Genomic DNA, 57671 nt, shown 5'->3' with positions numbered 1-57671 from the left:
GTTATTATGAAAAAATCGGGGTGCTACATGAACCCATGCGCAGTAATGGAGGGGCTCGTGTCTACCATGAAAGCGAGGTTTCCTACATTCAATGTCTAAATAAACTTAAAAAATTGGGTTTATCGCTTGAGGAGATTACAGAATTTACTCGTGAGGGCTGTGTCATGGATAAAATTCAACAAGGGGAGAAACCTTCTACTTATAGTCCAACTTTAAAAAAGCGGATTGAAATCCTTGAGCAGCATCTGATGGAGCTGGAATCCAAGCGGCAAGAAATTGATTACATGATTTCTCTCGCCGCAGAGAAACTTACCCTATACCAAGGACTTACGAAGGAATAAACACAGCTACAAACGTATGAGCTTCATCCTGGTTTAAAAAGAGGGTGAATCATATATTCTCTTGCTTTAATGCATCAATAATATTCTCCTTTTTTACTTTAGCTCCGGAATAAACAACCGCAGAGCTGACAATGACAAATACACACACAATGACAGACAGAATGCTCATCCAGGGCAGGGTGAACCCATAGCTGAATTTGTTCGCAAATGCTTTATAGATCAGAACCATCACGGCGAAACTGACAGGAAGCCCATACAAGAGCGACTTGACCCCATAAAAAACACTCTCATAGTTCAGCATTTTTGCAAACCCCTTTGGCGTCACGCCTACGGATTTCAGCATCGCAAATTCCCGTTTGCGAAGAACCAGCCCTGTTGAGATCGTATTAAAGATGTTCGCAACGGAAATCACAGAGATTAATACGATAAAACCGTAAGAAAAGACGTTCATCAGCAGAATCTGTTGTTCTTCTCTTATTCTGAATTGATATACATTGTAGACATTCAGATGGGTCTCATTCATCGCTTCAATTTCCTGCTGCGTTTTCACCGGTTCCGTGCTTTTCAAATGGAGGTACATCGGAGCGTTAGCCAGCTCCTCGCCGTCTGCCAGCCGCTTCATGACGCGTTCCGACACGATCATATTTAACCCGCCTACGCCTATCGGGCTCATCCCCATCGGTGCCTGATCCGTCAATGCGGCAATTATCACTTGATTTGTCTTCGTTTCTTCCCCGCTCGCTTTAAAAAAACTCGTTAGCTCGATAGGTTGTCCGATATTCGCATATATGGACTTCGTCTGAATATATTTCCCCGTATCTATATCTTTGTAATGAATCGTATCCATCACGATTGCGGCGGGATGATCCAGATCCGTAAGCTGTTCGTAATCTGCGTGAGCTGCTCTGGCATAGGCTTGCAGGCTCGAATCATTCAGTGCATAGAGCTTAATTTCGTAAGGGTATTTCCCGTCTTGCAGCATACTCTTATCCTGCTTAACCTTCTCCTGCAATTCGTCGGCGATGCTTGCTGCATCGACCCAAGCGGTCCTGACTAACTCATGACTCACGCTGTATTCCGTGACGCCATCCAGAGATACAAGCGATTGCATCAACTGGTCATCATCTAGTCTTTCGCCATTCCTGGACGACACTTCAATATCGTAATTGATGCCTTCCAGCGACAATGCCAGAGATTGTGTCAGGCCAGCCGTGAAAAACGATATCGTCAAAAACAAAACGATGCTGGTGACAAGCGAAAAAAGAATAACATGATGTCTTCGTTTGTTCCTCTTTAAGTTTTTCAGCCCGATTTCTGCTTCAATTCCGAAGAGCTTACGAATGATCTCGGGCGTCTTCACTGCTTTGACCGTAAGCTTTACGTCAGTGGTTTGGCGAATCGCGTCTATAGGAGATACCCTGGATGCTTTAACCGCCGGGAGATACGCCGAAACGAAAATTGTCAGCATCGAAACAAGACAAGTAATCAAGAGCAATAACGGCGTGACGATAAGCCTCAGCTTTTCATTCGTCCATAATGCCCCTTCAATCATTGTGTTCATGAACGAAAAGGTGATTCCGATTCCGGCAAGACCGCATAAGATGCCAATGGGAATGCTGATCAAACCAATGACGATCCCTTCAAAGAATACGGAATTTCGCTTCTGCCTTTTCGTTGCCCCCACGCTCGCGAGCATCCCTAAATAGCGGGAACGTTCCGAGACGGATATCGCAAAGGCGTTATAGATGAGTCCAACCGAGCCAATGATAATGATCCCCATAATGATTGCCGATAATGAGAACATCATACTGGATGAGGTTCCGCTACTGGACAAGCCATAATAATGAAGCAAATCATTATTAAATTGGACAGTGTTAATTTGGTTTTTCTCAGCCAGCTTCTCCGCATGTGCGAACAAGAACGGATTGACCTGCTGCAAAACTACCGACGCATCGACCCGATCGTCCCCCCCGATGATTTGATCATCGACATAGCTAATGATCGTATAAGCCGGGGCCCAAGCCGTTTCTGACAACGGACGTTTAATGAAACCTACCACAGTATAATCCCTAATTACGCTATGCTGTAATGTCTCGGTCAATGTGCCGTCTTTCCTGCGCAGCGTTTCCGTCTGATCCAGGGGATGATCGCCCCCTTGTTCGAATCGGTCGCCGACGCGAAGCGTCAGACGGTCGCCGATTTCGTACTTCACTTTGCCATTTGTTGCAACAGACTCGGAGATCACAACCTCCTTGTCCGTGTGCGGAAGACGTCCCTTGCTTATTTCAATCTGAAATTGTGTGAACCCTTGCTTATCATATTCCTTGATGAACAAGTACGGCTTATTGGAATTTTGTCCCCCTTCTAATGGGGCATACCCAAGGTCTCTTGTGATGGCAACCGTTTTGGTTGCATCATCGCCCTGTATCGCTGCAAGCTGTTTCTTGGTTATATCCTGATACTGAATATGCCACTCCCCTGTATCTGAGATCGTTTGTCTGATCATTAAATCCGCAAAGGAAAAAATAAGCGTAATGACAGCGGTCATCATGGATACCGAAATAATGACGCCAAAAATAGTCAAAAGTGTTCGTCTCTTGTTCTGCTTCAGATGCCGGATGGTTAATGTATTGACAATATTCATCGCCTGATCACCTCGTTTTTGGCAATCCTCCCATCTTCAATCGAAATGATTCGGTCGGCTTGCAGGGCGATCCGTTCGTCATGCGTGATTACGATCAGTGTCTGATGATAGGTCTTATTCAGCATTTTCAATAAATCGACGATCTCGCTGCTATTCCTGCTGTCCAGATTCCCGGTGGGTTCGTCGGCCAGCATGATCGCAGGATTGCCGATGATCGCTCTGCCAATCGAGACACGCTGCTGCTGTCCACCGGATAGCTGATTTGGCAGATGGTTTAACCGATGCTGCAAATTCAGCTTATTCACAAGATCAGCCAATTGCTTTTGATCTACCTTTTGTTGATCCAGCAAGAGCGGCAGCGTAATATTCTCTTCCACCGTCAGGACGGGAATCAGATTGAAGAACTGGTAGATCAGCCCGATTTGCCTGCGTCTGAAGATGGCCAGCTGCGTTTCATCCAAGGTATACATATCCGTATCCTGAACATACACTTTCCCGCCAGTCGGTTGATCCACACCGCCCAGCATATGAAGGAGTGTCGATTTCCCCGATCCGGAAGGTCCAATAATGGCGACGAATTCACCTTTTTGGACCGAAAAGGAAACATCATCCAGCGCCTTCACCGCCGATTCGCCTGTGCCGTATATTTTGGACAAATTTTCAATGGTTAAAATCTCCATTGCCATCCCTACTTCCTTAGATGCTCAATTCCAGGAATATACCATCTCTCTATATCCAACATCCCACAGGGTTTCATTCCCCTCAATGGTTATCTTAAGCTCATTAGCCCGGGTGAGATGAAGGATCCTATTATCCGGCTCATGGAGCTGATCTTTTGCAGATACAGACAGGAGCTCATTCCCGTCAACGGTAACCTGAAGGCTGCCCTGAAAATCCTTATGATCAGGAATTCCATAATTCAAGCTTAGATACAGCTCTCCCTTATTGCCCAGCAAATACGTATAGGTTTCCTTCTTTTTACCTTCGGTGCCATACACATTATACTGGGGTGCCACGTCTTGGCCACCAATCTTAAAGCTGTCCTGTTTGGTTCCCGTTAATCGATTTCCGGTACTATCTTCCCATTCGTTTATCGCTACAAAAGGGGCCAGCTCTTTGGTGAACACTTGATCAACTACTCCGAAGACCCCCCATACGCCGAGCATTAACACAGCACTGGCAATTCCTGTAGCAGCGATATTTCTCCAGTAGTTTTGTGTACGGAAGCCAATCTTGTAGCCCCCGAATCCAATAGCAGCGCCCACTGAGTTCGTTATGACGTCGTTCGTGTCAAAGCTGCCGAGGAATGTTAGGGCCTGGATGGTCTCCACCACAAGAATGGACAGGATAAACCCTGTCATGAAGCGAACAAAGCTGGTGCGGTATAACAGCGGAAACAGTATGCCAAAAGGTATGAAGGCTGCAAAGTTTCCAATACCCACCAAGTCCATCAGTGTCGGATGTAGAAGATCGGAAAGACCCGGCACCCTAAAAAAACCGTCCGGCAAAAAAATAAAGGTGTACTGACTGTTTTGATCTACAGTATCCGCTCTGCCGAAAGCAAAAAGCATAAAATAAAGAATAATCAGGGTGTAGCCTATCGTAATCATAAAAGTAATCTTGCGCTGCTGCTTCATTTGCATGGTTGTACCTCCGTCGTTCATCTGATAAATATCATTTTATCTGTCTAAAATGACTTTACAGTGACTTTGGAGGTGACAGTTCAGTCACTTACGGAGTGCTGTTAAATGACATGCTTATAAAATTTGATCCGAAACTCTGTACCCCTCCCGCTGTCGCTCGCTACATCAATCACGCCGTTCTGGCTTGCAATGATGCTGTGAGCCATCGCAAGCCCTATACCGATGCTTCCTTCATTAGCATTCTTTCCTTTATAAAAACGTTTGAATACATAAGGCAAATCCTCTTTCGGAATGCCCTCTCCGTTGTCAGCAATAACAATTTCCGTAAATAGCACGTTGTCGGAGAATGTGATGGTAATCGCACCGCCCTCAGGGGTATGCTCCACTCCATTCTTCAAAATATTGATAACCGCTTCAGCAGTCCAATGGAAATCGCCGTCAAAAGAGACGTTGTCATCCCCTGTGATGGAAACGGTCTGTCCCTTAATATCCATCGGAATCATAACTGGCTCCAGTGCCTTTTGGATTAGGGTTTTCATGTGTATTTGATCTTTTTTGAACAGGATCGTTCCCGCATCCATTTTCGCCAGCTTTAATAAGGATGAAACAAGCCAATCGATCCGTTCAAGCTGAATGCGGATATGATGGGTGAACTCCGTTCTTTTGAGTGGAGGCAGGTCAGGGGCGCTTAACAGATCTGCCATGACTGTCATAGAGGTGATCGGTGTTTTGAGCTGATGCGAAATATCCGAGATGGCATCGGTCAGTTGAAGCTTATCCTGCTGCAATAGCGAACGATGCTCGGAGAGCATGCGTGTCACCTTGTAAATATCATTCTTTAAGATGCTAAGCTCACCTTCTTGATTATCGCGAGGATCAAGGGAGGCCTGCCCGCTGCTAATCTCCCGCAAATAGACGGACAGCTTCTCTAGCTCGTAATATCTCCGTTTTGTGAATAATACAGCTGTGCCGGTAAGCAGCACGGATACAATAATAACCAGGGCTGCGGCGACAGACGAAATCAAAGCAGCAATGACGATCGCCGATAAGCTGATCGAACCCATGACGAGTAATAATATTTGATTTTCCCGATTGCGCAACATCTAATCACCAACCTTATAGCCTAAACCGCGTACCGTTTTGATCAGAGCCGGCTGCTCTGGATTATCCTCCAGCTTTTCCCTTAGCCTTTTGATATAGACCGTTAACGTGTTGTCATTCACGAAATCGCCGGCCACGTCCCAGATTTGCTCCAAGAGCTGATTCCTGGTGAGGACCTGCCCAACGTGGTTGCCAAAGATCAGCAATAAGCGGTATTCCAAGGCGGTTAGCGAAATTTCGGCACCGTTTTTATATACTTTGCCTTCCAGCGTATGGATGCGCACATTGTCAATGTCAATAACCGCTCCGGCATGGGACAGCTTCTGGTATCTCCGCAAGACGGACTTGATCCGGGAGAGAAGCTCGCGAACCCGAAAAGGCTTGGTAATGTAATCATCGGCTCCCATATCGAGCCCCATCACGACATTGACCTCATCATCAATCACTGTTAAAAAAATGACCGGGATATCCCGTCGTTCCTTCACCATCTTGCATAATTCATAACCAGTTCCGTCTGGAAGCTGTAAATCGAACAGGCACAAAGTGAACTGATCGATGTCTTCGGCGAGCACCTTTCGGGCTGAAGCGGCATTATGGCAGAGAACGGTCCAATAACCCTCTTGCTGCAGCGAATATTCCAGTCCCGACGCGATCGTCTTATCATCTTCAACTAATAATATTTTCATCTGAAGGTCATCCTTATGATTGATTTTAGAATATTTAATGAATGAAAACATCCTCTTTGACCTCTTCATGCTCCTGTACAATCATTTCTGGCTGTCAGTATCTCAAATCCCTCTTGTCTAGTCAACTTAAACGCTGCATTGGAAACCTGTTCTTTAGTAACCTCTGCTTTTGGAGGCATTTTTTTACGTACAACAAAGGGCCATCCCTCGGGGGATAGCCCTTGACGTTAGCTTATTTCTTTATACATTTGATGATAATTGTTGGAGGACTTAAACGTGCCTTCATCCCCGAATACCATTGAGCCGGTAAACTATCATCTGTCTCAGGAACCCGTGATTCTTCAATTACCCGTTCTATAAAAAAGCCGGCATTTGCAAGTTCATTTAATATTGTGCTGACTTTTCGATGGTGCATAATCACGGGTACTCTCCGCCAAGTTACCTGATAAGGTCCTTCGGAATGATAGGATTGAGCATAGGTTATTCTTCCATCATCATATGTCAGCCTGCTTTGCATTGGATGTTCCCAACTAAATACGAATACCCCGCCGTTTTTTAATTTTTTGTAAATGTTAGATAGTGTCCGTGCTATATCGACTGTCCAGCCTAACGCATAAACCGAAAATACGATATCAAAATATTCACTGGGCAAGTCATCTATGTTTTCCATAGACATTTGTTTTATATTCCCGGTCGTTCTATTTTCCTGGAGCAGCTCCTTAGCATAATTAACCTGAGTAGTCGATAAATCGATTCCCCAGACATCCCCTGCACCTCTGCTTGCCATGTATAAGAGCGAGTGTCCACTGCCACAACCAATCTCAAGTACTGTCTTGCCAGCAACATCACCTAGAAGATTTATTTCATCCTCTGTAGGTGCATATGGCCCATATTCCGGCAAAGCATGTATTCCGAAATATTGATCGGCTACTTCATCCCATCCTGCTTTGTTGATCTCAAGCATTTCTTTTCGATCTAGCATGACTTCCCTCCTATTGGTCTTCTTTAGTACATCTATTGTTACTACCTCCTCGGGCTACCTACACAATCTCTTTATTAAAATGTCCTCTTGTGTCGGTTTCCGGATTAAAGACCGCATGATTCATTGAGCCATCTAATTTGCCTGAGGCCATATGAATGACGTTTACAACCTGCTCTTTTGTTTCAACTGTGAAGTTTAACCGGAGCGCCTCGATTCCTTTGAGGTTCGCCAGCTCATCTAGCAGATTAAGCGTCTTCCCATTAAGAATAGTCGCTGTACAATCCTCATGGGAAAGGATAGGGAACGTTCCTTGCTCATCTTTTAACTCATAGCTCTTCGTTCTGCATACTCTGCATTGATTCATTTTTCGCATTGGACAATATTTGGTGAACATCAAGGGAGCCTTGCCATACACAATCATTTCCAGCGCAGGAGAACCGTCATTTTCTTCAACATAAGCGTTCATTAAATCTTCAATTTGGCTCTTATTCATTTCATAAGATAAAGTGACCCGCTTGGCCCCTAATTTATATAGTTCATAGCAGCTAGTAGCATTAATAACGTTTAGAGAATAGTCCGTAACGAACGGATTGGTTCCTCGGTAGTGATGAATTCCGCCATATCCTCCGATCAGCAGCTGCCCTTCTTTTTCCTGATAATCATTCTGATTTCTTCTAACCACATTGTCAAAATAGATTTCCGTAATTCCACAGCTCACGCAAGCATCATACTGTTCCTGAGTCGTTACAGAAGCCGTGAGGTAGGGCTGTACAGGGGCAAAGCTTATTTTTTCTTTGGCTTCCACAGCCTTGGTTCTTTTCTGCTGGCTGTTAAGCTTTAGGTCATATAAGCCCTGGACAATATCTCTTCTTGCTGCATTTAACAGTTTGGCTGGAATAAACGCATTGCCTTCCTCATAATCGACCTGATTGAGTTCGAATATCGTATCATTTAATCTGGAGAATTGCTTGATGACCTGGTCTTTAGTGGTTGGATTATTTATGGCTTCGCCTAATATTTCCTCACTTTCATAGGAATAATTAAAGCCCAAGCCCTCCGCCTCTATGACAAGCTTTGAATCTGGATATGCATATACGCTAATATCTAGGTCAAACCGCTTAAATTCTTTTTCCAGTGAGGCTTCTAATTCCTTGTGGTAGAAATAATCCTTCGTTTTATAGACTATATCTCCCGCAGACATCTTTTCTTTGACTTTGATATAACAGACATCATCTGCTGTGTTGATTAAGTCGCCGTCTTTGTTGTATAGCTTGGCAACCGTCAAATTAATATCTTCATTGTCATGATTGATCCGGATGGTATCGTTTTGATTTAAGGTACGTGTAAGTGTGATTTCATACCTGTCCTTCTCAATCCTGCTAATGGTTCCAATCTCATAACCAAAGTGATTAGGTCTTGCGATGTTTGTAATATTCCTCCGGTCCTCGTGGAACAAATATCCTTTGGTAAAGGTCCGATTGAATGTTTTCTTCAGATTTTCTTTATCTGCTTCGGTTATTTTATGATCTAAGGCCATACGATATTTGGAGACCACATTAGCCACATACGTCGGCACTTTCATCCGGCCTTCTATTTTTAAAGAATCGATTTCTTTTAGATCATGAATGTAATCGATGGTGTTCAAGTCCTTAGTGGATAAAATATAGCTTTTGCCTAAAGATGTACCTGTTGTCTGATCCATCAGATCGTATTCCTTACGGCAGGAACCCACACATCTTCCGCGATTTGCGCACCGAAAGCCGCTTAAGCCTGACATTAGACAGTTTCCCGAATAAGATACACATAATGCACCGTGAACGAAAATCTCTAAAGGGATGTCAGCTACTCTTTTGATTTCTTTGACTGTTTCAATCTTAACCTCACGGGACAGAACCACTCTTTTCGCACCAAGCTCTTTGAATAATAAAGTTCCGTCTACATCGTCAATTCCCATCTGAGTGGAACAATGTGCTTCCAGATCAGTAAAGTTTTTAACAATATAATCGAACGCCGTCAGGTCCTGGACGATAATGCCATCCACCCCGATTTCATTTAATTCGCGGATCTGCTCTTTCATCTCTTCCACTTCGTTCTCGAACACGATGGTATTCATGGCAACATAGATTTTAACGTCCCTCAGGTGCGCATACGTAACAGCCTCTTTTAACGTTTCCAAGTCAAAATTAGAGGAGTATGCGCGTGCACCAAATTTTTGCATGCCTAAGTATACTGCATCACAACCATTAGATATTGCAGCCTTTAAAGCTTCCATATTTCCTGCTGGCGCTAATAATTCAGTCATAAATGATCCTTACCTCCTACTTCATTAACCGCTCAAACTTAGCACCATTCATCATAGAATATGAACTACACTTAAGCTGCGGCAAAAAGCACAAACCAATGGCTTGCGCTTTTGTTTCTTGAATCTTATGTAAATTTTTATATTCCATACTGGCATGTTTATTATAAACAGAGGTGAAACGAGATTATGTTCGTACAAAAAGAAATAGTATATACTAAAAATGATAAATATTTAGCGCTTACTGACCATGTAATTAAAGCTAAGAACCAAATTTCTTGTTCCGCTGCCGCTACACTTATCATCCATAATGACACTATTGTTAATGAAAGCTACTTTGGTTCATATGAGTATAATTCAAAGATACAATCTATAACGCCCTCAACCCGGTTTAATGTTGCTTCAGTAAGAAAGTCATACATTGGCTTTGCGATCAGCTTGGCCTTATACCATAATAAACTTTCAAGCATTGATGATTATATTTCAGATTACTTAGAAGATCTAAACCCAGCTGCTGTTGAAGGGGTTAGAATAAGACATTTATTAACACATACTCATGGACTCAAAAATAATCAAGAGAAACTTTTCCGGCCGGGATCGAAATGGAATTATAACAATGTTGGGATTAATATGCTTATTAGATTAATAAAGAAGTTATTTGAAGCGCCTCTGTCAGAGGTCATGCAACAATATGTTTTCAAACCATGCAATTTCATTGAGACAGGTTGGTGTAAGAATAGAGAAGACAATTTAGTATGGTTAAATGAAGAATATGCTGATGACCAAGGGGAGGAAGCCAATCTTTTTGTAAGTGCCCGTGAATTGGCCTTTTGGGGTTATCTTCACCTGAACCGTGGACTCGTCAATGGACAACAAATTGTTCCGAAAGAGGTTATAGAACAAGCTACAACCAATCAGAGCCCAGCAAATCTTGATGATACTTTGCCTAGAAATGGCTTCGCATGGTGGATTCAGGATAAGCCTAGAGCTATTTCTGAAATAGGAAACACAGCCCCACCCGGGTCCTACCAAATGCTGGGACTAACTGGCTGTGCCTGTTTGGTTATTCCTGAACATCGGCTAGTCGCGGTTAGAATGTATAACCAAGCAGGTCCAAATCCACCAGGGTACGACTACTTGGAGGATATTAAAGCATTTGGAGACAAAGTCTTATCGTGTACTCTGAACTAATGTTAGCCGAAGCTGGTTCATCAGGGTTTGCGGGAGCGATATTTATCTGGTCTCCTGCAGGATGGCTTATTGCGGGAGGAGGCCTGGCAGTTCTTGCAGGTGTAACTATTAATGAATTTAATACTGCAAAGATGGATATGCAAAAGTCGTACATTTACATCACCCAACTTTAAAATTCACTAGTAAGGTTTGATCCCCTATGTATTTAAAGATATTTATAGTGATTGGTATTGCCTGGCTTATGTTTTATAGCATATACTCAGCCTACAAAAAAGACCGTAACCCTCAAAACACATCTTTGAGTTTTATAATTACTTTTACATTGTTTGGTGTGTCTCTTTTACTGGCAGATAAAACAGATTATTCTTATATATTGGTGCTAATCAGCATAGCTATTCTTATTCATAATATCAGTATTTTTTTTGGCAGACGGAGAAAGAAGTAAGCGAATAGCAGGGTTGCAAAAGGGAGATTAACAGTTCGTAGCTGCTAATCTCCCTTTTTGTAACCATCATTAATACGTTATCCAAAAGGGTGTGATTTCACAACCCCGTGTCATTGACATCCACTACCGGAAATTCTCCACATACTCCTGCAGAAAAGCTTCCAGCTTGCGCGGCTCTCTGCCGAGCAGGCGCCTCACCGTGTCATTTGGACTTTCTGGAACCACCCTGGACATGGTTTGAATCTCCACAACGTGGTTCGCCAGCCAAGGAGGCATATGCCCATTCTCGATAAGATTACGGAGTAGTTCTTCGGGTTCCATATTGATGTAACTTATTGGCCGATGGAGCAGGGCGGACAGCCGGGCTGCGATCTGAGGATAGCTGAAAATCTCTGAACCCGTAAGCGTATATATTTGGCCTGTGACCTCAGGGTTAGTTAGAGCTTCTGCGGCAACGTCTGCGATATCGCGGCAGTCAATGAAGTTACACGGTGAATGGCCCATGGAGCCGAAGAAAACATTTTGGGTTGTAATCGTTGGTGCAAAGCGCATTAGGTTTTGCATGAATGCGTACGGGCGTAACACGGTATGGGTGAGACCTGATTCCCTCAGCACTTGCTCGATTTCTTGATGCCAGCCCGCCACTGCTACTGGAGAGCTCTGCTCAAAGGCTGGGCTGGATATTTTCACGATGTGCTCGATTCCAGATTGGCCTGCAATCTGAATGATTGAAGTTTCCAGTTCAATTTGTCTTGGACTGTTGGACATGGCGAGGAAGAGCTGGCTGGCACCTGTACATGCGCGGCGCAGCGATTCGGGGTCAGCAGCATCTGCCCATACGACCTCGATAGCAGATCGGCCCTTCTCTCCGATCTGCTTACGCAACTTCTCCGGCTCTCTGCTCAGAGCCCTGACGGGCACGCCAAGATCAGCCAAACGTTCCACCAGCGCACTGCCTATCGTACCTGTTGCTCCCACAATAACTATCATTTTTTTCTTCTCCTTTTGGATGTCAAATGGGTGGTAACGGCGAGACGCCACCGCCATGTCACTATCGTGCTTGCTATGAATCCGGACAACGGGAAATCGGTCCAGACGCGATCGGCCCAGGCCAAGTGATGGCCCGGCATCATAAGTTCCAGTACAGCAGATGTCACCCATGCCGCGCATAGGCCATACAAGGAACCGGCTATTGCGAATCCTCCTACCACAACCAAGTGAGGTGCACCTGTGACCCATCGCATATGACCCACCCGGCTGCGCAATATAAGGCCAATCATCAAGGCCATCAAAGCTGATGCACCGCCGATTGTGGTCAATGCTCCGATTTGAAGCCCCCTATCAGCAGTAACCAATCCCCCAATACCTGCCATGATGGCAGGAGCAGCATAGGCCATTACAACTTCACGCCATAGTGCAAAGGGCTTTTTTCTGGAATCCACCGTCTTGATACCATAAGCATCATCTGGCGGATTCGGGTATTTCATCTGGTTCATTTCGTTGCCCCCTTCTGATCAATCCATTTGAGTACTTTCAGCGAGATATAATTAGGTTCCTAACTATATAGGAGTAAAAAGAGGCTAGCATTACTAGCCCATTCTACTCATTACTGATGTTTCATTTTGGTTTCGAGCCTGGTTCGTCCATAAGGACAGAGATGCCTTGTGTAACCCGGCCCAGCAAGTCGAGGAATACGCTGCGCTCGTCTATACTGAGTAAGCCCACCGTGGCCTCCAGCCAAGCGAAATGCTCAGGAGCCATTTCACGTAGCTTCTTCGCTCCTTCTTCCGTCAAAATAACCGATTTCTGGCGGCCATCTTTTGAGCTTAACCGTCTAGATACTAGGCCATCCCGTTCAAGAATGTCGATCAGACCAGTCACTGTAGCACGTGTAACGCCTAGATGCTCTGCTAATTGCGAAGGCAACTCTTCTCCTTCGTAATCTTCGAGATCTGCCAATACACGATATCGGCCTGTTGATAAGCCGAATCTGGAGAAATGAATCTCCGAGGCCTGACCAAGCTGGGCTCCCGCTGCCATTAGCCTAGACGCGACGAGTATAGCCTGTGCGTCTATGTCCAGGTTATAGCGGTCAATCTGACGCTGGGATTGTACAAGGGAGGGAATAGCCTCCATGTCATTTATTTTTTTATTGTTGTTCATACATGTAGTATGGCACCTAATTACTTTCGTGTCAACATTTCATGGTCTTATTTTTACGCAATAGGAGTACCATTAGGCAATTCAGTATCCGGCTTTAATAGAATAACATCTCCTTTTTCCGGAACTCCTCCCAAAACTAACACCTCCGATTTGAATCCCGCAATGCGCCGGGGAGGAAAATTAACGATTCCTATAATTTGCTTCCCTACAACATCCCCAGCCTTGTAACGCTTAGTGATTTGGGCACTTGAGGATTTCATACCGATTTCGGGTCCGAAATCAATCTTAAGCTTTATCGCATGGACCTTTGCTTCTGCAAAAAACTCCGCTTCCTTAATCGTTCCGACACGAATATCCAGTACCGCAAAATCATCGATCGTTGCCAAGCGTTTTGCCTCCTCCACCAAAGTCTTTAACCGCTCAGGAAAATATCTCTCACACTTCTGGACGGAACGGTTGCAGGAGTCGAATCCCTTCCTCAATAGATCCCTCCATCAGTTCTAAAAGCTGGGGAACCAGTTCCTGCATCCGGGGGGCGTTCAGGTGCCGTTCGAGAGCATCCCGGTTATCCCAGCGCTCGTAAATGATAAATGTGCCAGGCTGGCCTTCCACCTCATGAGCCTCGTAGTCAATGTTTCCCGGGTCGTTGCGCGACGGAGTGACAGCAGCAGTCATAAATGCCTTCATCTCGGCTTCTCTCCCCGCCTTAGCTCTGGCCTCCCAGAGTACAGTAACGTAATGGTTCCTTGTATCGTTCATACTAATTCCTCCTAATTTATAGTAGATGATTCAAACTGTTTTTGTGACATCACCCATTCTCCCCTTACTGCAATTTCATCTGGCTGCGCAGCATCCGGTCGAGGAGCTTGTCTGGAAGAATACGGACCAGTCGGGTCAGCAGTGCCGAATCGCGACCGACCGTGTAACGGGTACGCGGCTTACTTACGTGAATTGCTTGTGATACTACTGCTGCTACCTTCTCAGGGCGGATACCGTCCTTTGCCCATGCTTCAGCCTGAGCCTTCACGGCATCAAAAAGACGGTCATGGCGCCTGTGCTGGTCCGGCGTCATTAACTTGGCCAGCCGCTCCGCTGTCGTAATCCCTTGCTCCGACAGGCCAGTGCTGACACCCCCCGGTGTGATCATGATCACCTTCAATCCAAACGAGGACATCTCCCTGCGCAGACTGTCATTGATTGCTTCCATAGCATACTTAGCAGCCGAATAAATTCCGAAGCCGGGCATGGAGACCTTGCCCCCAAGCGAACCGATATTGACCACGCGCCCGCCGCTGTTCAGCAAGGCGGGGGTAAGCGCCTGAATAACCGCGACCTGTCCAATCACACTGACTTCGATCTGGCGGCGAAATTCGTCGAGCGGAACCATCTCAAGAGGTGCGTTAACGGCAATACCGGCATTGTTGACCACTGCCCGCAAAGGGCGACCAAGCGGATCTTTCTCCACCCGCTCGGCCAGTGCCTTTAGTGTGCCGGTATTGGTAACATCGACGATCACCGGCTCGATATTTGTGCGTTTGATTGTGTCGGCGTCTTCCTGACGACGAACCCCCGCCAAAACGTGAAATCCTTCAGCGGCGAGCCTCTCTGCGGTAGCTCTACCGATGCCGCTGGACGTACCTGTGACGACGACCAGTTCTTGGGTTTTGAATGGCATAGTAACCCTCCTAAATTTGATGAGATACGGACCACGGTATAGCACCGCTATAGAAATATTATAGCACCGCTATACGGCATTGTCTATATCGGTGCTATATCTTTTCTCCAAACATAAAAAAGATCGCCATCCTCCTGGAGGTCCAGGTTGGATAGGCGATCTTTCTTATGCCGCTGCTAGATTGGGGCTTTGCCCGGAATCTCCAGGCTCTGTCATCGGATTCCTCATCTTGAATCGGCATCCGGCCCTTGGATCAAAATGATCTGCATTATACTGTCCCGAATGAGATCAATGACGCCGGTTTCGGGTGGGGGTCCCTTACGAGTCTGGGCCGTCACATACAGCCAAGAGGCCGTATTGGCGGAAGCCCAGACCAGATCCGCCGCAGCCTGTGCTGGCACAGCCAGTTTGCCTTCGGCGGCGGTTCTCTGAATATTTTTCACCAGGGCTTGGTACGACTGATCTGCCGCTTCGATATGGGCGCCCTCGAGCAACCGCCCCATCATCGCCGCATAAATCCGAGGACGGGCTGCCGCGAATCGGACATAGTCATCCCATCCTTGACGAAGAGCCATCTCTGGAATGGTGGACTCCACAGCGGTAATCTTGCTTTTAAATAACTGTTGGAACGCTTCCACTATAGCTGCGCTCAGGAGTCCATCGGCATTGCCGAAATGGTGGTAGAGTGTTGGAGCCGTAACCTGTGCGATCTTAGTTACGGCTCGCGTCGAAAAGTGGGCTCCGCCCTCCTCTTCGAGTACCTTAAGAGCAGCTGCTAATATTTTGTCATATGTGTTCATACCGCCATTATAGCAGTGCTATATTCAAATGTCCATGACGAAGGATTCCACCAGGCCGGATGTGAATCTGTCTATACGGTGTGGGGGGTCCCCTCACTCGGAAATGCAACACCCGTTAATTCCTCACTCAGCGACCACAGGCGCTTGGCCTGTACGGGATCGATTGCCCACGGCAGCACACCATAAGGTGAGGCGCTATCCTGAACAGCAACGGCAATGTTGCAATCCTCGCAGTACACGCCGCCCAAGCCAGCCAATTCACCGCTTAATGCACACCATACCGGCGTCGCGGCTCCCTGCTGGTTAGTTTTGAATTCATCGCCAACATGATGGGGCTTCAACTGTTTAAACAGGTTGAGTACACTGGTAACACGGAATAACCGTAAGATTCGGGGTAGTATTTTCATCATGCCTGTTGCCACCCCGGAAGCGTGTTCACTCATGGAGCTGCTGCCCAGATTGGTGGAGGGAACCAGCCCGGGGTGGGCTGCAAACGCTCTGACACCGTAGTCTCTGCCTAACCGGTCAAGCTCTACGGCAAACAATACGTTGGCTGACTTGGACTGAGCATAGGCGCGCTTCGGATCATATTCAGTTCTGAAGAAATGGGGATCATCAAAAAGAACACCGCCCCAGCGCTGCGCTCTTGAAGAGACCGCGACCACTCGCGCTCCTTCCGCTTTTACCAAAGCGGGCCAAAGTCTGGCAGTCAGTTGGAAATGGCCGAGATGATTTGTGGCAAATTGGGATTCAAAGCCACGCGGGTCTCTTTGAAGCGGAGGGGCCATGATGCCGGCATCGTTAATAAGCAGGTGCAGTTTTTTACCGGTAGACAGAAACTGCTCTGCAAAAAAATCGATAGAATCGGGTTTCATCAAATCCATTACACCGATTTTCACATTAGGAATCCCCTTCAATGCCGCCTGGGCTTTGAGAAGATTGCGTACTGGAACGAGCACCTCCGCTCCGGCCTTTGCCAGTGCCTTCGTTATTTCGAGGCCCACACCGGAATATCCTCCAGTCACAATTGCATTTTTTCCTCTCAAATTATAATGGCCGGCAATTTGCCGGGCAGTTGTTTTCGCTCCGAATTTCGATTGTATCGGCTCCTGCTTGGTTGAGGATTCCATTATTTCATTCTCCCTTCAAGTCTCGATGCGGTTAGTTCTCCTCTCTAATCACGCGGCGGATGCGGCTTAAGGAGACAGGCGAAATCCCCAGATAAGATGCAATATGGGCTTGGTTTACCTTTTTTTCTATTTGCGGGTGGTCTTTCTTCAAATCCATATACCGCTCTGTGGCTGTTTTTGTGACAAGACTGGTTTCCCGCAGTATTTTTCGCTTCAATGCTTCTTCAAGCATGTGGATATATGCCATCATTAAACCTGGATTATTCTGAATTTGCTCCCTAAGCACAGCCCCGTTCAGTTCAACCGCCACACACGCCTCCAACGCCTCGAAGCTGCATACATGAGGCTTGTCGGTCGTCACAAAATCCATACCGTAGGTATTGCCCTCAAAAACAAACATATGTGTCACATCATTGCCGTCCGCATCCAAATAAAATCCGCGCAGAATGCCCGACAACAGGAGATAGCCCTTATTCTCAAGATTGAGTAGCTCGCCTTTGCCATAATGGAGCGTTTTCTTGACTTCTACAAGCTTCTCCAAGGTATCGCTGCTGATGTAGCTTTTGTAACGGTTCAGTATCTTCTCCATTATTGAGTTATATTTATCATCCATCTGCTCTGCTCCTTTTTCTTCTTATTGCAATTGTAGCCTGTAAGAGGTAAGACCTTATTAACATATGTTTATTTCTTATAAATAAAAGATGGATACAGCTGTTCAGGCTAATTCATTAATAACATAAGACGGTTTTTATGTAGTATCAGCCCTTCAAGAATTGCAACAAGGCATGGTTAAATTCCTTAGCGTGGGTAGCATTGAATCCGTGGGTGATCTCCACAGAAACGATCGTATCAGCATCACCGTCAACACCCCGGGAAAATGGATATTGAGTATTTTCATGAATACTGACTTATAGTCTTCTCCAGCAACTCTCTGACGGATTCCTGCAACTCCCTTGGAGAGACCACCTTCACTTCCGGTCCGTAGGCAAGCAGCTTCTGCGCCGTGAACGGGAACTCTTCCACAGGAATACAGCCGCGCCATTCCCTGTCCAGAACTGAAGCGAATACCCGGTCCGACTCCGCCAGCCTTACGCCCATATCTGTAAATTGTAATATGACTTCGGTGCTATCCCTGGTCTCCCCGGCCTTCATCCATGCTGCGAGCGTTGGAAGTGACTCCTCTATTCGGTGAGGCCCTTCCTCCAGCTGCTCCATCCGATCGACCCGATACAGGCGAATCTCACCCTGCTTGCTGGCGGGCATATACCAATACCCTTGTTCATAATAGATCCCGAGCGGATAGACCTGCACATTCTTCTTGCCGCTGCGGGAATGATAAGCAAATGTAATCTCTCTCTTCTCCACGGCTGCACCTAACACATGGGTCGTTAACGGAGCTGGGCGTATCGAAGAGTGCTGAAGAACAGCAAGATGCTGCTTCGAACGACTAATCAGATCCCGCACATCATCCGGCAATCCCGAATAATACTGATCTGCCAGTTGAGCCCGGATGATTCCATAGGGAAAGTCCGGAATATGCTCCAAATATTCAATCATCAGGAACAATCCCAACGCCTCGTGCTGTGTTAATTGAAGGGGTGGCAAAATCCGGTTCGGCAGCACCCGGTACCCCCCGTGGATGCCTACCTCCGAATACAGAGGAACCCCCATCTGCTGCAGATAATCCAGATCGCGCTGGATCGTCCTTAGCGATACTCCGAATCGTTCTGCCAGCTGGCGGGCCGTAAATTTGGTCCTTGAATCCAATGTCCGCATAATTTCCAGTCTTCGATTAATCAATGGCTTCACCTAACTACGTCATATTTTGTCATAGTTCAAGTGTATCATTGAATCTAGAAGGGAGCGATTAACAATGTCAAAACATAAAGTTGTGCTGTACATCGCTATGAGTCTGGATGGTTACATTGCAAGGCCCGATGGCTCTGTCGATTGGTTGTATGAGATCGAAGGAAATGGAGGGGATAACGGGTATAGTGAATTCTATGGAACAGTAGGAAGCGTAGTGATGGGGCGAAATACTTATGAAGAGGTGCTGAAGCTAGCCGATGAATTCCCCTATGCAGATAAACCGGCTTTTGTCCTTACGCGTTCCGGGCAACCGCCTGCGCCACATGTTGTTTTTACAGGAGAATCCATTGACCGGCTTATCCCCCGGTTACAACAAACCTCAGAAGGCAAGGTCTGGATTGTAGGCGGTGGATTGCTTGTCCAGAGCGTCCTGAAGCTTCAATTGCTGGATGAGCTCCGAATTGCGCTTATTCCCACCATTCTGGGAGAAGGCATTCCCTTATTCCCTGCCGGAACAGTGCCAGAGAATCTAACCTTAACCCATACCGAGCGAATGGGTCAGATCGTGATGCTTCATTATCAAACACGATACGGTTCACCGCAATAGCTGAAGAAGAAAGTTTAACAGCCATTCCCAACGGGAATGGCTGTTCCTTCAATCTTGCAGAAGATTTCTTCTCACCCCTCCACCCAAGTGACCAAATCCTCCGCTGGCTTGCGGGGTCTGGGCTTGGGAACATGCTCCTTGTTGATGTAATCTACGTGCAAGGTGCCTATCAGACATTCTTCAGGGGAAATGCCAACCTGGCTGGTAAAAACGTTCTCCCGGTTGTACTCGTTCGTTTTCCACACAAAACCAATCCCTTGTTCCCAGGCCAGGAGCTGCAAATTCTGGATAAACGCAGCGGCGGCAAGCATCGCTTCCTTCATTTTCCACGGATCACGTTCTTTACGGATCAACAGCGAAAATAAAGGGCACCTCTTTGGGGTGCCCTCAAGTTATATTGCAACAAAGAATTCTACTATATTCCTTATAGAGTAGTCTCTTATTTCTCAATCTTTAAGTTATTTTCTAAAGCGTACACAACCTTCGGATCTTTAATCCAATAATGAATAACCCCATTATTTTGATTTGTCTTTTCGACGAGTCCTATGCGTTCCATACCAATAACATAGTTCTGAGTAGAACCACCTGTTCCGACCATCCTGTCCAACTGACTTCTAGTGAAGTTAGCATCCTCTAGTTTTAACAAGTGAGAGATATATGAATAAAATTCCATTGAATTTGCTCGTGTATTCTGTTTCCTAGGATAATATTCGTAATAATTAATATTTTTGCTTCTATCTCTTGAGTAAACTCATTAGAAAAGAGTCCTCTAAAACCACTGATTTTCCCGTTAGAGTAAGTATATATTCGTTTGTTTAAAGCTCATTCTAAATCTATTCTGGACCATCCTAGTGTCGGGAAGTAATGCTTTTGGGTTCTGACATGCTCCAACAAATAGTTAAAAGGTGTTGTCCAAATTGATACAACAATTTGAATTTTGTCATTAAGTAACAGTTTATTATCTGTCAAAAGGGGCTGTCTAAAACAAGCCATTTCGTGGCATTTTGGGAAAGACCCATTAACTTCTTATAATATCATACCGTGTGTTGCGAGTTTGCAGGTCTCCGCTTGCAATAAATACTGGTAGAGCAAATCTGTTTTGCTCATTTCCGCCTGCCGCTGTGTCTGACTGGCCTTATCCAATTCACTCAGCGATAACCTGCCTTTTGAATATAGCTGGCTCGCGTCCTCTGCAAGCTGGGCAGCGTCTTGTTCCTCATCTATTGCATCCTGCAGTCGATAGTATAACTCAGTCAGCTTCGCCTTCTGATCAGCCCATTTATTCTCCAGCCTAGACCATATGGCATCTCTTTGACTAACAGCATTCGACCAAAGCACCGTATAGTAGTGCTTCAACTCCGTTCCAGGGTCTGTTAGACTGTTCAGATTATCCTTGGCAAACTTTATCTTCGCATCCGCTTCTTGAATTTCATAATTGCGAGATAAGTCTAGAGTCTGCTCGTAATCAGTTAATTGGGGAGTTGCAATTGTAATATTCTCAATCTCAATTGAGGTATGCAGGTCCAGCTTTAACTCTCGTGCCAACTGCCCCAACTGTGTTTTATAGCCTCTAACCTGAGAATCCAGCTTACTTTGCTGAATACGCTGTTGCCTTTGCACCTCATCCCACTCACTCTTGGATGTCCTTCCGGTACGAAACAGGATCTGGGCATCCGAAGCTAGTGTGCTGGAGTGAGCATACATATTTTGTTGATACGCTATTTGGGATGATAGAGCCGCTAATTGAATATATTGCTGACTAACGGCATAGATTACAAGTTGTTGTGTCTTCATGAGAGCAAGTTCTGCCAGTTCGTTATCATAGACCAAACTTCTAAGTTGAGCCTCATAGGTTTGCAGTTGCTTGTCTTTCAACTGCTCATTATAGCTAGTTTGCATTTGGGACTGGAGCCCGATCCACTGATTAATCGAACTATTAATGGCGATTTGAAGTCCAATTGCTTGAAGAATCTGTTGCTGTTCCTCTTCACCTAACTGATTGAATTCCGGGATTTGCTGTAAAAAATCAGTTGTGTTCACTGGAAAAAGACCCAAATTCACAGAAACGCTTTTAGACTCCAGTTCCTTTTTCTCCGAAGCTATATAAGCAGTATTAGCGCTGCTCTCCGTAATCTTACCCTTAGCCTGCTGGATATCATCAATGTTTGTAAGAGCTAGTTGAACAGCTTCCTCCATCGAAAGCTTCCTTACAGAAGACACAGAAGATGACGAAATTGTACCATCTGCATAAGCAGATGGTACCCAAAGGACCAACCATATTCCTAGATATATAAAGATTAATTGATTTTTTTTTAAGAATCCCATCCCTGAACCCTCTCTATTCCTTGAGATTGATCTTCTCCAGTACAAAGTCGAGAATGCGTTTGGAGTCGGTGATAATATAAGCCTCAGCGCTCATTCCCAAGCGGATCTCACCCTGTTCTCCTCGGCGATTGACTAAGTTTTTGCCGGATAATGCTGCCTCCACTAGATAATAGCTACGGCCGTCCTGCTGAACGACAGAATCGCTGGCAATAGAGGTAACGGTTCCGGTCAGGGAGCCATAACTCTGCTTGGGAAACGCAGCAAAATTAAAGTGGACCTTGTCACCGAGCTTGATCTGTCCTGCTTCGGAATTAGGAACAGCCAAACTCATTTTATACATGGATTCGTTAGCGGGAATGACTGCAAGCAAGGCTTCTCCCGTCTGGACTACATCTCCTACATTGACTTCTTTAAGAATGTTCAGCGTGCCGTCAATAGGGGCAGAGAGACTACGGTTACTTTTCTCCAGCTTCAGTTGCTGAATGTTGTTTTGCAGTAACTTCGCGTTGGCCTGCTCCTCTTCGATTGAGCTGCCTATCTGAACAATCCGGTCTGCCTTCAATTTGTTCAGGGCTGTCTGTTCCACAGATCGTCCAAGTTCTTTACTGTTCTCCAAATCCTCAAGTTCTTGGATCAGCTTGTCCTGCTGCAATCGGGTTCCTTCCGCTTCTGAGTATCTGGCAGACGCTTGCCGGATCAGTGTTTCCAGATCGGTTTGCAGCTCTTTCAGCTGAACGTCCGCATCCGATACATTAGCGGAAATACCCGAAAGAGTCTCTTCTCTGAACTGCTCAACCTGAGAGGCCGACGTATCGGCCTCTCTCCGCGCATTTTCAAGCTCCACCTGCGATACAAGCCTTTCGCCGAGTTCCTCCAAACTATGATAATCCGCTTCCTTTTCCTCAGCTACTTTCTTTAACTGTCCGTACTTGGTCTCGTAAGCCGCATATTGTTGACTGTGTTTGCTCTCGACGGAAGCTGGCATGCTTCGATTCTCAGCTACAGAATACTGAAGAAGCTTCTCCTGCTCAAGCTCGGTTTGAAGCAATCCGAGCTTGCGTTTTATATCGACTTGTTGCTCTGTAAGCTTGGATTGATGGACCTCCAGATCGTTCTTTAGCAACGCCTGTGAACCCATATTGTCATGAATGGCCGAGGCGATTTCTTGTGATGATGCAGACTGGCTCTGTTGAATCCGCTGATTTTCCAGCAAAAATTGCTCTACCTCATCATAATAAACCACTTCGTCCGGCAGAGTCTTCGAGAAATCGTTATGAAGTGAGGCTACACTATTCCGGTACCTCTTGAGCAGTGATAGCCTGCGGTTGCTTTTCTCCAGTTGCCCGGTTTGAGAAGCCAATTGAAGATCCAGATCCTTGGTGTCCATCGCTATCAGCTCTGTACCTTTTTGTACGGTCATTCCTTCTCTGACTTTAACATCGGTGACTTTCCCCATTGATGAAGTCTGCACAGTACTGACCTTCTCGTTAGGCCGAACTATTGCCGCCGCCTTGGACGTTGTGTCAATCTCTCCATAATAGGACCAGATGGCTGCCGCACCTAGCAACACTAGCAAAAGGAGCAAAAATCCTGATATAAAGCGATGTGTCTTAGCTTCAAGCAGTTCACGGCTATCCGTCATTTCACTTAATTCAGTTAACTTAATCTGCACCATTTATCGTTCACCCGGTCTTCCCGCATATGCAAATTGCTCCTCATCCTCAGGCAGTTGATCCTTCCAAAGACTGTAGTATTTCCCCCTTTGGTTCTGTAACTGCCGGTGACTTCCGGATTCGATGACATGCCCCTTCTCCATGACGTAAATCCGGTCGCATCGCATAATTGTGCTCAGCCTGTGGGCGATAATAACCATACTTATATCTTCCAGACAGTTAATTGTGTCCGAGACGGCTCGTTCTGTGGTAGAGTCCAGATTACTCGTAGCCTCATCCAGTATTAGAATATCCGGCTTCCGCAGCAGCGCTCTGGCAATTGCCAGCCGCTGTCTCTGGCCTCCCGACAGATTAGCACCGTTCTCTTCCAGCATGGTTTGATACCGAAGCGGTAATTGATTAACAAAATCATGTGCCTGAGCCATTTGACATGCTGCTACAATTTCCTCCAATGTATAATCTGCTGCAGCTCCCAGACATAAGTTCTCACGGATGGTTCCACTAAAGAAGAAGGTCTCCTGAGAGATGTAAGAGATACGATCCCGCAGACTGTCTAAATGAATATCTTTAATATTATAGTTTCCAATGAGAATATCGCCCTTCTCATGCGAATAGAACTGCATCAACAGCTTGATGAGAGTGGTCTTGCCTGACCCGCTCTCGCCGACCAAAGCTATCTTTTCCCCTTGATTAATCGTCAAATGAATATCATCTAGAACCATAGCACGGGTTCCATAGCGAAAAGAGACTCCTCTAAAGTCAATATCTCCTTTTAAAGCCGCAGGCCGCATCTTTTGCTCCTCATTCTCCTGTTTCTCCGCTTCAAGGTCCAGAATCTCGCTCAATCGGTCGGCTGCTACCATCGCCGTTTGAATAGTCGGTTGCAAATTGATTAAATTCTGAATCGGTTCCAAAAAGTAAGCAAGCAATGAATTGTAAGCGAGCAATTGTCCAATGGAGAGATTACCCTTAATGACTTGAATGGCGCCAACCCAAAGAATGATAACACCGCCAATTAACTGAACAGTGGCCTTGAGCGAACCCTGAATATTATTAAAAATCCCCAACCGGAAAACCGATTTCAACAAGCTTACAAATTTACGTTCTGTCTCAAATCCTGATTGCCCTTCGGCACGGTATGCCTTTACCGTCTCTATGCCTTCTATTGATTCTACAATATAAGAGGTCAGCTGCGCGTTCTTCTCCATCTGTTCACGGTTCAGCCGATCAAAAGGCTTATGAAATCCCCATACCAGTAGGATATAAAACGGAATCATTAATAAAGTGACACCGAATAATAAATTGCTTTGAGTATAGAGAATGGCTCCGCCGGCAATTACCATGATTGTATCAATCATTACGGTGAGCGTCGCGCTGGAGATCGCATCCCGAACCTTGGATGTATCCATCAGCCTTGAAATAATTTCACCGGTTTTACGTGTACCGAAAAAACTCATCGGCAGCTTCAGGACATGATGATAGTAACCGAGGATCAAGGAAATATCGAGCTTTTGGCTCAGCGTTAAAAGAATATGGTTCCGAAAGGCACTCAAAATCACTTTAAATATGTAAAGTACAATTACTCCAATAGAAACAATATGTAGGGTCTTGGTGAGGCTATATGGGAGAATTTCGTCTATAAGTAGCTGAAAATAAAATGCTGATAGAATCCCCAAGATAGTAAAGAGCATGGATGACAAAAATATACCGCCCAACATTCGCCGCTGCGGTATCAATAGACCAAAAAAGCGGGAAAACAATCCCTTTGTTTGATCTCCTCTTTTAAATTGGGGAGTTGGTACCATTAGTATGAGAACGCCGGTCCACATTTGAAAAAACTCATCAGGCTTGAGTCTGACTATGCCCTTACTCGGATCGGCCAGTATTATCTCTTTTCGGGTAACCTTGTGAATAACTACATAGTGTAGGAGTATACCATCAACCACCACATGAGCAATTGCTGGTAGAGGATATTCACCAAAAAAGGATTCCTGATTTCCTTTAACGGCCTTAACAGTAAAACCAAGCTGCTCGGCAGCTTTAACCAAACCGTAGGCACTTGTCCCCTGATTATCAGTGCCCGCTGCTTCACGCACTCTGGAAATCGGAATTTTCAAACCGTACTGCTTGCATATAGTCGCCAGACAGGCCGCGCCGCAGTCTTTGATATCATGTTGTTTAACGCAGATCAGTTTTTTAAACAGATAAACCCCCGCCTAGAGCAATAATATAATTTTTTTGTGTAACCGGACTAATGTGTCATTGAACCTTTTCCGCTATTTGGATGCGGACAAACATGCTAACTTAGGCATAGACAAAAAAGAAGTTCATCTTTTTATTTCCAGGAAAATTTAAAAACCAGAAATCACTACAGAACATATTCTTCTCGTGAAGCTTGAGTTGTCGGCATACGCTAGTTTAGCTTTAATCTATAAATGAGCAAATTCACTTCCAGTAAACTGTAAAACGAAAAGAAAATAGAGACAAAGTGCTTTCCTTGTATTAAAAAGTAGACAACACGATTCAACGTTGCTTGAGTGGTACTGGAATTTTATGTATACATTTTTGCTCATTTATAGCTTTAATTGAAAATCGTTATTTGTGGCTATTTTTAATTTCCATTTTATAACAAAAAAAAGAAATGATAAACGAAACTGTAACTATAATAAACGCTACTCCAACTAAAGGTACCTTGAAAGCTAGATAGTTAACTCCTGTTAAAATGATACATATAATAGACATTAACATAGAAAATTTATAAGCTTTTATTTTTTTTTCCATTATATTCATTACCTCCTCTAAAGTTCAAATAATTGTACAAGAAGGAATTTTCATAAATTCCTTCTTGTACACGAACATATTATAATTAATAACTATCTGCTTGCTGCAATCTGGGCAAGCCCCCCACCAATGGTTGCTATTCCACCTGCTATTGATATAACTCCGCCGGCTTTAGTTGTCCCTGTAGGTTCGGGAACAAGTAGTAGCCCTACTCCACCAAGAACCCCTCCTGCTCCTGCAACCACAACAGCTATACCACCAATAACTCCCCAAACACCACCTGCATTTATTTCAGACAGTGTCAATTCATTTAATTCAACAAAACCATGGGATATGGATAATTCCATATTTGTCACCTCATCTTATTTTAAATTATTTTTTTGTAGCATAATCCAGCATGCTTGAACCCGCCGATGCCATAGAACCTGCCGCAGCAATGCCTGCTCCTACTCCTACAAGCGGTGAACCTGCAACGCCTAGGGTAATCCCTGCAATTACGCCTGCAAGTGGGGCAGTTCCAATACAGATGGCTCCCGCCGCCCCTACAAGGGCTTGCCAAACACCTCCGCCATCCACAAATATCAATTCATCATTTGTTAACTCAATAAAATTAATATTCTTAAGAATCATTGTACCTGTCATTATTAATCCTCCTTTACTATTTTCACTTCATTTATGTATTTCAACTGTAATCCTGATACATAGACTAGTACTATGAAGCAAAAAATCACAGCTAAAATCGTCATTTATACGATTGAAGGATTTACTCCTACATAAACATCCACAATCATATCATCCATGGATTGCCCCGGTTGTAAGTCAACAACATTTACATTGTAAGCTGCTGTTATCGGTTGCAGTCCCTTCTCACTAATATACTGATTTAATTCGATATATGTATTCTGTAACGTATTGGGATTGCCTTCATGTCTAGCATAAACTGCATTTATGAGGTGAAAGACATCTTTAAATTTATATTTACCATACAAATTTGCAGGCTTATCTATTGGAACTAATATCTCTGTATCTAATAGTGGCTGTTCATTTAATTGCTCAATTGCAAAGGTGGCAGTTACAATAGGACCTTTTTTAAAAAAACTGTTTTGCTCAAGGAATTCACCAATACTCAACATTTCCTGTTGAATTTCTGCTTGAGTCATTTTCTTTCTCAAAGACAACACATTCTCAATTTTAAACTCTTTTCCTATTTCTAATATTTTCATATGTAAAATTATTCTCCCTTTAATGAGGACTCAAATTTTGACTAGTTATCCATAGTCGATTGACAATAGACCACTTAAATCAATCAATATAAAGTCTCTTAGTCTCTTATATCTTCATTAGTCAAGTAGCACCATGGATGAACATGAAAACTGGATTAAAGTCTATGAGTGTATCCCTCTTCACTCGAAAATATATTTAATGTTTCTACATTAACAATATTTTACTAACTTTTAGGGTTTTTGTTAACTACCCCAAAGGGGGGGATTAGAGTTATGTGAATGCTCTTGGAGTTTATTTGTAGACGTCAAGATGAATTTAATAATTCTTATTAATTCCAGACAATATTACTTTCTTCACAAACTCAACCTGATTGTTCACCTCTACCTTCTCATAAATATTCTTCACATGAAAACGAACAGTTTCCTGAGAGATAGTAAGCATTTGGGCGATCTCTGAACGACTGTAGCCTTCAAGCCATAAGTAAGCGACTTCCTTTTCCTTATTTGTCAAATGAAATTCCTGCAAATTCAGTTTGATTCTTTTCTTTCGCGCAATAGGATTCATCCAATCCAAACGCTCCTCAATGTTTCGTACAATTTTCCCCAGTAGAGGCGCAGCAAAAATTTCATTTTCTTCTGAATTAAAGGACAAATTCAAATAACCAAGAATGTTCTCTTCTGATTGAATAGGAGTACAAATGGAACACCAAGAGGAAAAAAACTCGAGGCTATGCTCTTCCCCTTTTACTACTGCAGTATTTCCTGATTCCATCGCAATTGAAATAGCATTGATTCCTAAATCCTTCATAGCAAAATGTGTTCCAGGTTCTATACAATGCTCTTTCAGCTGATTTAATTGTTTAGAAGAAGCAAATAATTGTAGGCACATCCCTTCATCATCTGCCAGTAGAAACAAATGAGTCTGGGCTACAGTTGTGCTTATGCTTTCCAATTCCGTTTGCGTCACATGTGTCAAGTTGCCGTGTTTCACAAGTTTGTGGCTTAGTTCCAACCCTACTGTCCTATTTCTGGATCTAAGGGATTGTTTCCATTCCCGCTTTGAATATTCTTGAATAGATATCCAGGGCCTAGGGACAGTTTGACTTCCATGGCTTAATCTCATGTTGAACACTTCCCTGATTATGATATGTTTCCTCTACCTGTTCTTCCATATTTTGTAAGATTACCATCCTCTTTTCATTTGTTATGTCGCTTCAAACATTCCACAATTATTCCATAATTACATCAGATTACTATAATCCAAAAAAAATTTATGGAATATGATGGAATTTACACTACTATATCAAATAATATGTTAAAGACTAGTACCATGACCAATTTAAATTTCAGGATACCAATGTTTTAATTTCCCCTTGGCCATAGGAGTGGTGAAAAGCCATTCTACGGATTTTCGGGCCTGATTCCGGTCGATTTTCCATGCCGTGATTTCGCGTTGCAATTGTTCAATGGAGCCAATGCGCCGATTCAGAAATTGGATCGTCATCGAGCTCAGTTCAATTTTGACCATATTTAACCAACTCCAATGCTTGGGAGGAACGTGGGTTTCCAGGCGTTTAGTTAAAAACAAGGCCTGTTCTGGCGGAAAAGCTTCATACAATGAAGAGATCGAGTGTGTATTCAAGTTGTCCATGATGAGCCGAACACGTTTCGCGTTTGGATAGTGAACGTGCAGTAATTCCTGGATTTGAAGTACCCCATCGATCTGGGTTCGTCTTTCGCTGGCCTGTACGTGACGCCACCCGGCTAACGGTTCCGTAAATAAAGCACACTACAGCTTCCCTTTCTCGCGTATTCATAATCCTCACGCTCACTTACCCCGTTTCATCGGCGCGGATGGACGAGAATCCTCCAGAAGCTGAATCGGCTGTTCGTCCATACAGATCAGAGGAATTTCAGGATCGTAGGGCAGGTATAGGTCTCCAAAATGTCCTCCATGCGCGCAACAAACTCGGCATTCGACTTCGGAGGGATGCACCATTGTTTCTTTAAGTGAAGCTTAATTTTCGTTTTTTAACGTAGTCCGAATCGTCTCTCGGCATGATGCGGTGAGTCTCGTCGTCAGTGCCACTGAATTTCAGCGACGATTCACCTTGGGCACGGTCGACAAAATGCTGCTGGATGCGGCTCATGATGCAGAGTCCATTTACCATCTTCTGGATATTCAGCGCATTGAACCGTTTATTGATCTTAATCCTAGAGGCACCAAACCCGTGACGGTGGGCGAAATCACGATTTCGCCCACCGGGATTCCCCTTTGTCCGAACGGCAACGAAATGAAGTCCAATGGCTTCGACAAGTCCCAAAACCGCCGGAAGTGACGTTGTTCTCCCACCTGCAGTTGTTCCTCTGCAAAATACGGCCGGACCTACCACACGTTTTGCCGTGAGAATCTCCGTCTCTTTCCGAAGACCCTTCGCGGGTCCGAGCCGTGGAAACAGATTTACAAACGCCGTGCCTCTGTTGAACGCTCCAACAAACGGGAAAAGCTTGATTACAAGCTTGAGTCGGGTCGGCACTGTTCCACGGAGATGTGGTATATCCGCACCTACGGCATTATGATCTGCCAACATATGCACGCCTGGTAGCGGAGTCAACAAAAAGAATGGGATCTTTTGAAAGACCTCTTCCTTCCTTTTTTAACCTGATTTTTAAAAAAAGCTTGCGAACTCAAGAGAGGGGTCTGCCCTTTTTTGAAACTGACTTTCATCTTCCATCTTTTCCAGCCCTGTTCTTCTGTTTTCTCTGGCTCAACCTCTTTACAGCGCTCGTTATTCCGAGAGGCTATTGTAAAACAAATAAACCCATAGAAGCCGTTTAGGCATCATCCCGACTGGAGTGTGATCTACCCTGCCCCTATCGTCGATATGCTGTAACAGAGGCTCCTGCGAGTTTTTCTCCAAAAAACTTGCCCCTACTTATGATACAGTTCACCGCGCTATCTATAACGGCAAGTTGAGGCCTATCCTTTGCAGGATGGGCCCTCACGGCGAGTTTAAGTCAATTTCGGCATGCTTGGTGTCGTGTTCTCAAGGTTTTGTAAGTGCTATTCTAAAACCAAGATCATCTATCTTGATATCGGGCATGCTTTTCCTTCTACTCGTAGAACCACAGTTGTTCTCAACTTCAGCCCAACTGCCTCCCCGGAAGACTCTATAGTTCCCATATCGTTCAGTATCATATAGATCCCAGCACCATTCCCAGACGTTCCAAATCATATCAAAAAGCCCCCATGGATTAGGAAGCGATTGTCCTACTTGATGAACTGATCCATTAGCGTTTTCTTGATACCATGCAATTTGATCAATTCTTGCATACCGATATCCCGTGGTTCCCGCTTTGCACGCATATTGCCATTCAGCGTCTGACAGTAATCGAAAGCCATTCGCTGTCTTGTTATATATCGTGTTCTCACTTTCATTTGTGAATATGTAGCATTCCGTCCTTCCAAGCATTCTGGACAATTCATTACAAAAGACAAGCGAATCCATCCACGAAACTTCCGTAATTGGCAGATTATTCACATTCGGTTCTACTTCTTCTTCATACATGACAAAATGATACAACTGCTGGGTTACCGGATACTTCATTACATGGAAAGGTTCGATCGTTTCAGTCCATGTAATAGCTTTTTTATTACTTCCAGGATCTGATAACCTGTAGTCAGAGCTAAACCATTTATTTGTGTTAATATAATCGCGTAATTCAAGGGTCCCCCCCTTTACCGGCACCATCAAATTCATTAAATCCATTAGAAACCGCTCTCTGTCACTTCCGTATTTTTCGATAATCTTATTGACCTCCCTTGCTCATTTATCGCCAGAAAGTTTCATTTATTAACTGTATTATCCTGTTTAATAGCTCTGAAATGTACCCGCAAAAAACTTGCCCCTACTTATGATACGTTTCTCCGCGATGGCTGAAGCGGCAAGTTGTGCATACTAGTTAAAGCGACATTTTTTTATTAAAGATATTTTTGTTACGCCTATATAGCCTTGGTCTTTCGACAGGCTTCGCATCTGCTGTAGGATCGGAAGTAGTGACCAGCAAAGATAGAAAGCAGTCATGATTTCTTTTAGCGCCTACCAGTTCACGAACCGTCATAACCTGTACTTTATTGTGGTCAGCATAACATTTGGCTTGAACCGCAGTTCTCTCGCCACGTTTATCAATAATGACCAAATCCACACCACCATCCCTACCTCCTACTCCTACTTCTTTAACACTATACCCTTGATCCCTGAAGTACAGAGACCACAACCGCTCAAACTCAGCACCATTGATTTTGTCCAAAGGTGTTCTTAAAAGTATATCGTCAGGTCTTAAACTACTGCAAAAAGCACAAACCAATGGCTTGCGCTTTTGTTTCTAACGATCTTTTTTGCCCTGAGAGGCTTGCTTCATAATTATTCTTTATAATAATTCCTTCAGTACATTTTTAGCCACACGTAATTTCTCATCATTGGCCTCACGGAGCATGCCTACAATATCCTGAATATCACGCTCTGCTGCGGTAACCATGAACTCTTCACCCTGGTACGCAAATAACTGAATAATACTCACTTCAAGCGATTCTGCAATCTTATGTAAATTCAATAAAGAAACGTTCTTCTCCCCACGTTCGATCTGCCCTATGTATGAAAAATGAAATCCGCCCTTCTCCCCAAGCGCCTCTTGTGACAGTGCCCGCTCTTTCCGAAGAGCACGTATCCGAGCTCCTACCTGCTTCAATATTTCCTTATCCATCACCGTATTCACCTCTCCATGTCCAAAGTGTAGACAAGTTTCCTAAAGGTAAACACCAATTAATAGATATTATTATTTATTATAATACTTATAGGTATTATAATAGGTGTAATACTTTTCCAAATATGCTATGGGAGGCTTTCACTATGGAAAGAAGCTTGCAAGAGAAAATCAACGACTATACAAGTCTAGCCCGTTATCACATGAAATTAGCTCATATTATGAGAAATCACAAACAATACAAGACAGCGTTCTTTCTTTGTCATTCAGCCCTCATCTCCATGATTCGTGCGTTATACATCTATGAGAATAAGACAGAGTTCGGCTCAGAGATATCATTAAATGATCTGTTACTCCTGATACATACCGACTATCATCCTGGGCTTGAGATTGTGGTGTTTGTGGGTGAACTGAATTATCTCGTTAACGGGGAGGGGAAGGAGTTAGAGATGATAACGGACGAGGATATGAAGAGAGTGATGAGACGGGCGGGTGAGGTTTTGGAGGAGTTGTGTTTGAGGATGGGGATGTAATAGGCCTTAAAGGCCCATACACAGCCTGGAGAGGCTAGCGCCATCCTCCGCTCATACAATGGTCGGCAGTTTCTCAGGATGCTTTTGCAACTATGTGCATGGGCAAGGATTAGTCCCTGATTCATGAACAGATTCCGCCTCTACAGAAGTAATCCTTTGCTCTACATATTGAGGATATTTTTAAAGGCACCTCGATGGGCGCCTTTTTATTAGTGAAAAATTTTATTAATTACTAACATTATCGTTCAGGATCTCTTTTCGAATTTTAATTGAGATCTCAATAATCTATGAATATCAAATTCGTCAACATTGTCTGTAGGAAAATCCGGACTATCCGATGATGAGACATAATATCGCTCCAATGAACGTCCAGGTCTCGCCGTTTTAGATATAGCCCTCAGGAATCCGACTTTAAATAGTACACGCTATAACGGCTAGTGAATTCACATAAAAGGCGCACTCGCAAAATTTGCGAAATGCGCCTTTTAATCAGACGGTTTCCTTTTTTAATTCTTGTAACTTATCAACTAACTCTTTATTTAGGCTTATTCTTTTTGTTGTTTCTGTATCATTAATATCTTCTACAACTTCTTCAATAATAGAAGTCAGTTCTTTGAATATATCAAGTAGGTTACTGTTATACAAAATTTTATTAATTTCTTCTGAAAGTTTATTAACTTTTTTAGAGTTAAACGGCGGAACTTTCTCATTATTCGTATAATTTTTAAGCATCATTAATATGTGATATTTAAATTTCCGGTATTTTGAATCTAAATTTTTATTTCTAAAATAAAACTCTAATTTATATAAAGCATAAGAGCTAGTATAGTATGGTAAAAGTTCATGGTCTTCTAAAAAAGCTACATCTCTTAGTTCTTCTAACAATTGACCATAAAACCTACTAGCAAGATGAGGTTTGTCAAGAAACATTGACGCGAAACTTCTCACTTGTGAGGATATAGTAACAATTCTCACTCTTTCTATTCCAGAGTCAGAATCATATTGCTTGGATCTTCTTTCATAAAATAAACGTTTTTTAGGATCATCAATAGTATTGTAAAAAAGCTCAAGATTTTTTTGAAAATCACTCAGCGCCATTAACTCTTCTTTCTTCACTTCTGTTTGACTATTATTTGCAATAATAATATCATTTATCACTTCGTCATTCGCAGGGACGATTATCTTGATCGGTAAAGAAATATCTTTATTCACAATGTCTCTATTATTATAGATAACATGAGATGTTTGACACCCATTAACAATTTGATAGTCTTCTAAAGAAAAGTCATTTCTAGCTACTGTCAGACTTTTTGTAACTATTGTAATTCCATTGTTAAGAACTGCTAGCCTTCCAGATTTACTAGAACGCAAAGTTTTTTCAATACTCACATTAACGTCATTTTCTCCTTGAAAATCTCTCACATTATCATAAAAAATCCCTCTTTTAATATTGCCTAAATCATCGATTATTATATTTAAAAATTCTTTTAATTCCAAAGTTCCAATATACGATTCTTGAACCCCATCAATGTCCGGAATCAATACCTTGTTTTGAAATTTTATCGTTGCACTAACTCTTTCCTGTGTTTCTCTGTAATATTTTTGAATTTCTTTAGCTCCTAGTGTAGAAAAGGAAATTTCTTTAAATAAACTTAAATTCTCAATGTCCTCCTGTATTTTAGAAATCCTTGACAACAAGTTTTGATCATCTAACCATTTACCAGTTGTAACATAAAACATCTTGCATGTTATTTTTTTCACTTTTGCAGCTATACTGATAATTTTTTCAACTAATAATGCCTTCTTCTGAATAAAATCATTTCTTACTAGTGTTGGATTTTCCGAAAAAAAGTCGACTACACCGTCTCCAAAAGTTCTCATTTCCCCACCATCAAAGGAAGCAGAAGTCTTTGATTGTACTAAAATAATATTAACTTCAGATATAATACCAGAACGTTCTAATATATCATCAATTTCTTCTAGAGTATTTACTAAAACACCACTAAAAATAATTGCTAGTCCATCTATTCCACAATCTCCTCCTTCTCCACCAACTACATCATCAAGTTCAAATTTTTCACTATGATGCTTAGATAAGATTGAATAAGTGGCGAACATTTCAAATAATTTACTTTGATCTTTGGTTTCCAATTCCATTACTTTAGAGAAATCATCTATCAAACTCTTAGTTATTCTATCCACTTTGTTCCCCCATAAGCCCATTTTTAACTAAATTATAATTCGTTAAGAATACCAAGTCTACCAAGATACTTTATATCACTTGATACTTCCTTTTTAGCCGTCATTTATGATACGGTTCACCGCGCTGTCTTTAGCGGCAAGTTTAAAGGCCATCCTAAAGTGGAGGGATTTAAATCACAATACCTTTTCTGCTCCTTGACCGCTCTCGGTAAGTTCATATTCGACATGCAGCGGTACGTTTGGATAAAAAGTATTTCAGCTTCGTAACTTAAAGGGACAATTTTTAACAACTATCAATAATTCACCTCTTAAAATATTCAAATATGCTTAAATATAAACAGTAGCTAAGCTATACCAGCATACTACTAACTTGATAACCATAATGATAAAACTACCTATAGCATAGGACGAATAACATACAGATAAAAGAATAACGGTTACCTGTATGAGACGCTTTCTTAAACGAATCCAAAATAGGCCCTTGTTAATGCCTTTTGAACTCCAACTGGACGGCATAAACATTAGCCTGTCCCATAAATCATTACCTACACTCCTAAGCCAGGTAATTTCATAAGGCAAAATGCGTCTACCAAAAGCCCTTATATAATTATACCGATTCAGTAACAAGAAATAAGTTCTTATAAAGTATGTCCCATAAATCTTTATATCTCTTTCTGTCCCTTTACTCGACTCCATGGAGATGATCTCGGTATGGAACTCATTCCAGTTTTCTTCCTTTTTATGCTCAACAAGTTTATCAATTCTTATACCTTTTCGTGATGGAATATCATCCTCGATAAAGTTGATTTCATCTACTTTATAATGATTATCATAGAATATTACCTTACCTACAATATTTTTTATATCATAGCCAGTAGTGTTCAGAATGCGTACTTCACGCAAAACTCTCCACTTGCCATTATATAAAAAGTCATCATCAAATACTTTAGTTGATATGGGTGTCTTTTCTTTTGATTCATATATTTTGGGCCGGTAACTCTCTTTTATTTCTTCATTAAATTTAGAATCGCTAATCCTTAGTACTATAACTATAAAACCAATTAAAATAGAGTATAAAATTAAACCCACTAAATTCTCAAATAAGATAATGCTACTGGAATTTAATACATCTTTTATAAGAACAGGTTGCCAAATATATAACAATATTAATAAAATAGGAATTAAAAAAAGTTTGAAAACTTTATTGTTTATTTGAATTGCTCTTCTTTTATTTTTTTCATTGCTCGTTCTTAAATTCAATTCCGGGTAATGCTTATTTAATTCCATAGAATCAGTTGCTAGATCTTGAATAAGATCTTCCCAAAACAGCATTTGTATAGGGAATTTATGTTCCGTTTTTCGTTGTTCAGATAGCATACGTATGTCTCTCTGGAATTTGGCATCGCGAGATGCTGTTGTTGCTATGTAGTATATGTCTAAATAAGGAACAAAATTTTCAGCTTTTAAAACCTCTGAGACTACAACTTTTAAGTTTATTTTACCTTCTATTAGTTTGCACTGCACGCCCGCCTTTCTTCCTAGATCATCATTGCCATAAATATCAACACCGTGTTGAACTTGTCCCTTTCTTCCAATTCTACTCAAATTTTTATTTCCCCAGCGTATCCGTAAGCAACTAGCGACTATATCCTCAAATTCATTCCATTCTCTTGGAGCTGGTATTGATGAGTTTGCCATTGTTGGCATTGCCTCTTCCTCTCCCTCCGCGGTTCGTTGTATATTGTTTTATTTAATTTATTTTCAAAAGCAAATTAAGGGAGATCCATTTTCTGGCCTCCCCTAATTGATTTTTACTTAATCTATAATTATGAATTCCTTATGTTTTTCTGATAAAGGTTCTTAGTTATACTAATAGTCTATTGTTTCATCTTGGTCAAGTGTATCGTTCCCAACATTGTCAGTAGTATCTTCTGCATCTCTTGTTTCTTCAGCAATTAAAGGAGCAGGTATCAACGGGGTAACACCTCTGTAAAACTCAACATTGTTTGCTTTCAACGTTCCGAAAAATCCATCGCTCGAAACATAATCTCGTCCACTTGCTGAGGGTAGCCATCCTTTAACATAAGCTTCATAAGCTAAAAGCCAGTTGTCGGTATATAATTCACTACTCTTCATTATAGATTTCCACTTTCTATTATCTAAACCTCTTGGTATCAAGTTACTATTGAGCAAATCTAGTGCCGCTAAAGCAACTACATTATCATCAGATTTTGAAATTTCTATTGCGGCGCTTTCCTTAACTTCGATGTTAAGCAATTTGCTCATCCAGAGACACCAAGCAACCTCATTGTCATAATTAAATTTCACACTATTCATGATTATTTCTGTAATTGTGTCTGAAATGAGAGATGTATTTATTATATGACCTTCATCTTTTCGTTTATAAAAAATTAATGCAGCAATGGGTATTACACTGGGCTCTGCAATCACGGAATTTAATATTAAGCTTTCGTACAAAGACCAATTTTCATTTTTTATCTCTATATTTTTAATTCTTGATAAGGCATATTTCAACACACGATCATTAGTATACGTTTTTGAGTAATCAAATGCGAGGCTAAAATATCCGATAAGGTCTGTATGTTGGCCTTTAACTGTTTCCCTAATATTATAATTCCTTAATTCCGAAACCCATTTTTGTTCCAATGATACGGGAAGTTCTTCAATAAAAGTTTTATTAGGGTTCAATTCAAGTTCAAAATCTTTCATAATGCTATGGAGAGTACTTAAAGCAAATTCAGCCTCGGGTTTAGAACTAAAGTAAAGATAGTAGTCATCCATATATCTAAACCCTTTAGTATCGCCCAGTCTACTTCTTAATTTCACATCCATTGACGTTGCAATAATTTCTGCAATGATTAATGATGTATCTGGTCCCACCGGGATGCCTAAAGTTTGACCATCCATAGAGTTTCTAACACGTTTGTCCAGTAAGTTTCCATATAAGGCATCTTTTCTGTTGATTTTTGCTACTTCTTTTGTATGCAAAGCCCACGGAATACTATGGGTATATATAGTTGGGTAAAAACGAGAAATGTCTGTTCGCAACACATACCTTACACTCGTCGAATCTAATGCCTGCTGAACCGGAATATACGAATAATGACGTAAACGTGAGACAGCTCTTTTGGAATCTTGCAAAATAACTGGTTTTGTAAGAGTCATATTCGTATTAGACAAGAATCCATCAATAGTATTCCAGTTATCTTCAATAGCGTTGCATAGCTTAATCTGAAGTAATGGATTAGGAATGCTCAACATTCTTCGAAGGTGCTTAACTCTAGGTATTGAGTGCTTAGTGGCACTTGCTGGTTTATCAGGATAGTTACTTATATTTTGAATAATGGTATTAAGTGTATCTGCCAAAGTCTCTGTAGAAAATATAGGTGAGAGTTCCTCTGGAAAATATCCTTTTCTGATTAAAGAATCTACTGTGAGCATTAGGAGACCTCTTTCACGGTTATTTTTTGCAGAAATCAATTAGGGCGTATTAAATTAAGCATTAAAGCAACGATGTAATTAATTCTGTCTAAACCAGTATTGATAATCAAAAATTCATTTCTTCATTTGCATAGTAAATTATAGGGTAATTTTAACTGGAATATCCGAAAAATAGAAGTGCTAATATAATAGAGAAATATTTACCTAATTTTAATAAACCCCAGATTCTAATAAACATCCAAATACAACAACTATTAATACCTCAGACCTTTAGCCAAAACCGCGCAAGAAGCTTTCATCCTAATATGGCAAGGCTTCATTCAGGTACATCATTATTCTATAGCACAAATAAACTCGCAGAAGCCCGTTTACGCACCGTTCCGACCGGAGCGTGACCTATCCAGCTCCTATGGACCTCATGCTGCAAATACAGGCTCCTGCGAGTTTTTTGATTATAAAAAAAGACTCAACGATTGGTCGAGCGAAGTTTCAGTATGACTATATTGAACCCCTGTCCATAAATCGGACAAGGGTTCTTGTCAACGAACTGCAGTTTGGCGAAGTCCATAATCCGCCGTCGCGTGATATCTAAACAAAATTCAGTATATAAATCCTAGGTATACGCTATCGGCTTTTATTATTTTAATAGTTAAACCTTAGCATATTCATACTTCTCAGATATTTCTTGCAATTTTTCGCATATTATCTTTGCTTTATCACATAATTCATGGCTAGGATATTCAGCAATATAGTCTTTGCAAATATTTAGTAAAAGTGAAGCGCTGTAGTCCCTTTTCTTACTCTCTAGCAGCTCACTATTAATGTATTTATAATTAAAATGTAAGTCTAGAAACAATGCATCGTACCCAAGCATAATAGCTTCTCGTTGATTAAAAAACCTTTCCTTATCGTCTTCCTCTAAATTATATAACAAACAACAAATCAATGAGGCAGTTAAAGCAGCTTTATATCTAATAGGTTTATTTCCATCAGCATAAGACTTCTTTGCCCACTTATATGCCTCATCTAATTTTTGTTTGTCAGTGGGAAATAAACGATAAATTGTTTTAGCTCTTTGTAACCAATAGTGCATATCGAAACTTAACTTTTTTTCTAATGATTCGTAAACCTGAAAAATCAAATGACCTGCTCCATGTTTCCCACCAAATAATTGATTTAATGTATCAAATAGAATTACTTCAATATACATTCTATATCTCTGTCTATCATTTTTAAGTTTTAGAACAATATAGTTTATACTTTCTATTATTTCATTTTTAGGTAATGTGTTTAACATAAAAAGCAAAGCAATTTTACTGTTGTGCACAATTTTATAAGCAGAATGAGTGTTAGCCTCATTTCGATCTACAGGAATTTCCTCTATTAAAGTTGGGAACCTTTCTACGAAACTTTGAATTTCTTTTGGGGAAATACCTAAGGCATATACATCTGTCAGGTATACTTTATCCAATACGCACAGCAACAAGATTAAAATTTTCTCTTTATATGTTAGTTTCTTATGGAAGTCAGATAATGTGATGCTTATTTTTTGCTCTTCTGAGAGTCTCACTAAGTAATCAATGTTGGTATTACTTCTTCTTCGATTTATTAGACCATATGTATTAGATAATTGCCGACTTATACTTAGCTCAGTCTCATCAAAAAAACTAGGTATTTCAACCATATCAGCACTCATACTATCTAGAATATAATTATCATTCGAATTCACTGAAACAACAATTTTATTTTCTCTTTCTTCCAACAATTGTTGGCTATTTGCTACAAATTTATATGCACTTGAAGAAAGAGAATTACTGTCAAATACGAATAGCGACTTCTTGCACTTAGTAAATAGATTAAAAATAAGTTCTTCATCTACTTGAGATATTGATGGAAAAAAGTAGGTAGTATACTTCTTCTGGCGTTCTAATAAAGAGCATAAAAGAAACGTTTTTCCGCTAAACCTTCTCCCCCTCACTACTACACATGCATTTTTATCAATTTTATTCTCAAGACTTTTAATGATTGTTCTATGGACATGAAGCCCACCTTTATAAAATTCATTATTCTTGCTTTTGAAAATATTTGTTCCCGAGATTAATTCAATTGCTTCTTCCCTTTCACTCTTACCAATTACCATTGGATTCGTATAACTAAAGATATCGGTTTCAGTTTCCATTTGTAGCGCCTTTATTTCCTTAACAAATTCCCGATAAAACAATTCATAGTCTGAAACCAACAATATTTGATTTACTCCATATTCCTCTAAATTTGATAACTCCAAAAAAGTAGGTTCTTTGCTCGTAACATAAATACGTAGAGTATTCCTGTTATCCTCTATCTTTCTAAATATATATTTTAAATCAGGTTCATTTTTCAAACTACAACCAATAAACAATAAGTTTTTTTGCGAATAATCGCCAATTAAATTATTTGAAAAATCCTTATTTTGTTCATTTGTGATAGATTGAAGATATTGCTCGTCACTAAATATTATATTTTCATAGTCTTTATACGTAACTTCGGTTAATGCATCACCATGCAGTTTATACAATAGCCTTATAGAAGTATCTGGTCTATTTAGCTTTTTGTACGGTAATACAGCTTGGAATAGCTTTGTTCTTTCAATACCATCGTCAATATTTAATGTATAAGCATACGACCACGCTAATTCTAGAAAGTCTTTTCGATAATCACTAATTTCTACATGTGTAAAATTATCTCTAAAAAAAATCAATCTTTTTTCTGGTGGCACGAGTTTATAGAAATATTTAGAAGTCTCATTAAAGTCAAAGTCCTTTATATCATCTAATGAGATCTCTTGGCAATTGTCTAGTATAAGTTGCTTCATTATATTTGTTGCCTTATTACCATCAGGTACAACTGAGTTAAAAGATTTACAATTCCCGGTAAAACCAGAACCAAATAGTGGTATTAAGTTTTTATTAAGAAATAATTGTACAATATGCTTAATACCTTGATCCTGAGTTACTAATGAAATACTCATACTTGTCACCTCTTTTTTTCATTATTAATAATACCGGTTGCATAAATCCTAGATTTTTGGGTTTGTACACTTAAATACTCGTCAATTTCATGTACAGGAGCAGCCATATTTACCCTCTAGCTAAAATCGTATTACATAATTCAGCATATATATTCAAAAACTATATTTCCTCTTGTAGTTCAATATCCTCATTTTACCATAATTAATTAACTGCTTGTACACCATGTGAGAAAGAATTTCGTACAACAGGCAAGCAGCTTAATCCGATCTTATGCCACCGTATTCATAGTAAAGTAATCTCTATCCATTTTGGACGGAGGTTGCTTTCTCTTGCTTACCGACAAACCACGAAAGTAGCATGGACAATGAGTACTGCAGTCTAACACATTCAAAACGACTTCCCCTACCAGCAACTCAACATGCAGGGACTTGTGTTGTCTCTCGGCAAAAGTTCGCTGCTGCCTATAGCCTCACCATCTGAGCAGTTCTCCCAAAAATACCCCATACAACAGAAGCACCCCTCGCAAATGAGGTTTTTTAGGATCGGATTCTGAGTAACCCTCTCCTTAAATTGGCGGTTTCACCAGTAAAAACTAGCCCCTACTTGTGATACGGTTCCCCCCGATTAATCTTCACCGCCCGGTAAACCTGCTCCACCAGCACCAGCCGCATGAGCTGGTGGGGCAGCGTCATGCGGCCGAAGCTCATGCGCTGCTGGGCGCGGCGCATGACGTCATCGGAGAGGCCATGGCTGCCTCCGATGACGAAGACGACATGGCTCGTCCCGTAGGTGCCGAGCCGGTCGATCTCGGCGGCAAGCTCCTCGGAGCTCCAGAGCTTGCCGTCAATCGCGAGCGCAATGACATGCGCCTCGCTCTTAATCTGCGTGAGGATACGCTCACCCTCGCGCTGCTTCACCTGAATAACCTCTGCATCGCTGAGGTTATCAGGGGCCTTCTCATCCGCCACCTCGATCATCTGGAACTTGATGTAGGGCGTTAACCGTTTCGCATATTCCGCGATGCCGAGCGTCAGATACTTTTCCTTCAATTTGCCTACGCTTATCAGTTGAATTAACATAGTTCCTCCATCGGTCTCATCTGGTTATGTCCCTGTATTTTATCACATCCCTGTCCATAACATGCCCTGCTTAAGAGACATTCACCGCACACCCTGTACCCGACAAAAGAAGAACCACCCTTCACGGGTGGCCCTAAGACACTACGAATAACCTGCAATTATTGGTTAGACAAGTCAACAATCAACTGCTGTTTAATCGTACGCCCTTTCATAGTGGTGAAATCCAGGCGAAGCGACTGCGGCTTATTCAAGAAGAAGTAGCTCTCTGAGACGATTTTCATCTCATGGTCTGCATAGGTATAGGTAGAAGCTCCCTCTTCCAATTTATAATCACCGGTTCCGTTCTTAACCAATAGCGATGGATTATATTCCATATAGAAGGTCTCCATAAACTCTCTGTTTTTAAACAAAGCCTCATCGGAGGATAGTGTGGTTACGGTCGTGAACGGTGTCAATTCCAGCTTCACTTTAATCTTATGCCCTGCCACATCAATCGTTTCCTCCGGCGTCAGTGTCCGGGTCTCCTGCTTCCAGACCTTGGGGTTGATATCAAAGACCACCTTCAGCACAGGGCTATACTTCACGTTGGACTTGATTGCATCATACTTCTTCAGCAGTTCAGGACTGTAGCTGAACGATGAGGTCTGGTCCGGGTCGTCCGCATGGGCCTTTTCGGCGGCAGCGAGCATTTCGGCATCCAGCGCCTTTAACTGATTCAGCTCAATGGCGGTTAAGGTGCCTAGCTGAAATTGCGCAGCTACTTTTTTGGGCGGCGTGGTCAATGGACTGCTTAACCGGATTTTAGCAATTCCATATAGAATATGATCTTTCTTTGCCGGACTTGCGCCTATGACTAGCGCATCATTGAATTTCTTGCCACTGATAACCTTGCCTGTAATCGCATCGGACAATTGGAGACTATGACCCTTTGGCGGCATGAATACGAATGCTCTCTTACTGTCGGCTTGGGCTGTAAAAAGGATGATCAGCTCATATTTGTCTGCGATGAGGCCGTTCACCGTCAGCTGATAACCGTCCTTTTTGACGACTGTGTTCAGCGGCTGCACCAGATTGTGTTTGATGGCATACTCAACCTGTCGATAACCCTGAAGCTCGGGATTTACAAAGGGGGCAAGCGCTGCCGACGGTTTCGCGGCGGTTGCCGGGGCGGCCAAAGTTTGACCTGTCACGGCAAAAGGGCTAAGCACCAGCGCTGCGGTTGTCATGACTGCGACGAGGGCGGTAGATAGCCGGTTCCTCGAGGACCACCGTTTATTTGGCGCTGACCATTGCTTTTGTTCCTGTTTAGGCTGCATCTGCGCCGTATGTGAGATCTCCAGTTCATTCCGCTTCATTCTAATCATTGTTGCACTCTCCTTCAATACAAGTTGGTTGTTTCATCCGGATCAGCTCTGATCCTGTCCGGGGACATCAAAGGTCATCTGGTATGTATGCTCAAGATCCTTCATTCCACTAGGTTTCGCCGGACTCTTCATGAAATCCAGCCGCAGAGATTGCAGCTTATCCAACAAATAATAGCTTTCTGTAACCATCTTCATTTCATAGTCTGTAAACGTAATTGATGAAGTGCCTGGCTGCTGCCTATAGTCTCCCGTTCCAGTCTTGCTCCACCACAGGAATGGAGAACCGTACTTCTCATGGAATGATTTCATAAATTCCTTATTCTTAAACAAAGGTTCATCTGAATAAAAAGTGGCGATGGTTGTTAACGGTGTCAATTGTAATTTCACTTTGATCTTGTGCCCCGCTACGTTAAGCGTTTCTTGCGATGTGATGGTATGCGACTCCTGCTTCCAGTAATTTGCCCTCACATCGAAGGTGGTCTGAAGTGCCGGAGACTCCTGAATGTTGGAATCGTTGGCTCCCAGTGTGCGTAAATGGAACTCTACCTTAATCTTTGAAGGCGGGTCCGTCAAAGGAGTACTGAACGGAAGTCTGGCTATCGCATCTTTAATATGCTGCTCCGGGCTGCTGCTGCTGACCAGCGCGTGGGTCCGGCCGTTAATCACCTTGCCGGTAATACCATCCGTAATGATGCATTCTACGAAATGAGGACCGTCAGAGAATAGTGACCTACCGCCGTCCACTCTCGCAGTATAGAAGAGAATCAATTGATTCTTGTCTGCCATGAAGCCTGTGATGTTGACCTGGTAACCGTCTTGTTCAATCTCCACATTCATCGGCACCAGAAGATTATGCCGGGTCACATACTCCGTCTGTTGTGCATCTATGCTCGTTAACGGCATCAGTGTCTCTCCTTGATCCGTTGGCGTTGCTACGCGTTCCCCCGCAGCAACGCCTTCTGCATGCGTGCCAGCGGAATTGGCCTTAGGTTCCGTGACAGCGGAGTCTCCGGGCTTCCCGGAAGCGCCTGTAAGAGTCACAATGCTCAATAGGGCAACCAGAATGACAGCCGTCACGGACATGCGGTAGGAGCCTTTTTTGAAAGATTGAATCATACTGATTCTTCTTCTAATCTGTTGCCGCTGCTGCGGGTTAGAGAAATAGAGATGCCCCCTCCTCTCCCGGACTCGTGAGAAGCGCTTCAGGAACTCCACCAGAGTAAGCCCATAGTCGATGGCCTCCTCTTCTCCCAACACCTCCAGCACATAGGCGTCGCACGCAACCTCCCGATCGATCTTCATCCGCCGGATCGCCAGCCACATCAGGGGATTGAACCAATGTATCGTTGCGGCTAGGCTCCCTAGCAGGTTCCACAGCATATCCCTCCGCTTGCAGTGGGCAAGCTCATGCGCGAGGATGTGCCGCAGCCGGGAAGCATCCAGTTCCCGCAGAGCTTGCTCCGGGACAAAGATCCATGGACGCAGGAGTCCTGACAAATATGGGTTGTTAGCGGAACCTCCGGTATAGATAGGTATCGCTCTCCTTATTCCAAACTGGCGTCTGGTGGCAAGAACCACCTTAAGAATCTCCGGGGCATTCACCCGTCTAAGCCGTCTGCGTTCGCGGTGCATCCGCCTTATGTACAGGAGTCCATTCAGCAGCATAAGCATGACGCCCAGCAGCCAGATCCCTGTGCCTATCTTCAACCAGAGCGGATAGCCTGTGGCTTGCGCAGAGCTGCGGTTAACGGCTGCCGATTCATCGTTCTGTTCGATTGGGCCTGTCTGTCCTACTTCATTCAGGACGGTGCTATTTGCCGGATATGTAGTCTTAGCTCCCTCTCCGGGCGCACGCTCCTGATACTCACCCTTAGAAGCTCCGGTGTCCGGCCCCTTGTCCAGGATAGTTGTTAACAAATGCTTACTATTGCCGAGAATATGCAACATGCTGACAGGGCTGTCCGGTACAGCAGGCAATAGCAGCCGGGCGATAACAAGCAGCCACAGGAGGTAACGCACCCGGGCGTTGATGAATCTCCGCAGAACATATTGAATGAACAACACAGCCAGAATCACCATGCTTGCCGCCAGTGTCTGTTCTGCGATACCGGCAAACCATCCGTAGACCATATTCATTCCTGCTTACCTGAGTTGCCGCTGGTGCCCTGCGACTTCTTCTCCTTGAGCAGCTGTTCGAGTTGTTCAATCTCCTGCTTGGACAGCTCGACATCCTCCAGGAAGCTGGTCACCATTAACTGGGTAGCTCCGCCGAATACACGCTTCAGGAAGGAGCGGCTCTCGGCCCGGACACACTCATTCTCTGACACCAGCGGATAATAGAGATAGCTCCGGCCGGATTTCTCATACGCTATCGCGTTCTTCTTAAGCAGCCGGGTAACGAAGGTGCGCACCGTCTGCTCGCTCCATTCCACAGATGCAGGTAGGAGCCGGGTAATTTGTTCCGAGGTGAGCGGGTGATGCTCCCAGATAATCTTCATGATTTCCCATTCAGCTTCTGAAATCTTCGGGGTTGTACTCATCATAACAGCTCCATTCCGTGGCGGCGGCATTCAATCTACAAGTGTAAATACAAGCTCTGTTCTATACATTACACTTGTAGATTGAATTTGTCAAATATGCCCACATTGTGACGATTGAACGGGAAACGACACCCAAAGTGGCTAAGTGGCCGTAACCATAGCAAAAAGCACAAGCCAGCGGCTTGTACTTCCTGCATCCTATTCATAAGACTTGCTTACTCCTGTCACTCAGTTGCAGCTTACAAGCCCGCCATCAAAGCCTTAACCGAGCTGTCGCTCTCCAGCGCGCGGATAATCACGGCCACCGCTTCGGCGCGGGTAGCCTGACTCTTTGGAGCGAACGCTGAAGCAGAGATGCCCTTCACCAGATTGGCCGAAGCAGCCTGGCGGATGGCGTCGGCCGCCCAGTAACTGCTGCTGACATCCTTGAAGCTCGCCGGAGTGCCAGTCTGGAGCACGCCGAGATCAAGCACACGGCCGATGATCGTGACCATCTCAGCACGGGTAATGGTCGCTCCCGGCTTGAAGCTGCCGTCTGCGTAGCCGGTTACGATGCCTTTATCGGCCAAGGCACCGATATAACCCGCCGCCCAATTGGAGGCAGTATCCCCAAATTTAGAGGCCGCCGATGTAGTGCCTATCCCGAAGGAACGGGCGATCATCGCTGAGAATTCGGCTCTGGTCACCGGCGCATCCGGCCGGAAGGAACCGTCCGCATAGCCGCTGATGATCTGCAGCTTCACGGCTGTAGCGATGGTGCTGCTGCCCCAGTGTCCTGCGGTATCCTTGAAGCTGATGCTCTGATTCTTCGTGGCTGTAATGGCTTCAGTCACGGTCTTGTATACCGCTTCTCTGCTGACCACTCCGGATTTGAACGGATTAACGCCGCTCTGTGGCTGTTTTTCCGGTTCAGCAGGAGTAGTGCTGCCATTCCCTGGAGTGGTGCCGGTAGTCCCTGGTACCGTACCGGTATTTCCAGCCGGAGTACCCGGCGTTCCGCCCGGATTACCGCCGCCAGTTCCTCCGCTTGTCGTATCTGTAATACTAAGCGCGATCTGATCGCTCAGGTACATGACCTGGGCGTTATATTTGCTTGGCAGTCCTTCAACCTGCACGGAAGCAAACTGCCCGCTGCGCTGGCTGACGCCATGCGTAAGGAGCGGAATGAGGCTGCCGGAAGGTACATGAGAGTTCATGAAGTTTACCTTCAGCTTCCCGTCCGCCTTCACTGCGCCTTTAACGTTAAGCACATCGTCCGCACCAGCAAGATTCAGAACCAGTGACCCTTCTGATGCCTGGGTGAAGCTGCCTTCGATCACTATTTTACCGTAGACGTTCTCAACTACAGAACCGCCGGTATTCGTCACATTCCCGCTGCCGAAGGCTGTTGCCGAGTCTCCTTCCAGGATACCTGCGTTCACCTCTGTACCACCGGAATACGTGTTGCTGCCCGCCAGCTTAAGCGTGCCCGTACCCTCCTTGGTCAATCCGCCCGTCCCGGAGATATCATTGCGCCAGCGGTCTGCGGCATGGAAGCCGCCCTTCTCAGCGTCCATCGCTACCGTTACAGGCTCAGCGAATGCACCATACCCGTCAGCAGCGGCGAACAAGTTCAATCTTCCCCAGCCTTCAGGATCATCCAATAGCGGATAACCGGAAGGGAGTGCCGTTGTTACGAGAACTGCTCTACGCTGATCCGCACTCAGGTAAGGCAGGCGGGTCTCCAGCAAGACCTCTGCTCCCTTAGGAGCAACAGCAGGCTCAGTAGTAGAGTGAATCTGTGGGAAGCCGAACGTCAACCGCTGGGTATACTGGGCCTTATTCTTCGCATAATCCGTGAACCTGTCTTCTGCGGTCCCCGTCTGTGTAAGCAGCACTTCATGAGCCTGAGTATAGGCCGCCTGCTTCAATGCCGCATTATCCGGGTCTGTCAGCGCACCTGCTGCGAAGGCCATTGCCGTCACTCGTCCGCCCATAACATCCAGCGGTGAGTGCATCCCGGCGACGACACGGTTGTTGCCCATCTCCGAGGCCCGGGTCATCAGCTCCTGGAAGCGCTCAGGTACGGAGTACGCCAGAGCCAGGGCTGCCAGATAGGAAGCGTTGGTATGTCCGCTCGGGAAGCCACCGTCTTTGGCAGGTGTACTGCTTCTCGCCGACAACAGAGAAGGTACGATGACTGAGGTATCCTTCCAGCGGAATGGACGCATGTAACTGTAGAAGCTCTTGGCCTGGCTCGTAGAAGCATAATTACCGCGGATAATTCCGATCAGGTCCACCATTTTGCCCAAGCTGGAATTGGAATCGCCGCCCTTATTAGTATCATTGCCGTCATCGTATTTCACCGTGATCGTATCATCTGGAATGCTGTTAATGGTCGTGTAGGTTCCTGACATCGTACGGTACACCTCAGACAACGGACCAAGACCGTCAACTGCACCATAGGTCTGATTCCGCCGGTCATCGTAATACGCGGCCTCCTCCTCTGCCGGAGTACGGGTCTTAGACAGATCCGCCACATATTGAATGTTGTAATCCAGCACATCGTTGTTCAGCTTCGTTCCGGTATCCCAGGTGGCGCCTGGTGTCCAAAGATCCAGGAAGCCGGAGAGAACACCGATCGAGGGGTTGGAATACACCGCCGTATTTACAGGTGTGTTATTCTTATAAGTATCTACGAAATGTCCCCATGCCGGAGCAGCCGGCAGCCCGGTTAATGAATTACCCGTGGCCGCCTCTGCAGGATGTACCGCGATCGAATTCGTGAGGAGTACCAGACCTGCCGTAACAGACAACAGCTTTCTTTTCGACTTCACGTTCAATGTGTCAGCCCCTATCTTGTTATTTTGATTGCCTGAATCGGACTCAATATAGCACCTGCCTCCACCGCCGCTCAATAACACAATTTCGCAATTCTATGATTTTGGGAACAATTCAGCTTTTTTCCGGCCATTTAACATTGATTTAACATGAATCCCGAACAGATTTGTGAGGGGCTAGTGTATAATCCGCCTGGGAGGAGAATACATCTTGCGAAAATGGAACTCTGCCTTTGCCGCCCTAGCCGCTTCATACATCTCTGTTGTGTTAGTCATTGTCCTCTTACTCTGCTCTGCCTTCTATCTGTATTTCTCGAACCATTATAAGGAAGAGCTTCAGGGCCGCAACCGGCTCATCCTTGACAATACCGCCCGTACCCTTGAAGCCTCCGTGCTTCAGCGGGTGCAGCAGATCTATCTGGAAGTCTCACTGAACCAGCGGGCTGCGCTCCGTATGCTGCCAGATGCTTCACTTCCAGCGAATCTCAGCAAGGTGAGCAGTCTTCAGGAGTCGCTGAACATGCAGGTATCCAATCATTCGGACCTGATACAAGCCGTACATCTATATGCTCCCAGGCAGCATCTCCTGCTGTCCTCGCTGTATGGGCTGAAATTCCGTGCGGATCAGCAGGCGGGTGCCGCCTACTGGATGGATTGGGTGAACGGCATGAACCTTAATTCCCGTAACAGCCTCTGGACAGAGGCCCGGTTCGTGCCGGACGATATCGTCTCCAGCATCCCCGGCGGCAGCGGCAGCCAGCTGATCACCTATGTGCACAGCTATCCGTTCCAGTCCCCCGGGGCAGCCAGTGAGCTGCTGATTGCCATTGATCTGAAGGAGAGTGCGCTGCGCGCCATTCTGCAGAATATGATGCCTGCCCGCTATCAGAGCAGCTTCATTGCTACGCCCACCGGGGGAATCTTGGCCGGCTCGAGTCCGGATGCTGCCGCTCAGGCCGATACCTATGCGGCCAGTATCTCGAATGCGCTAGCCTCTCCAGAGACATCCGGGAACATGAGCCAGGAGATCGGGGGCAGCACCTACGTCATTTCCTATCAGGACCTGCCGACCACCGGGTGGAAGCTTTTCAGTGCGGCTCCAGCGAACCTGTTCTATGAGAAATGGCTCGTTGTCCAGAGGGTCATTCTCTCCTTGTGTCTGCTTGCTCTATTGGTAGGAATCTGTCTGTCCGGCATTCTGGCCAAATTGAATTACAGTCCGCTTAAGCGGCTGCTTCGCACTATTAAGGACCTCTACGGCCCGGGGCCTGAGGTGCCAGGAGTGCGGGGACAAGCCCTTAACGAATTCGGAATTATTGATTCCGCTTTCAACCGTCTGAACGACAAAGTGACCACACTGGAGGGGACGCTTGAGGCCAGCAGTCCGCATATCCGGCAGAATATGATCCTGAATCTCCTTCAGGACAGCCCTGCCCCTGGCAGCGTAACCGTAGATCCGCAATTCCTGGGACTCTCTCCGGAGCACCGTCATTACTGCTGCCTGCTCCTTAACACCCGTGGAGCCTACGCCCGTATGAGTCTAAGCGGCTTGCAGGCAGCCATGAGCGGGATGACCGGGACGCTTGAGGCGATCCGGCTTCACGAAATCCGAATTCTGGCCGAGGAGCTGCCGGACAAGCAGACGGTTGTCATTATCAGCGCGCGCGAAGCCTCCGGGACGCTGCTCGAACAGCTCTCGGACCGGATTACAGCGGCGGCGGAGCAGCATTTCCAGCTGAATATTCAGCTCTCGCAGGGCTGCTGGGTGGATGCCATCAGCCTTCTCCACACAAGCTACGCTGAAGCGCAGACCTTGATGAAATATGCTTATTTTCTGCCGGAGAACAGGGTCTTGAAGGACCGGGAGCTGCTGAAAAAGGAGCAGAGTCTTGACGAAATCCCGCAGCCTGTGCTGATGAGATTCAAGGATAAGCTGCAGACGCGTCAGCTGGATGAGACTCTGGCCGCGCTGGAGCAGCTGATAGCCGTCATGCGGGAAGGCAGCTACCCGGCGGATTATTGCCACTTCGTGCTGGCGAACACCGTATTTATGTACTCAGATTATCTGAAAAGCATCCGCTACACCCCTTCCGCGCACGGGCCTCTGGATCTGTATAACGAATACATTGCCCTGCCGGATATCCGGCAGTTGCAGGAGTGGTTCGCCGCCTCCATCGGCACCTTCATCATGGAGACGCAGAAGCGGAACAGTGACCGTGCACTCTCGACCATTGAAGCGGCCAAGGCCTATATCGGGGAGCATCTGTCCGGGGATCTATCGCTGGATGCCGTATCCGCCAAGGTCTTCATCAGTCCCAAGTATCTAAGCAAGCTGTTCAAGGAAGAGCTGGGGATCACCTACACCGACTATATCACCGGCATACGGATGGAAGAGGCCCGGCGGCTGATCGAGAAGAACAATATGTCGATCGAACAAATTGCCGGCACGGTCGGTTATGGAACGACTCCCTACTTCATCAAGCGCTTCAAGGAGATCTACGGCTGTACGCCGGGGAATTATCTGCGAACCGTGAATACACTGCCGCCGCAGGCGGAGATTAGCATGGGATAAGGAGGGTGCCTTATGTATACGTATATGTATAAAAGATTAATGCTCTTGCCCCTCCTGGGGCTGATCTGCGGCTGTAGCGGGCAGCCAGCTTCACTCTCATCTGCGCCTGGACAAGAGCTGCTGGATACATCCGTTTCCGCTGCTGATTCTGCTGATTCTGCTGTTCTTGCTGCCTCTGCCCCGAAGCTCAAAATCTCATGGACCATGCATCAAAACCTGCCGGTTGCGGAGGATGCCGTAATGGTGCGGGAGCTGGAGCAGAAGTTCAAGGTAGATCTGGACTTCTGGAATCTGCCGAATAACAAATACGAATCCCTGCTCGACCAGAGGCTGGTGCAAGGCAGCATTCCCGACCTGTTCCGGGTCCGGCAGACCCAGGATCTGCTGAAGTACCAGCAGCAGGGTGTGCTCGCCCCCATTCCTGAGGAACTGCTGAACACCTACGCTCCTAATATTCTTAAGGCCATCCGCGAGAATGCACCCGCTTATCAGCAATATGGCCGCATTAACGGGTCCTATTATGGCATTCCGGTCATTAATCCTACCAATATCTATCGGGTCCCCGTGGTCTACCGGCAGGATTGGCTGGACAAGCTCGGCCTTAAGGTGCCGGACACCTTGGATGATTTCGAGAAATTCATCTATGCGGTTGCGAACGAAGACCCGGACGTTAACGGTATCCGGGACACCTACGGCTTGTCGCAGGAGGGCATGAATGTGGTCTTCGGCGCATTCGGGCAGATGGTCTTCACGGATCAGCTCTACTTCAGCCGGAAGGATCAGGGCCTGGTCATTGGCGCTCTGGAGCCGGACATGCAGGAAGCGCTGCGTTACCTCCGCAAATGGTACCGGGACGGGGTCATCGATCCCGAGTTCATCACCGGGGAGAATAGCGGAGGCTACAAGCATCTGTCGCACGCCTTCATTAACGGGCGGATTGGTATGACCTCTATGGGCAATTATTATCACTGGACACAGGCAGGGGATTATACGGACTGGAGACTGGATGACCAGAAGGCAGCCAGGCTGGTTCCGGTAGAAGCAATGTTTAACGTCAAGGAGTTAACCGCCAAGCATCCGCAGGCCAAAATCGCTTTCGGGCGGCCGGTTAGCGGTCCGGACGGCAGACGCGGCTCCAAAGCCTACGATATGCTGATGAGCTTCACCGCCATTGGCGCGGATGCCGCCCGGGAGCCGGGCAAGCTGGAAAAGATCCTCCAGCTGCTGGACTACGTCAGCGCAAATCCTGACCCCGATGAAGCGGCATCTCTGCAGTACGGTATTCAGGGGACACACTGGGACTGGGCCGGAACGGACAAGAAGGACATCATCCTGCTGCCGCCGTATAACCATAGGTTCAGCTACCAGAATACGATCGGCGCGGGGATCGGCATGACCCTGCCTATCCTTCCTGCCGGGCGGAGTGAGCAGTGGGCAGCAACCCTGGGGCTGGATCACGACGGCATCTATAATGCCCTGGAGGTGGCTACTCCCTCTCTGATCAGGAACGGCCCTGGGCTTATTAAGCTAAGAGATCAGGCGTACATTGCCTTCATCACCGGGGAGCGCCCGCTTGAGGAATTCGGGGAGTTCGTGGAGGAGTTCCTGGCGGCGGGCGGAGCAGAGGTACTGGCGGAAGCAAATGAGTCCTATAAGGAGCTTGATCCACAAGTGGAAACGGTACCGTCCTTTTAAAGGACGGTACCGTTTCGGTGAGAAATAGAAGGATACTGTATAGCGTGAAGGATATAAATGCTTATATTTGCACAAAATCACCCTAACGGGTGAGGGATGCTGGTGTCTTCTCTCACCAGCCGCTTCTATGGGGCAGCATTGTTGCAATTCTTGCAGGATTTCTTTATAAATTTTATTGGCTGTGAAGCATGAGCCCTCCCACGGCGTAGCAGCACCCATTGTAGTCGGTTTTTCGCCTACATTTGGCCCATGCACCTTCGCCCAGCTCATTGTAGTCGGTTTTTGGCCTACATTTGGCCCGCGTACCTTCGCCCAGCCTATTGTAGTCGGTTTTTCGCCTACATTTGGCCTACGTACCTTCGTCCAGCCTATTGTAGTCGGTTTTTCGCCTACATCTGGCCCATGCACCTTCGCCCAGCCTATTGTAGTCAGTTTTTCGCCTACATCTGGCCTATGTACCTTCGCCCAGCCCATTGTAGTCGGTTTTTCGCCTACATTTGGCCCATGCACCTTCGCCCAGCCCATTGTAGTCGGTTTTTCGCCTACATTTGGCCCGCGTACCTTCGCCCAGCCTATTGTAGTCAGTTTTTCGCCTACATTTGGCCCATTGCTCACAGGATATTTACCATTATTGTACAGCGTTCCCGGCCAGACCCCTGTGCCGGTTCCGCGGATGCTCAGCAAGCATGGAATCGAGCAAGCTGCGAACCGCAGGATGAGCGGACTGCAGGAACTGCTCCTTGCTGTCGTTATATTCCACGACCTCGCCCTGATCCATGACAGCCAGTGCGTCTGAGATCATACAGGCGGCCTTAATATCATGGGTGATGAACAGATATGACAGGCCGAACGCAGACCGCAGCTCCCCCAGCAGCCGCAAAATATTCGCCCCATTAATCATATCCAGACTACTAACCGCCTCATCCAGTACGATGAGCTTCGGCTTCAGCGCAATCGCCCTGGCGATATTGATCCGCTGCAGCTGTCCTCCGCTGAACTGGTAGGGCTGCTTCTGCATGTCCGCCGCACTTAGTCCGACACACTCCAGCAGCTCGCCTACCGCCCGCTTCTGCTCCTGAACGCTCAAGGACTCGTAATTGGACAGCGGCTCGCCAATAATCTGCTCTGCTGTCATCCGGGGATTCACGGCAGAATAACAATCCTGGAAGACCACCTGCAGATCGCGGCGGATGGTCCTGCGCGCCTGCGGGCTCAGCTTATACAGATCCTGGCCCTGAATCAGCACCTGGCCCGCGCGGGGCGGCTCCAGCCCGAGAATAACCCGGCCCAGTGTGCTTTTACCGGCTCCGCTTGATCCCAGCAGCCCCAGGCAGGTTCCCTCTTCTATATGAAGAGACACGCCGGACAGCACATTATCCTGCTTCTCCGAACGCCTCCACCGGCGGGATGGAGCATAGGTATGGGTAACTTCCCTGACCTCAAGCATGTATTCTGCCGCTATTCCGGTCATAGCTGGCCCCCTAACTGCGGACTAAGCTGAAGCAGCGGTCTTGCTGCCAGCAGCTCCCGGGTGTATTCATGCCGGGGATGGTTGAACAATTCGAATACATCGGCGGTCTCGACAATCCGCCCGTGCTGCATAACCGCAACTTCATCAGCCAGCTCCGCAATGACGCCAAGATCATGGGAGATCAGCAGAATAGCGGTTCCATGCTCATGCCGTATCCGGTCCAGCTGCCGCAGCACCTGGAGCTGATTGGTCACATCCAGAGCGGTAGTAGGCTCATCGGCAATGATCACCGAGGGCTTCAGGCACAGGGTGAGCGCCAGCATCACCCGCTGGAGCATCCCGCCGCTCAGCTCATACGGATACTTTTGCAGCAGCGCTGCGGGATCGGGCAGATTCACATCGGCCAGGGAGCGGATCGCGCAGGCTCTGGCTTCTTTTTTCCCCAGCTTCACATGTGTACGGATCGACTCCACGAATTGCACACCAATGGTATACACCGGAGAGAAGGCCGTCATCGGATTCTGCATAATCAGCGCAAGACTACTGCCGCGAAGCCTGCGCATGTCCTTCTCCGGGAGTCCGTTCAGCTCACGGGTATGCAGCCGGATACTGCCTTCGATCACACTCGTCTGCCGGTCCAGCATCTGGAGGAGCGCCAGCGATGTAACGGTTTTTCCGCTGCCGCTGCCTCCCACAAGACCCAGCACACGCCCCGGCTTCAGCTCCAGGTTAACATCCTCTATGAGGGGCAGATATCCCGCCGCCGTCTCCACAGATACCTTCAGATCCTTCACCTGCAGCACATATTCCGCTTGTTCCATGATTCGCTCATACCTTCTTTCAGGAGCCTCGTTTGATCCCGTACCGTTCAGACAGCGCCTCGCCCAGCAGATTAAACGAAGCTACAACCATAATAATCATCAGGCCCGGATAGAGCATCAGCTCGGGATGATTGCGGATGAAGGATTTTCCTTCGTTCAGCATCGCCCCCCATTCCGGTGTAGGCGCCTGGACGCCCAGGCCCAGGAAGGACATCGCGGAGATATCCATAATCGCCCAGCCCATCTCAAGCGTCCCAATCACCACAATCGATGGCAGAATGTTGGGAATAAGGTGCCTGCTCATGATCTGCCAGGGGGAAGAGCCGCTGATCCGCGCTGCCGTGATGAAATTCCGCTCCTTCAGGCTGACAATCATATTCCGGAACATCCGGGCGAAGTACACCCACTGCACCAGCATCAGAGCAATAACCAATTGAGACAGGCCCGGCCCCAGAATCCCGATCAGACCGAAGACCAGAATCATACTGGGAAAAGACATAATGCCATCGCACAACCGCATCAGCACAGCATCCAGCCACCCGCCGATGTACCCCGAAACCACTCCTGCGAGCAGTCCCACCCCTAAAGAAGCGGCAAAAATAAGTGAAGCAAAGCCCAGCGAGATCCGTGTTCCATACAGCAGCCTGGATAGATTGTCCCGGCCCAGCTGATCTGTGCCCAGAAGATATTCCCACGAGGGCGGACTGAGCTTCGCTGCCAGGTTCACCCGTATCGGATCATGCGGTGAGATCCACGGGGCCAACAGGCCGGCAAGACCAAACAGGATCAGCAGGCTGCCGCAGATCATGATCACTTTCCTGCCTTTGAAACGGCTGTTTAAGTTATTCATCCTTGGCTGACCCTCCCTTTACGCGCAATTCGCGGGTCCAGGAATAGCTGGAGCAGATCGGCGATCAGATTGCTTCCGGCGATCACACAGACCGAGAGCATGACATAGCATTGAATCACCGGAATGTCACGGTTAATGATCGCTTCAATGAAGTACCGGCCGAAGCCCGGCCAGGAGAATACCTGCTCTACGATAATCGCTCCCGTCAGCAGCTTCCCCAGATTGATGCCCAGTCCTGTAATAAGGGGCGCTATGGCAATTCTAAGCACGTATTTATACAAAATCACACGTTCCTTAATCCCTCTGGCCCGGGCATATCGGACATACGCCTCCTTCAGCTCCTCCAGAACGGTCGTCCGCAGCAGGCGCGCGTAGATGGCAATCAGCCAGAGCGCCAGGGTAATAGACGGAAGAATCAGGTGCTGTACAGACCCTCTGCCCTCCACAGGCAGCCATTCCAGCTTGACCGAGATGAAGAACATCAGCAGATAACCGATCCAGAAGACTGGAACACAGGCACCGATATAGGCGAACACCCGGATCACATGATCTAACAGCCGGTTTTTGTAAATTGCCGCTAACACCCCAAGCGGGATGCTGACCACCAGCGCCAGCACGATACTGGCAGACGCAAGCTGAAGCGTTGCGGGCAGCTTCTGGGCAACCTCTCCCCATACGGGCATATTGGACAGGTAGGAATGGCCGAAATCCAGCCGGAGCAGCCGGCCCACCGATTGAACATATTGCGTCAGCAGCGGCTGGTCCAGCCCGAATTCATGCCGCTTGGCGGCCAGCACCTCATCATCCGGCTGGATATGGGCCGCCGCCAGATAGGCTTCAGCCGGGTCCACCGGCCCCACCCGGATCATCACGAACATCAGCAATGTCGAGAACAGGATGATGGGGATGATCGCTAGCACTCTTTTTCCGATATATATGCCCACTTAGAACCCTCCTGCGTGACTACTAGTTC

50 protein-coding genes and 1 pseudogene (2 of these 51 only partly in view) are annotated in these 57671 nt (G+C 45.3%); 8 read left to right on the top strand and 43 right to left on the bottom strand.

Annotated elements, in window-relative coordinates:
- Positions 1-341, top strand: the 3' portion of a protein-coding gene (locus tag NST04_RS04085) for a MerR family transcriptional regulator (RefSeq protein WP_341183246.1). 55 nt of this gene lie to the left of the window's left edge; only the last 341 of its 396 coding nucleotides appear in the window; its start codon lies beyond the left edge, outside the window; it ends in the stop codon at positions 339-341.
- A gap of 49 nt (positions 342-390) precedes the next feature.
- On the opposite strand, the gene NST04_RS04080 is transcribed toward NST04_RS04085, so the two are convergent.
- From NST04_RS04080 to NST04_RS04050, 7 genes are all read right to left on the bottom strand, one after another.
- A complete protein-coding gene (locus tag NST04_RS04080) occupies positions 391-2985 on the bottom strand; it encodes an ABC transporter permease (RefSeq protein WP_341183245.1) in 2595 nt (864 codons plus the stop codon).
- Positions 2982-3665 carry an ABC transporter ATP-binding protein gene (locus NST04_RS04075; RefSeq protein WP_341185170.1) on the bottom strand — a complete coding sequence of 228 codons (684 nt, stop codon included), beginning with the start codon at positions 3663-3665 and terminating at the stop codon, positions 2982-2984. The genes NST04_RS04080 and NST04_RS04075 overlap by 4 nt, the downstream gene beginning before the upstream one ends.
- Positions 3666-3689: 24 nt before the next feature.
- Positions 3690-4628: a VanZ family protein gene (locus NST04_RS04070; RefSeq protein ID WP_341183244.1), complete on the bottom strand. Its 939-nt coding sequence runs from the start codon at positions 4626-4628 to the stop codon at positions 3690-3692.
- A 101-nt stretch (positions 4629-4729) separates the two neighbouring features.
- A complete protein-coding gene (locus NST04_RS04065) occupies positions 4730-5731 on the bottom strand; it encodes a sensor histidine kinase (protein ID WP_341183243.1) in 1002 nt (333 codons plus the stop codon).
- A complete protein-coding gene (locus tag NST04_RS04060; RefSeq protein WP_341183242.1) occupies positions 5732-6415 on the bottom strand; it encodes a response regulator transcription factor in 684 nt (227 codons plus the stop codon).
- 232 nt (positions 6416-6647) lie between these two features.
- Entirely contained in the window at positions 6648-7397 is a 750-nt protein-coding gene (locus tag NST04_RS04055) for a class I SAM-dependent methyltransferase (protein WP_341183241.1), read from the bottom strand.
- Between the two features lie 58 nt (positions 7398-7455).
- Entirely contained in the window at positions 7456-9699 is a 2244-nt protein-coding gene (locus NST04_RS04050; protein WP_341183240.1) for a U32 family peptidase, read from the bottom strand.
- Between the two features lie 186 nt (positions 9700-9885).
- Between NST04_RS04050 and NST04_RS04045 the strand changes: the two genes are divergently transcribed.
- On the top strand, positions 9886-10887 hold the full coding sequence (locus NST04_RS04045) for a serine hydrolase domain-containing protein (RefSeq protein WP_341183239.1): 1002 nt from the start codon (positions 9886-9888) through the stop codon (positions 10885-10887).
- The gene (locus NST04_RS04040; RefSeq protein ID WP_341183238.1) at positions 10887-11060 is read left to right on the top strand and encodes a hypothetical protein; all 174 of its coding nucleotides are present in this window, start codon (positions 10887-10889) and stop codon (positions 11058-11060) included. The genes NST04_RS04045 and NST04_RS04040 overlap by 1 nt, the downstream gene beginning before the upstream one ends.
- 395 nt (positions 11061-11455) lie before the next feature.
- On the opposite strand, the gene NST04_RS04035 is transcribed toward NST04_RS04040, so the two are convergent.
- From NST04_RS04035 to NST04_RS03990, 10 genes are all read right to left on the bottom strand, one after another.
- Entirely contained in the window at positions 11456-12322 is an 867-nt protein-coding gene (locus NST04_RS04035; RefSeq protein WP_341183237.1) for an SDR family oxidoreductase, read from the bottom strand.
- Positions 12319-12828: a hypothetical protein gene (locus NST04_RS04030; protein WP_341183236.1), complete on the bottom strand. Its 510-nt coding sequence runs from the start codon at positions 12826-12828 to the stop codon at positions 12319-12321. The genes NST04_RS04035 and NST04_RS04030 overlap by 4 nt, the downstream gene beginning before the upstream one ends.
- A 121-nt stretch (positions 12829-12949) precedes the next feature.
- Positions 12950-13495 (bottom strand): MarR family winged helix-turn-helix transcriptional regulator, encoded by a 546-nt coding sequence (locus tag NST04_RS04025; RefSeq protein ID WP_341183235.1) that lies wholly within the window; start codon positions 13493-13495, stop codon positions 12950-12952.
- Positions 13496-13548: 53 nt separating this feature from the next.
- Complete coding sequence (gene csaA / locus NST04_RS04020) at positions 13549-13881, bottom strand: chaperone CsaA (protein WP_341183234.1); 333 nt, start codon at positions 13879-13881, stop codon at positions 13549-13551.
- 49 nt (positions 13882-13930) lie between these two features.
- The gene (locus NST04_RS04015; RefSeq protein WP_341183233.1) at positions 13931-14254 is read right to left on the bottom strand and encodes a putative quinol monooxygenase; all 324 of its coding nucleotides are present in this window, start codon (positions 14252-14254) and stop codon (positions 13931-13933) included.
- A gap of 64 nt (positions 14255-14318) precedes the next feature.
- On the bottom strand, positions 14319-15170 hold the full coding sequence (locus NST04_RS04010) for an SDR family NAD(P)-dependent oxidoreductase (protein WP_341183232.1): 852 nt from the start codon (positions 15168-15170) through the stop codon (positions 14319-14321).
- A 224-nt stretch (positions 15171-15394) separates the two neighbouring features.
- Positions 15395-15970, bottom strand: a complete 576-nt coding sequence (locus tag NST04_RS04005) for a TetR/AcrR family transcriptional regulator (RefSeq protein ID WP_341183231.1) — start codon at positions 15968-15970, stop codon at positions 15395-15397.
- Between the two features lie 71 nt (positions 15971-16041).
- Positions 16042-17100: an SDR family NAD(P)-dependent oxidoreductase gene (locus tag NST04_RS04000; protein WP_341183230.1), complete on the bottom strand. Its 1059-nt coding sequence runs from the start codon at positions 17098-17100 to the stop codon at positions 16042-16044.
- A gap of 31 nt (positions 17101-17131) precedes the next feature.
- Positions 17132-17713 (bottom strand): Crp/Fnr family transcriptional regulator, encoded by a 582-nt coding sequence (locus tag NST04_RS03995; protein WP_341183229.1) that lies wholly within the window; start codon positions 17711-17713, stop codon positions 17132-17134.
- Positions 17714-17994: 281 nt separating this feature from the next.
- Complete coding sequence (locus NST04_RS03990) at positions 17995-18909, bottom strand: helix-turn-helix transcriptional regulator (RefSeq protein ID WP_341183228.1); 915 nt, start codon at positions 18907-18909, stop codon at positions 17995-17997.
- 64 nt (positions 18910-18973) lie between these two features.
- Between NST04_RS03990 and NST04_RS03985 the strand changes: the two genes are divergently transcribed.
- Positions 18974-19516 carry a dihydrofolate reductase family protein gene (locus tag NST04_RS03985; protein ID WP_341183227.1) on the top strand — a complete coding sequence of 181 codons (543 nt, stop codon included), beginning with the start codon at positions 18974-18976 and terminating at the stop codon, positions 19514-19516.
- 71 nt (positions 19517-19587) lie between these two features.
- Here NST04_RS03985 and NST04_RS03980 read toward each other — a convergent pair whose 3' ends face one another.
- The 9 genes and pseudogenes from NST04_RS03980 to NST04_RS03940 form a co-directional block, all read right to left on the bottom strand.
- The gene (locus tag NST04_RS03980; protein ID WP_341183226.1) at positions 19588-19869 is read right to left on the bottom strand and encodes a nitroreductase family protein; all 282 of its coding nucleotides are present in this window, start codon (positions 19867-19869) and stop codon (positions 19588-19590) included.
- A gap of 673 nt (positions 19870-20542) precedes the next feature.
- On the bottom strand, positions 20543-21712 hold the full coding sequence (locus tag NST04_RS03975; protein WP_341183225.1) for a hypothetical protein: 1170 nt from the start codon (positions 21710-21712) through the stop codon (positions 20543-20545).
- A 142-nt stretch (positions 21713-21854) separates the two neighbouring features.
- Entirely contained in the window at positions 21855-23516 is a 1662-nt protein-coding gene (locus NST04_RS03970) for an HlyD family efflux transporter periplasmic adaptor subunit (protein ID WP_341183224.1), read from the bottom strand.
- Positions 23517-25718 carry a peptidase domain-containing ABC transporter gene (locus NST04_RS03965; protein WP_341348747.1) on the bottom strand — a complete coding sequence of 734 codons (2202 nt, stop codon included), beginning with the start codon at positions 25716-25718 and terminating at the stop codon, positions 23517-23519.
- 669 nt (positions 25719-26387) lie between these two features.
- A complete protein-coding gene (locus NST04_RS03960; RefSeq protein ID WP_341183223.1) occupies positions 26388-26642 on the bottom strand; it encodes a hypothetical protein in 255 nt (84 codons plus the stop codon).
- 25 nt (positions 26643-26667) lie between these two features.
- Positions 26668-26937, bottom strand: coding sequence for a hypothetical protein (locus NST04_RS03955; protein ID WP_341183222.1), 270 nt, complete (start codon positions 26935-26937; stop codon positions 26668-26670).
- Between the two features lie 104 nt (positions 26938-27041).
- The gene (locus NST04_RS03950) at positions 27042-27518 is read right to left on the bottom strand and encodes a hypothetical protein (RefSeq protein WP_341183221.1); all 477 of its coding nucleotides are present in this window, start codon (positions 27516-27518) and stop codon (positions 27042-27044) included.
- Between the two features lie 316 nt (positions 27519-27834).
- Entirely contained in the window at positions 27835-28641 is an 807-nt protein-coding gene (locus NST04_RS03945; RefSeq protein ID WP_341183220.1) for a LuxR C-terminal-related transcriptional regulator, read from the bottom strand.
- 216 nt (positions 28642-28857) lie between these two features.
- Positions 28858-29268, bottom strand: a pseudogene (locus NST04_RS03940) (transposase); the annotation flags it as partial.
- Positions 29269-29629: 361 nt separating this feature from the next.
- Between NST04_RS03940 and NST04_RS03935 the strand changes: the two are divergent.
- The gene (locus NST04_RS03935) at positions 29630-29857 is read left to right on the top strand and encodes a hypothetical protein (protein ID WP_341183219.1); all 228 of its coding nucleotides are present in this window, start codon (positions 29630-29632) and stop codon (positions 29855-29857) included.
- A gap of 708 nt (positions 29858-30565) precedes the next feature.
- On the opposite strand, the gene NST04_RS03930 is transcribed toward NST04_RS03935, so the two are convergent.
- From NST04_RS03930 to NST04_RS03920, 3 genes are all read right to left on the bottom strand, one after another.
- Positions 30566-31288 (bottom strand): formylglycine-generating enzyme family protein, encoded by a 723-nt coding sequence (locus NST04_RS03930; protein ID WP_341183218.1) that lies wholly within the window; start codon positions 31286-31288, stop codon positions 30566-30568.
- Between the two features lie 193 nt (positions 31289-31481).
- Positions 31482-31829, bottom strand: coding sequence for a restriction endonuclease (locus NST04_RS03925; RefSeq protein WP_340750605.1), 348 nt, complete (start codon positions 31827-31829; stop codon positions 31482-31484).
- A 120-nt stretch (positions 31830-31949) separates the two neighbouring features.
- Positions 31950-32285 (bottom strand): helix-turn-helix domain-containing protein, encoded by a 336-nt coding sequence (locus NST04_RS03920; protein ID WP_340750603.1) that lies wholly within the window; start codon positions 32283-32285, stop codon positions 31950-31952.
- Positions 32286-32428: 143 nt separating this feature from the next.
- On the opposite strand from NST04_RS03920, the gene NST04_RS03915 reads away from it, so the two are divergent.
- A complete protein-coding gene (locus NST04_RS03915; protein WP_341183217.1) occupies positions 32429-32815 on the top strand; it encodes a HEPN domain-containing protein in 387 nt (128 codons plus the stop codon).
- A gap of 489 nt (positions 32816-33304) precedes the next feature.
- On the opposite strand, the gene NST04_RS03910 is transcribed toward NST04_RS03915, so the two are convergent.
- The 9 genes from NST04_RS03910 to NST04_RS03870 all read right to left on the bottom strand — a co-directional run bounded on the left by NST04_RS03910 (position 33305) and on the right by NST04_RS03870 (position 49286).
- Positions 33305-35017, bottom strand: coding sequence for an AIPR family protein (locus tag NST04_RS03910; protein ID WP_341183216.1), 1713 nt, complete (start codon positions 35015-35017; stop codon positions 33305-33307).
- A gap of 327 nt (positions 35018-35344) precedes the next feature.
- Positions 35345-36724 (bottom strand): hypothetical protein, encoded by a 1380-nt coding sequence (locus NST04_RS03905; RefSeq protein ID WP_341183215.1) that lies wholly within the window; start codon positions 36722-36724, stop codon positions 35345-35347.
- A gap of 162 nt (positions 36725-36886) precedes the next feature.
- Complete coding sequence (locus NST04_RS03900; RefSeq protein ID WP_341183214.1) at positions 36887-38479, bottom strand: RNA-directed DNA polymerase; 1593 nt, start codon at positions 38477-38479, stop codon at positions 36887-36889.
- Between the two features lie 649 nt (positions 38480-39128).
- Positions 39129-41486: an SIR2 family protein gene (locus NST04_RS03895; protein WP_340750594.1), complete on the bottom strand. Its 2358-nt coding sequence runs from the start codon at positions 41484-41486 to the stop codon at positions 39129-39131.
- A gap of 600 nt (positions 41487-42086) precedes the next feature.
- A complete protein-coding gene (rlmH, locus tag NST04_RS03890) occupies positions 42087-42566 on the bottom strand; it encodes a 23S rRNA (pseudouridine(1915)-N(3))-methyltransferase RlmH (protein ID WP_341183213.1) in 480 nt (159 codons plus the stop codon).
- A gap of 158 nt (positions 42567-42724) precedes the next feature.
- Complete coding sequence (locus NST04_RS03885; RefSeq protein WP_341183212.1) at positions 42725-43930, bottom strand: DUF4179 domain-containing protein; 1206 nt, start codon at positions 43928-43930, stop codon at positions 42725-42727.
- Between the two features lie 42 nt (positions 43931-43972).
- Positions 43973-46060: a M56 family metallopeptidase gene (locus tag NST04_RS03880; RefSeq protein WP_341183211.1), complete on the bottom strand. Its 2088-nt coding sequence runs from the start codon at positions 46058-46060 to the stop codon at positions 43973-43975.
- Between the two features lie 2 nt (positions 46061-46062).
- Positions 46063-46470 (bottom strand): BlaI/MecI/CopY family transcriptional regulator, encoded by a 408-nt coding sequence (locus tag NST04_RS03875; protein WP_339257674.1) that lies wholly within the window; start codon positions 46468-46470, stop codon positions 46063-46065.
- 239 nt (positions 46471-46709) lie between these two features.
- Positions 46710-49286: an S-layer homology domain-containing protein gene (locus tag NST04_RS03870; protein WP_445667869.1), complete on the bottom strand. Its 2577-nt coding sequence runs from the start codon at positions 49284-49286 to the stop codon at positions 46710-46712.
- Positions 49287-49500: 214 nt separating this feature from the next.
- Between NST04_RS03870 and NST04_RS03865 the strand changes: the two genes are divergently transcribed.
- Together NST04_RS03865 and NST04_RS03860 are read left to right on the top strand one after the other, a co-directional pair.
- On the top strand, positions 49501-51861 hold the full coding sequence (locus NST04_RS03865) for an AraC family transcriptional regulator (protein ID WP_341183210.1): 2361 nt from the start codon (positions 49501-49503) through the stop codon (positions 51859-51861).
- Between the two features lie 12 nt (positions 51862-51873).
- Positions 51874-53556, top strand: coding sequence for an ABC transporter substrate-binding protein (locus NST04_RS03860; protein ID WP_341183209.1), 1683 nt, complete (start codon positions 51874-51876; stop codon positions 53554-53556).
- Positions 53557-54184: 628 nt separating this feature from the next.
- Here the strand turns inward: NST04_RS03860 and nikE are convergent.
- The 5 genes in view from nikE to nikA are tightly spaced (at most 22 nt apart) and all read right to left on the bottom strand, a layout consistent with a single transcriptional unit that may run on beyond the window.
- The gene (gene nikE, locus NST04_RS03855) at positions 54185-55003 is read right to left on the bottom strand and encodes a nickel import ATP-binding protein NikE (protein ID WP_341185167.1); all 819 of its coding nucleotides are present in this window, start codon (positions 55001-55003) and stop codon (positions 54185-54187) included.
- A 20-nt stretch (positions 55004-55023) separates the two neighbouring features.
- Positions 55024-55848, bottom strand: a complete 825-nt coding sequence (locus tag NST04_RS03850; protein WP_341183208.1) for an ABC transporter ATP-binding protein — start codon at positions 55846-55848, stop codon at positions 55024-55026.
- 19 nt (positions 55849-55867) lie between these two features.
- Positions 55868-56698 (bottom strand): nickel ABC transporter permease subunit NikC, encoded by an 831-nt coding sequence (nikC, locus tag NST04_RS03845; protein ID WP_341183207.1) that lies wholly within the window; start codon positions 56696-56698, stop codon positions 55868-55870.
- Positions 56695-57642, bottom strand: coding sequence for a nickel ABC transporter permease (gene nikB, locus NST04_RS03840; RefSeq protein WP_341183206.1), 948 nt, complete (start codon positions 57640-57642; stop codon positions 56695-56697). The genes nikC and nikB overlap by 4 nt, the downstream gene beginning before the upstream one ends.
- A 22-nt stretch (positions 57643-57664) precedes the next feature.
- On the bottom strand, positions 57665-57671 hold the 3' end of the coding sequence (gene nikA, locus NST04_RS03835; protein WP_341183205.1) for a nickel ABC transporter substrate-binding protein. 1613 nt of this gene lie beyond the right edge of the window; 7 of the gene's 1620 nt are visible here — the last part of the coding sequence; the start codon falls outside the window, past its right edge — the gene reads right to left on this strand; it ends in the stop codon at positions 57665-57667.

The sequence above is a fragment of the Paenibacillus sp. FSL H7-0756 genome (assembly GCF_038006765.1).
In the GTDB taxonomy this organism is placed as follows: Bacteria; Bacillota; Bacilli; order Paenibacillales; family Paenibacillaceae; genus Paenibacillus_AQ.
The sequence above is the reverse complement of the archived record's forward strand: the minus strand, read 5'-3'. Positions and strand labels throughout refer to the sequence as shown.

Excerpts from the sequence above, each read along its gene's own strand:
- NST04_RS04080 (WP_341183245.1), bottom strand. The coding sequence starts at position 2,985 with ATGAATATTGTCAATACATTAACCATCCGGCATCTGAAGCAGAACAAG.
- NST04_RS04075 (WP_341185170.1), bottom strand. The coding sequence starts at position 3,665 with ATGGAGATTTTAACCATTGAAAATTTGTCCAAAATATACGGCACAGGC.
- NST04_RS04070 (WP_341183244.1), bottom strand. The coding sequence starts at position 4,628 with ATGCAAATGAAGCAGCAGCGCAAGATTACTTTTATGATTACGATAGGC.
- NST04_RS04065 (WP_341183243.1), bottom strand. The coding sequence starts at position 5,731 with ATGTTGCGCAATCGGGAAAATCAAATATTATTACTCGTCATGGGTTCG.
- NST04_RS04060 (WP_341183242.1), bottom strand. The coding sequence starts at position 6,415 with ATGAAAATATTATTAGTTGAAGATGATAAGACGATCGCGTCGGGACTG.
- NST04_RS04055 (WP_341183241.1), bottom strand. The coding sequence starts at position 7,397 with ATGCTAGATCGAAAAGAAATGCTTGAGATCAACAAAGCAGGATGGGAT.
- NST04_RS04050 (WP_341183240.1), bottom strand. The coding sequence starts at position 9,699 with ATGACTGAATTATTAGCGCCAGCAGGAAATATGGAAGCTTTAAAGGCT.
- NST04_RS04045 (WP_341183239.1), top strand. The coding sequence starts at position 9,886 with ATGTTCGTACAAAAAGAAATAGTATATACTAAAAATGATAAATATTTA.
- NST04_RS04040 (WP_341183238.1), top strand. The coding sequence starts at position 10,887 with ATGTTAGCCGAAGCTGGTTCATCAGGGTTTGCGGGAGCGATATTTATC.
- NST04_RS04035 (WP_341183237.1), bottom strand. The coding sequence starts at position 12,322 with ATGATAGTTATTGTGGGAGCAACAGGTACGATAGGCAGTGCGCTGGTG.
- NST04_RS04030 (WP_341183236.1), bottom strand. The coding sequence starts at position 12,828 with ATGAACCAGATGAAATACCCGAATCCGCCAGATGATGCTTATGGTATC.
- NST04_RS04025 (WP_341183235.1), bottom strand. The coding sequence starts at position 13,495 with ATGAACAACAATAAAAAAATAAATGACATGGAGGCTATTCCCTCCCTT.
- NST04_RS04015 (WP_341183233.1), bottom strand. The coding sequence starts at position 14,254 with ATGAACGATACAAGGAACCATTACGTTACTGTACTCTGGGAGGCCAGA.
- NST04_RS04010 (WP_341183232.1), bottom strand. The coding sequence starts at position 15,170 with ATGCCATTCAAAACCCAAGAACTGGTCGTCGTCACAGGTACGTCCAGC.
- NST04_RS04005 (WP_341183231.1), bottom strand. The coding sequence starts at position 15,970 with ATGAACACATATGACAAAATATTAGCAGCTGCTCTTAAGGTACTCGAA.
- NST04_RS04000 (WP_341183230.1), bottom strand. The coding sequence starts at position 17,100 with ATGGAATCCTCAACCAAGCAGGAGCCGATACAATCGAAATTCGGAGCG.
- NST04_RS03995 (WP_341183229.1), bottom strand. The coding sequence starts at position 17,713 with ATGGATGATAAATATAACTCAATAATGGAGAAGATACTGAACCGTTAC.
- NST04_RS03985 (WP_341183227.1), top strand. The coding sequence starts at position 18,974 with ATGTCAAAACATAAAGTTGTGCTGTACATCGCTATGAGTCTGGATGGT.
- NST04_RS03975 (WP_341183225.1), bottom strand. The coding sequence starts at position 21,712 with ATGGAGGAAGCTGTTCAACTAGCTCTTACAAACATTGATGATATCCAG.
- NST04_RS03970 (WP_341183224.1), bottom strand. The coding sequence starts at position 23,516 with ATGGTGCAGATTAAGTTAACTGAATTAAGTGAAATGACGGATAGCCGT.
- NST04_RS03960 (WP_341183223.1), bottom strand. The coding sequence starts at position 26,642 with ATGGAATTATCCATATCCCATGGTTTTGTTGAATTAAATGAATTGACA.
- NST04_RS03955 (WP_341183222.1), bottom strand. The coding sequence starts at position 26,937 with ATGACAGGTACAATGATTCTTAAGAATATTAATTTTATTGAGTTAACA.
- NST04_RS03950 (WP_341183221.1), bottom strand. The coding sequence starts at position 27,518 with ATGAAAATATTAGAAATAGGAAAAGAGTTTAAAATTGAGAATGTGTTG.
- NST04_RS03945 (WP_341183220.1), bottom strand. The coding sequence starts at position 28,641 with ATGAGATTAAGCCATGGAAGTCAAACTGTCCCTAGGCCCTGGATATCT.
- NST04_RS03930 (WP_341183218.1), bottom strand. The coding sequence starts at position 31,288 with ATGGATTTAATGAATTTGATGGTGCCGGTAAAGGGGGGGACCCTTGAA.
- NST04_RS03915 (WP_341183217.1), top strand. The coding sequence starts at position 32,429 with ATGGAAAGAAGCTTGCAAGAGAAAATCAACGACTATACAAGTCTAGCC.
- NST04_RS03905 (WP_341183215.1), bottom strand. The coding sequence starts at position 36,724 with ATGCCAACAATGGCAAACTCATCAATACCAGCTCCAAGAGAATGGAAT.
- NST04_RS03900 (WP_341183214.1), bottom strand. The coding sequence starts at position 38,479 with ATGCTCACAGTAGATTCTTTAATCAGAAAAGGATATTTTCCAGAGGAA.
- NST04_RS03895 (WP_340750594.1), bottom strand. The coding sequence starts at position 41,486 with ATGAGTATTTCATTAGTAACTCAGGATCAAGGTATTAAGCATATTGTA.
- rlmH (WP_341183213.1), bottom strand. The coding sequence starts at position 42,566 with ATGTTAATTCAACTGATAAGCGTAGGCAAATTGAAGGAAAAGTATCTG.
- NST04_RS03885 (WP_341183212.1), bottom strand. The coding sequence starts at position 43,930 with ATGATTAGAATGAAGCGGAATGAACTGGAGATCTCACATACGGCGCAG.
- NST04_RS03880 (WP_341183211.1), bottom strand. The coding sequence starts at position 46,060 with ATGGTCTACGGATGGTTTGCCGGTATCGCAGAACAGACACTGGCGGCA.
- NST04_RS03875 (WP_339257674.1), bottom strand. The coding sequence starts at position 46,470 with ATGAGTACAACCCCGAAGATTTCAGAAGCTGAATGGGAAATCATGAAG.
- NST04_RS03860 (WP_341183209.1), top strand. The coding sequence starts at position 51,874 with ATGTATACGTATATGTATAAAAGATTAATGCTCTTGCCCCTCCTGGGG.
- nikE (WP_341185167.1), bottom strand. The coding sequence starts at position 55,003 with ATGCTTGAGGTCAGGGAAGTTACCCATACCTATGCTCCATCCCGCCGG.
- NST04_RS03850 (WP_341183208.1), bottom strand. The coding sequence starts at position 55,848 with ATGGAACAAGCGGAATATGTGCTGCAGGTGAAGGATCTGAAGGTATCT.
- nikC (WP_341183207.1), bottom strand. The coding sequence starts at position 56,698 with ATGAATAACTTAAACAGCCGTTTCAAAGGCAGGAAAGTGATCATGATC.